Consider the following 42,807-nt stretch of genomic DNA (forward strand, 5'->3'; position numbering starts at 1 on the left):
CCGTTCGAAGGCCTGGATCTTCCGTCGGAGATGGATAGCCAGATGTCTTGTGAGCCATCGAGATGGAACTGATTCGGCGTTGCAATGTGCTGACTTTATATCCCCGATCAGCCAAGTACGACAAATAGTACGCAACCGTTTCTGGGGAACAAGGCAGGTGGTTAACAGATTGTGCTTTACACCAATCTGAAAAGTGACGCCAGTCACTTTGGTAACCGCGTCGGGTATTTTCCGCCTGTGATTGCGTGATGTAATGCTTGATTTGTTGATTCAATCTCTCACGCTGGTCTATGGATAACGAATAGGAATGGGAGGGCACTTCTGTCATCCTACATCCACTTCCCTCTCAAAACAGACATGAACAAGTTTCCGATTTGTTTCAGCTTGCCCTTATCAGCGCATCATTGGCGCGATTCATCACAGTTCTCCATCAGACGTTCACGGATGCATCGGGGTGCTTACGGCTAAAATCATGGTCAAAATCCACCACTGTCACGCCTTTCCCTCTCGCGGTCGTTGCCAGGTAGGCATCTGTAAAATCGAGATTGTGTTTCGCATAAAACTCCAGTGCCTCAGAGAGGATAACGGGATCCGCTGCAAAAACCCCCTCCATCATCACAATCTGACCAAGTACACCGGCCACATCTCGTTTCGCATACCCATAGATTTTCCCAGATAACACAGCACAGCACTCAGCAATGACGACCGGGTCTAAAAGGAGCTCAATTTCTCCTTTCGCCGCATTTACAAAAAGATCCCTTGCTTGTGGAGAAAGTTGGTCGTGATCGCGCAAAATGTACCTCAAGATGACATGGGTATCTAACATACGTTGTTTCATTCCATCTCTTCCTTTGCGCCACGATATTTCTCTGTCAGTTCTTCTGAAATCTGATCCCTCAATTTGTCCATTGGCATATATTCATTTTTCGGACGATGTAATGCGCCATACAATGCATCGGGCGAAACCTGCTTAATCGCACGCAAAATGACCTCACCTTCATCATTTACCCGAAAAACAACGCGATCACCAGGATTTGTGCCAAGTTCTTTACGAATGGAGGTTGGGATTGTGATTTGATTCTTTTGTGTGATTTTCGACATTGGACCACTCATGACGAACACGACCACCTTTCACGATATAGACATCATTGTACCACTTCAAGAACCATTTAGGGCATCATCATCCATATTCAAATTGGACGATTACATCCGATACCTTTCTATTATCGGATGTTGTTTATGTCACTTAAAATCATAATTATTCTCTTTTCCTACACAATTATATTCACTGCGATTCACCAAATATAAATAACCATATTTAAAATAGACACTAATTACGTCAGTCGAACACTTCATCATTGGTACGCAGTTTAATTACGATATGCATGTTGAATGATTTGGTTCTAATCATCTGATGTGGATGATATTTTATACTTATTGGATAGTCACAAATGATCATTCATACGTTTTGATTTGTAAACGATTAAATCGGGAGTTTAAAATATAAATGTGAGTGAGAATATGGAATAAAGGATCTGAGGCACTTTATAAGCGTGGAGGTATCATGGGTCCTCCACCTCTTCAAAAACGCCTTAAAACGAACGGTAGGAATGGATTTTATGGAATACTATGGTACCAGATATGAGAGAGCAAGTGCCTACCTCTGTCTGTGGTGTGGGTTGGTTGATGATCCATTCATGACAAGTTGATGCTACTTGAAACGAAGTTTTGGGAAAGGTGAGGCAAGTGGCCGAGGGGAGGAGCGAAGCCAGAGCTAACAACGGCGCGCCCCTAGACACCCAGGCAGGCCCGAGACCCAACAAAAGAAGCCGCCATATGGTTCCCTGGCGACTTCTCAATGGTGGCTTATTCAAGCAACGCTGAGTATTTTGGTAATGGCTGTGGACGACTGCTTGCTGTAATTGGCACGAACAAAATCCCCATCCAGGGTTGCAATGTAATCGAATTGACTCATACGTGCGGTCGCAAGATGCAGGGCGTCGGCACTCTCCAACAAAAGCAACGAAACGTGACCTTGTGCCAAAAGATATTCCGCACTGGTCACAGGAACAACACGGGTGGTGAAGCCAAAATCGTTATGTAGGGACATCATCAGTTGATTGTAAATTTCGACGGCTAAACTGTAAAAGACTTCGAGGCACTGCTGATTATTTCGCTTTTTTACGGACTTAACCAATTCATTGACATTGACGAGAAACTCACTATCTTTGTTGAAGTACACATGTCGATTGCTCTTTGCTACTTGATAGAGCGTTTTTGCGGAATGGTAATCAACAAGAGCCCGTTGTTCATCCTGCGGCAGACCTCTCACGGTATGAGCCCCTCTATCCAAATATGCTTGCTTGTCCTGATATACCTGCACTGCTCGAAGGATGTGAGTCTGAATCAGGTTGCGAATAACTTCTGAATAGGTGAGCGGACTCACGCCAAGAGTTACACCACCCGCGTTTGCCCATAAATCTATCGTATGTGCCACTTGTAGTCGCCTTGTGTCGGACTTGTCCAAAAACGCCAAAATAAAACAAGCATCCAGATAGACCGATGCTTGGTGGTAGGACTGACTGCTTACTTGATGAGGTAAGATAACCGTGGACATCCCCTTACCTCGTTTCTTTATGGATGTCCACCATGGTCTTCCCGTACGCACCACTGCATCCAAGCATATCTGACAGTTCCAAGGCACTTTTTGGATTTTTCGTGACGAGCGGTGGCAGTTTGGATGTTTCCAGACGTTGCTCCAACTTTATGACTGCTGTTGTCACTTTTTTCACCTCTATCAACTCTACTACTCTATCATCATTGTATAGGGGATTTCCTTCTTTGCCCATGTTTTTCCTCCTCCATACACAGTATGGGAAGAAAATGATGTGTTGAATCCCCCAGAGCAGGTGTTTGTGATACAACATTCGGTTCTGGTGCGAAAATATTTGAATACACCATATGTAGCGTGGAATCAGTTGTGAATCACCACTGTATATTGTGGTTTCGTAAATTCTTGCACCAGAACCTTATTTAATGCACATCATTTGTCGTGCCGGTATAGGCAGTGTGAGTGTGCTGTTGTTGTTTTTCGATTTGATTGGTGATTCGAACAAACGGAACGTGTACCAAAAGTTTTAACAACATGCCAATCCCTAATGCGATGACCGCGTAGAGCAGGTTATCCAGGCTGAACAAATAGCCGAACACTTTGTATCCGATCAGTTTCCCGATTGCATTCATGACCAGTGCTCCTGCAACAAATCGACTGTACATTTCCTTGGGAACCGTTGTTTGATAAAACGAAGCAAAGAACACCACATAGAAGCTAAACGACAAGAACAAGACGAAGCTGACTAAACCGAAGAAGATAACCGGCAGATAATGAGCTCCCTTCAGAAAGGCCAAGAACTTGGGGCTTGCCAAGAACAGCAATAGCACGACCGGGACACACATGCCTAAAATCCCAATGCCGATGTTTTTGGCAACACCGAATCGTTTCATGAGCGGAACGACCGAGATCGCACTGATTGATCCGATCGTTGAAATACTTTCCACTAGACCGTATTCTGTTCCCTTACCTCCGAGGACCGTTACGATCATGTACGGGAATCCGAGCAAGATAAACGGGTACATAAAAGTGTTGGTCAAAAAGGCGTTGCCGACGACCGATGTCAACCGCTTATCAACCAGAAATACTTTGAATCCGCCAATGACGTCTTGGAAAAAGCGTATTTGTCGCATCGTTCCGGGATCACGCTTCTCCATAACGATGGAACGCAGTGCAACCGCTGAGATAAAGAACGACAACCCATCGACCAGCAGAACAGGTCCAAGCCCAACCAGACTGTAAACCAAGGTTCCCAAGAACGGAGCGAAAATTTTCATCGTCTCATTCATCGTTCTCTCGAAGGTGTTTGCTTCAACCAACTGCTCTGGTTTGACAATCAGCGGCATGATCGAGATAAACGCCGGCGCAAACAGAATGTCACATGCGGAGAGGAAGAAAACCGTGAAATAAATCAATGGAAGATGAAACGTCCAGTCAAAGCTGTACGAGAACATTGCCATACAGAGCAAGCCACGACTGATGTCCAGTGCGACAATCCATTTCGTTCTGTCAAAACGGTCTGACAGCGCACCGGAAATTGGCCCCAAGACGATGGTTGGAACAACTCCGACCCCGAGCACGGTTGCAAACTGCTCTGCAGACCCCGTTAGTTTTAAAACATACAGGGATAAAGCGATGTTCAAAAACAGTGTTCCGAATAGAGACGTTGCTTCCGATGTAATTAACAGTGCGTAATTGCGGTTTTTAAACAATGTAAAATTCGTAATATCACCTCCTATGACAGCTATCGTTAAATAAAGTTGCTCTCCAAACAATGGGCTAGCATCATATCCATCTGATCTTGTGTTGGCTTGTTCCAATTCACCCCCATTTTCTCGAGGAGTAGAGCTGTTTTATCAGCCAGAACGTGGAAGTGCGTACCTCCTCCTCCGTTCCCTAGATAATCGAAAAAGCCCATGTGAAGCAACAAGTTGTTGATATCCGAAGAGAGATCCGGGTCTGCACTTCTCTCGCTGATAAAATCGACAAACTCATTAAACGAAACGATCTGCAGACTGGAGAAGTGTTTACGAACCGCTTCTGCAACTTCAAACAAAGAGCTCTTATTGGGATTGAAGATATGGAAAATCTCGTTCTCAAGATGTTTTCTGTTAAATAATAGACAGATGCTTCGGCTTACATAGTCGATATAGGAGAAGTCGATTTCCGTTGTTTGGATGTCAGGAAACAACCTCATCTTGATCATTGCTTTGAGAATCGTGTACAATCCGTTATCCTCTATATTTTCCTGAAATCTCCCCGTTTTCGAATCAAACATAATGTTCCCAACTCGGAAAATATGACAGTTTAGGCCTTGCTCTCTTGCCGCCAAGACGACTTTTTCCGCTTCTAATTTACTTTTTCCATAGGGATTATTGATCTCCTGACCGATATTTGTGTCATATTCGGAGTACACCACTAATTGCTCATTCTGAACGCGTCCGCGAGCAACCGCGGTCGATGAGATCATATTGAAGTCTTTCTGAATGCCCTGCAAGGAGAACTGAACCAGGCGTTCGGTGCCTTTCACATTCGTTTCTTCAAAGGAATCATATGTACCAAAATGTTTCACCAATCCGGCGGCGTGAATGACGCAATCAACCATGCCAGTAAGTGTTTCATATGTTTGTAAAGACATGCCAAAATGTTCTTTCGTCAGATCTCCAATGACAATCCTTACACGGCTGCGATACGCCTCGTTCTCTAAAAGATTATCCGCAAAATAGTACTGCCACTTTGCGGCCAGTCTAGATTCAGCTGCCTTCACACTGTTGCTACGAATCAACACATGTACATCACTATCCGTTGCTTTTAGTATGTCGAACATCAGGTGGATGCCGAGATACCCGGTAACCCCCGTGATGAGAATGTGTTGATATGTCTTGATTTCCTGTAGATTTAGTTCCTTATACGCGTCGTTTCGTTTCCTGTAGGCCGCTTGTTCACGTTCGACGTAATCGGAGTTCTCCAATAGATACTGTTCACTTCGGTTGGCGAATTGTTTCAAGGTTTCAATTTTGTTTTGGGTGTTTTCCGGCCGTTTATTCAAATTTGCAGCCATATTCTCTAAGGTCGTGTATGTAAACACATCGTTCAACGAAATTTCATAGTTCTTATGCAACTGAGAAACAATTTGGATGGCTATGAATGAGTCTCCGCCCAAGGTAAAGAAATCATCGTGGATATTGAGGGTTGTGATACCCAGTACTTTCTGCCAGATTTCCGCGATCTCGAGCTCCTTCTGGGTATAAAAGCCCGATTCACGTCCAGTCAGTTCAATCTTTCGTTTCACAGGGTGTTCTTCCGAAGGGCTATATTTTTTCAGGATTCGAATGAAACCCTGGAGTTTTTCCTTGTTGGTTTCATCCGATTGAGTTTGTTTTTGTAAGTAGGTCAGCAGTTCCAGATGTGTTTGCAAAAGCTCTTGACTTTGAATATTGATATTTGGATTTAATGATATATCCATCCAACATCTGGTGCGCTCAAACGGATATGTCGGTAAACTGACTCGCTGCACAGGGAGTCGATCGTACAGCATATCCCAATTAATCGCTGCGCCTTGCACGTACAATCCGGCGAGCGAGACAAGAATTGTTTCTCGATTCTGCAGAGTCGCAGCCGACTCCTCCAAATAACCGTTTGCCTTTTCTGATTGGAAAGAGCGAGCTTGCGCGTTGTAGAAGATCGTACCCTCTGCTCCTTGTGACCATTTATCAAGATCCAGTCTGTTCAGTTTTTCCAAAAGATCTGGCACATCGTGAGCAATCACTGCTAATCGATGTTGATAGTGTCCGCGACCGGTGTTGGCTGTAAAGCAAACATCAGCCAAATGAGTTTCGGACTCTGTGATCTCGGCTAACCGTTGACGATAATCCGCGATGATTCTCTCCAAGGACTGCTTGGAAACAGCAGACAACGTCAACAGGTGCGGCCCGCTCAATTCGTCTAGATGATGGCGCTGGCGCAATGGAGCCTCTTCCAATACGACATGACAATTCGTACCGCTCATTCCGAACGCGCTGACACCACATTGCAGCGGTACTCCCTCGCTCATCCATTCGCTAAGGGTATCATTAACATAGACTGGCGATTCTTCAAACGCGATCTTGTGATTCGGTTTCTCAAAATACAGTGTGGCTGGAATCTTCTTATGTTTCAAACTCATGATCGTTTTGAGTAGACCAGTTACCCCTGCTAAGTTGTCGGTGTGGGACATATTGGATTTAACCGAGCCGATCGCACAGAATTGCTTGCGATCAGTGAATCGTTTAAACGCTCTTTGTATTCCACCAATCTCGATAGGATCGCCAAGGAGCGTGCCCGTACCATGTGCTTCGATATACGAGATGTTCTCCGGATTTACGCCTGCATCTTTCCAAGCGTCTAAAATTAACTGTTCCTGTGCCAGCATGTTCGGTGCCGTAACCCCGATCGCATGACCATCGTGGTTCATCGCGCTTCCTTTAATGGCCGCATACACGTGGTCTTTGTCACGGATCGCCTTGTACAACGGCTTCAGGATCAGGGCGGCCACCCCTTCCCCGACTGTTGTACCATCAGAATTGTCAGAAAATGTCTTGGTTCTTCCGTCGGAGGATTCGATGCCAACACGCATATTAACATCAAGCGGGAGGAAATTGATCTTCACGCCGCCAGCAATCGCCTGATCAATCTCGCCGTTGCGTAGTGCTTGACTTGCGAGATGAACGGTGGCGAGGGCACCGGAGCACGCTGTGTCAATCATCACCGCCGGTCCATGCAAGTCCAAGATGTAGGAAATTCGACTGGGAATCATCGAAACCGAATTGCCGGGTAACGAGTAGACAAGCGATTCCGGCTCGATGTCATGGATTAATTGTTGATAGCTGAGACCTTTACGGCTCTCACTGCTTACGTAGACGCCGGTTTTCGAACCAACCAATTTTTCGCCACCATACCCTGCATCTTCTAGCGCCTTCCAAGCGGTTTGCAAAAACAGCCGTTGGTTGGGATCCATCAGTTCTGCTTCTTTAGGTGTCAGTCCAAAATACTTGTAGTCGAACTTGTCGACCTCTTCGAGGTACGAACCCTTAAAAAATTTCGTATCCTCTTTAAGCAGGTTGTTAAACTGTAAGTATTTAGATATATCGTTTTCCCGACTGGTAGGTAAATCCCCTGAACAATCGACTTCTTCCATCAAGTTTTTCCAAAAATCATCAAGATTTTCAGCCTTCGGGTAGTACACTGCGGCGCCAATGATCGCTATTTCCTTCATCGAAACTTCATTGATTCTCGATGCGCTTTTTGTACTATTTGGAGTAGAGTCGTTCTGCTTGAAATTCAGTAGCTTGCTCATGCGCGTCCCCCTGTGCCCACTTGGCTCATCAAATTTCCCGTCTTGGTTACGCGAAACAAATGCTGTAGTCGAAACTCTCGTTCTGCTAACGGAACTTGTTTGGTAACAAACACTGAGTGCAGCATATCTAACGCCGCGAGTTTCTGCTCTTCGGTCGGTTGTTTGTTTGTTTGCTCCAATTCCATCAGCATCTGTTTTATGCGATTATAAGGTTCAATAACACCACGTTGATACTCGTCGTGATTCGTGTTCCGATTCTTAGTCGCGACTGCAGTCGCCAGGCATTTGCCGATAAACGAAGGAACATGATTCAGTATGGCAAACGTTTCTTTCAAGTTTTGTAGTTCATCCGCTTCCCCCAGCGAATAAGCGCGTATGCCCGGAAGATTTTTAACGACAAGTTTTTTCAGGACTTGTTTTGACCCCATCTCTATGACGTGTTTGACCCCGCGCCCTTTCAGATACTCCATCGTCTCCTGCCAACGCACAGGCTCCGTCATCTGACGGGTCAGTAAGTCAATCACCTTGTCCGCATTTTCATGCGGCAACGCAGTGACGTTAGAAATCACTGGAACATCCATCGGGCCAAACGTGAAGTTCATGAGATACTCGCGCAGTTGCACCGCCGCTGATGTCATCAACGGGCTGTGAAAGGAGGCACTCACTTTCAGCGGCGTGATCGAAGCGCCCTTTGCTTCCAACAACGCCTCAGCTCGGTTGACAGCTTCTTGGTGACCGGAGATCACCAACTGTTTCGGCGCATTGTAGCAACCGATCGTCACCGGTTTTGACACGGTTGAAATTTCCGCACACACCGTTTCCACTACACTTCGTTCCACTTCTCCAACCGCCGTCATCACACCCAGCCCATTAGCCACCGCTTCCTGCATCAACACGCCGCGACGGCGTACAATGGTCAAAGCATCCGCAAATGACAATGCACCGCTGCAAGCCAGTGCAGTGAACTCTCCTAGACTATGTCCCGCAAGAAAGTCTGGAGCAATCGAGAACTCTTTTATGTACACTCGGTAGGCTGCCATGCTCACGGTCAATAGAGCGGGCTGTGCGTTCTCCGTTTTGGTCAGCTCATCTAAATCACCGACAAGACATAAAGAGGTGAAATCCATGTTCAGAACATCATTGGCCTCTTGAAACACATCTTTTGCGATCGAAAATTTATCGAAAAGCGTTTTTCCCATCCCCACGAATTGCGAACCCTGGCCCGGAAATAAGAAAGCAATCAAACCCGGTTCCTCCTCTACATTTGGATAGTGTGAAAATGATCTGTGAACGACTGAATGACTTGCAAATACTGCTCCATCATCTCGCGTACTTTGACTTTCTGGATGCGACCATTGTACTCGCATTCAAAATATAGATGATGGGGCCCCTCATCCATTATCAAATACACGTCACATACCTCTAGGGTCTGCTGGTCATAGACACCTGCACTTTTTTTGGCAAACCCAAGTACCGCCCTGTTTGTCTTGTTGATCTTGCTCGTCTCAACATCCGCGAATCTATAGCGGAGACGCTCAAGGTCCTCGATTTGTGCCTGTACAACGCCTACCAGATCTTCGATTCTCTCAAGCTGATCGAGATCGATCTGCACAGAAAGTACGTTACCCGTTCCGTCCACACTGACCTGTATCTCCGCCTTCTGTTGTTCCGATAGTTCAGCCAACAGATAGAGGAACAATCCTGCCATCGTTTCTGCCATTCCACTGTTCAACGAGTCGCAAATGACTCGTAAACGCTCATACGCTTCCCCTTCCAGATATAAATTTAAGGATCCTCGCGCTTGCTCAGAACTCCACGCGAAATATTCTTCTGGGAACTGAATCGGCTTCAAATCGATCAAACGTTCTTCCGTTGTCTGTTTCCGGATGAATTCCGCCAGTTTCAAAATGGTCGGATACGCAAACAGATCAGCTACGGTGACTACACCTCCGAATTGTTTATCGACAAGGGCATGCAAGCGGATCATCAGCAATGAATTGCCTCCAACATCAAAGAAATTGAACTGAGTACCAATGTTCTGGAGACCCAGTACCTCCTCCCACATCTGTATGAGAATCTTTTCGGTCTGATCTTGAGGTGCGGTATATTCGTGCACCGTGTCGAACGCATCTTCTACCTCGGGCAGAGCCTTTCGATTGATTTTCCCGTTTGCTGTCAGTGGCATTTGTTCCATTCGAACAAAGAAGGAAGGAACCATATACGTAGGCAGATCATGCGAGAGATAGTCGCGAAGGGTGGCGGTCGACTGTTCTTCCGTTGTCACCACATACGCGACGAGATATTGGTTGTCTTTTACCAAAACGACCGACTCACGTATTTCCGGGTGTTGTAACAGACGAATTTCAATTTCCCCCAGCTCCACTCGGTAGCCTCGAATTTTCACCTGGTTGTCTGCACGTCCCAAAAACTCGATTTGACCGTTTGGCCAAAATCGTGCCACGTCTCCGGTTCGGTATAGCCGCTCACCATAGCGGAAGGGATGTTCGATAAATTTTTCTGCGGTTAAAACTGGTTGGTTCAGATAGCTTCTTGCAAGCCCATAGCCGGATAGATACAATTCCCCTGGGACTCCGACAGGCAGCACTTGCCTGTCCGCATCCAATACGTAGGCCTGCATATTGGCAATCGGTCGTCCGATCGGCATAATCTTTTTGTTCAAACACTCTTCGAATTGCACAAACCCAGCGATCGCTCCGATACATGTTTCGGTTGGACCATAATGGTTCAGTATTCGAACTTGCGGATGTGCCGAATGGAACTCTGTGACGTCCTGCACATTGATCGGTTCTCCACCTGATACAATTAAGCGCAATTGCTCTGTTGCCCGGTACCATATTTCTTCCTCTGCATATCGCATCATGCTGAACATGGTGGGAGTCGTTTTGATAAACGTCAAACGGTTCCTTCCGATATAGTCGACCAGAGCATGCGGATCGGTATACAAATTCTTGTCGACCAGATGCAGTTCGCATCCGCTCAACAGCGCAGGATACAAACTCGTGTAACCCATATCAAAAGCATAAGAAGAGATGAGTAGTGTCTTGTCTTCCGGCGTCAAGTTGGCAAGCCCGGCAAACCAATTCACATAGTTGACGAGGTTACAGTGCTCCAGCATGACTCCTTTGGGAAGTCCCGTGCTGCCTGAAGTATAGATAACATACACCAAATCTGTCGACTTACTTAGAGGTTCCAAACTTGCGCTCGACACCTGGGCCAACCGTGTGTCGCAAATGTCGAGAATATCACCAGTAAAGCTAGTTAACTCCCTCAAGTTCTGTCCTGTGTGCAGAAGCAGTCGGGCTCCGCTGTCATGCAAGATATAGCGAATGCGCTCGTTAGGCATTTCGGGGTCGATCGGAAGATAAGCTCCCCCAGCTTTCAAGACAGCCAAAATTGCGATAATCAGCTCAACGGATGGTTCCGCAATGAGCGCGACAATCTGGTTGGAAGCGCAACCCTGGTCGCGCAATACACGGGCCAACTGATTAGATTGTTCATCGAGTTGCTGATACGTCAATCGATGTTCTCCGTATACAACTGCCAATCGGTCGGGTGACTTGGACGCTTGACTTTCAAAAAGTTCGTGAACCGTGCGGTCTCGCGGAACGTCCCGCTCTGTCTGATTCCACTCCAAGAGCAGGGCATGACGCTCTGCTTCGGTTAGCATCACAATGGACCCGAGCTTCTGTTCTGAATCCGCGATGACAGCTTGTAGAATCTGTTGGAAGTGCTGAACCATTCGCTGTATTGTTTCGGGTGTAAATAGATTGGTCGTGTACTCGAAAGCGAAATCGATAGCTGACTTTGTCTCTTGTGCATGCAAAGTCAGATCGAATTTCGACAGCATATAGGGAAACTCGCCGACCTCAAAGGTGAGTTCTTCGGTCTGGATACTTGCTAGATCCATGTTTTGCATCGAGAATAGCACATCAAATAATGGATTCCTGCTGCTATCACGGTGCAACTTCAGTTTTTCCACCAGATCTTCAAACTGATAATCTTGATGCTCAAACGCCTGGATTGAGCTTTCTTTCACCTCCTCCAGGTAGTCATGAAAGCTTTTATCCGATGTCGGATGAGTGCGGATCGCCAGTGTGTTTACAAACATGCCAACAATCTTCTCCGTATCGGCATGCGTTCTACCTGTGATTGGGGTACCAACCACAATATCCTGCTGACGGCTGTATTTAGATAACAGCACCTTAAAGACCGCCAGCAACACCATATACAAAGTAGTGCCAGTGGATGCGGCTATTTTTTTCAACCCGTTGTGGAGCCTTTCCTCAATTGTGAAGGACAGAGTTGTACCCACAAACTGTTGGATCGGCGGTCTTACGTAATCGGTGGGTAATTGTAGCAACGGAATCTCATCTTCAAATTGCCCGAGCCAATACGCCTCGTGTTGTTTCATGGGCTCTGAACTTAGTTGTTTGTTTTGCCAAGCTGAGAAGTCTATATATTGGAGCTTGACCTCGGGCAATTCACGACCTTCATACAACTCGGCCAATTCGTTCAGCAATATTTCTAGCGTGACCCCGTCGGAGATGATGTGATGGGTATCGATTAGCATCACATGATGCTCACTCGACAATTCAATCAATTCGATCCGCAACAAGGGGGACTGGCTCAAGTCAAACGGCCGTAGAAACTCCCTCATCAGATCGTTCAACCGATGGTCCTCTGCGTAAACGTATGGGATCCGCACGTTCACCTTCGAGTGAACTCTCTGTACAGGTTCCCCATCTTTCCAGTCAAAGCTTGTCCGCAGTGCCTCATGACGGTCGATCAGTGTCTGCCAGCAAAGTTGAAGTCGTTCTACTACCAAAGGACCTTTGATGTGGACAGGTAACGGAATATTGTAATGCTTTTTTTCATTTGTAATGCGATCTAAGATGATCATCCGTTTTTGCGCAGAAGAGAGAGGATACCATTCACGAGCTTTCACTCTCTCGATTGGATCGAGTTGATGGAAAGATTTCGAAGCCAAGAAGTTTGCCTGCTCTTCAATGCTCTGCAGTGTGAAAATTTCCTTGATCCCCACCTCCACGTGCAGAACTTGTCGCAACCTGCTCACCAGTGCCATTGCCTTCAGTGAATGACCACCGAGATCGAAGAACAGATCGGTGACGCCAATGCGCTCAACACCCAAGATCTCCTGCCAGATTGACTGAATTTGCTCTTCCAATGGATTGCGTGGAGCAACATATTCTGTAGTGGCGGCCAAAGCTGTGAGTTCCGGTTCAGGCAACGCTCGACGGTCCGCTTTTCCATTCGGGGTAAGCGGAAATTTATTAAGCTGGATCAGAACTGGCGGAATCATATAATCCGGTAATTCTTTATTCAAGAAGCTTCGCAGCTCCGCAACAATGTCGTCTCGATCGGTAGCGATGTATCCACACAAATATTTCTGGGCATTCTCATCTTTGTGCACCGTAACGAGCGCTTCCTTTACATACGGATATCTCAGCAGCGTCTGTTCGATTTCTTGAAGCTCGACGCGAAAGCCGCGAATCTTGACTTGGTTATCGATTCGACCTAGGTATTCGATGCTTCCGTCAGATAGCCAACGACCAAGGTCACCCGTTTTGTACAATCTCTCTTCCTGTTTAAAAGGGCTAGGGATGAACTTCTCGGCCGTCAATTCCGGTACATTCAAGTAACCTCGCGCAACACCCTGCCCGCCAACATAGATCTCGCCCGGCATGCCGATCATCTGTAAATTACCATAAGTATCCACAATATAAGCTGTCGAATTGGCGATCGGTCGGCCGATAGGAATATTTTTTTTATAATTTTGTGCTATAGGGAAAAAAGTAGAGAACGTGGTGTTTTCAGTCGGACCGTATACGTTCGTTACCTTCAAGTACTTACAAACCTGTCGAACCCGGTTCACACTATTAACGGATAAGGTCTCCCCACCCACCAACAGTTTCTTCATTCCCTCGAACATGTTCGGATCTTCTTCGGAGAGTTGCGTAAACAGCGCGTTCGTTAAGAACATACTCGTAATTTTGCGCTCTTGTAAGGTCTGTGCAAACAAACGCGCATCCAGTAGCACATGTTCGTCGATCAAATGTAAACACCCACCGTTTAACAAACTTCCCCAGAATTCAAACGTTGTCGCATCAAAATCTATCGCACCTGCCTGCAAAATCTGTTCGTTTTCATCGAAGGTCGTAAAGTTCGTATTTAAGACAAGGGAACAAACATTGCGGTGCTCGATCAGGGTGCCTTTTGGCTTACCCGTCGTACCGGACGTATACATGACGTAGAGGAGGTCCGTCGATTTGTTCACATGCACTAGATTCGATGTATCACCTGCAAATAGTCGTTCATCGTCCAGGTACAAAACTTCACCCGAATATTCACTAACCAAATCGGCATACGCGTTCATGGTCAGCAGTATGTTCGCATCACTGTCTTGTAACAAGAATGCAATGCGCTCCTGAGTAAAATTCCTGCTGATCGGTAAATATGCTCCACCCGCCTTAATGATGGCAAGGATGCCGATAATTAACTCCACGGAGCGATGAACCATAATACCAACCACTTGATCAGGCTGTACCCCTTCTTCGCGCAGCACGCGCGCCAGTTGGTTGGCTTTGTCGTTCAACTCTCCGTATGTGAGTGAAACCGTGTCTAATACAACCGCCAGCCGCTTCGGAGTCAGTGCGACTTGTTGTTCAAACAACTGATGGATGAGTGCCTCAGCAGGAAGTGGAACTTGCGTATCATTGAACTCAAACAAAATTTTCTCTTTTTCCTTGGCTGAAACGATTTCCAACTGCGACATATCTACATTGGGATGTGTGGTTAATAAGTCAACGACGCGGAACAAATGGTTGATGATCTGATCAACCGTCTCCGGGTGATACAAGGAAGCCTGATACTTCACTTCACATTCAATCTGATCTCCATATAGGGTAAAGCTAAACAGGAGATCGCTTACTGTCGAAGACATCCGCTGCTCGTGAATGTTTGTAAGCTGGACAATCGTTTTAAACAACGATTGCTGTCCCTCGCCACTGGGCAGTTGCAAGAGTTCCGCAAGGATTTCATACGGGAAGTTTAGATTTTGATTGGCCTCGTCGATGGTCGTCTTCACTTGCATCAACAGTTGTTGAAACGAGAGGTGGGGTTGAATACAGGTACGCAACGCCACCATTTGATTGATCAGTTTGATCGGCTGATTCGTACTCTGCTTAAAAATCGGCATGCCCACCGTGATGTCGGTTTCCCCGGTATATTTGTGAAGCAGCCAGTTCACACAGGTGGTCAAAATCGTGTAAACCCCGAATTCAACCCGCCTGCTGATCTTCAGGATTCGTTCCGAAGTTGTTGCCGGCAACGTGTATCTCGCTAATTTGATGTCTTGGGCATCAGACGATCCCGACATATAATCTCCAGGGAACCCCGTGATTACGAGATCTCCATTCAAATGGTTCAGCCAGTATTGTTTCTCTTTCTCGAACTTCCCACTAGAAAGGAAAATGTTTTTTGTGGATTGATCTAACACCATCTGAAACCTCCAAATATATTTGAGTCGTCCTATCAGTTAAAATCAAATGTCACCTCATCGAGCGATATGCTATCCAGTAAAGTAGAGTCGTCATGCAGATCGATTTGGTTGATGGCCATGTCATAATTTTCTGTCATATCCTTAATAATCCGCACAAAATCCTGATGCAAACGTTGGGCTGTTTTAGCCGTAAACAAATCTGTACTGTATTCCAAGCAGAAATTCATGCCCTCCTTGGCGTGCACGGCGAACAGCGACAGATCGAACTTTGCGATGTTCCATTCCAACTCATAGAACGGAATTGGGATGAGATGAACATCGTCAAACGTGACTTCGCTAATGTCCATGTTCTGCAGAGCAAACACGGCATCAAAGAACGGATTGCGGTCGGGTGACCAAGTTCCTCCAACATCGGCCAGCAAATCGTCTATCTGATAATCCTGATTTTCAAATGCATGCATCGTATTAGTCATGACCTCTTCGATAAATTCACGACATGTCATCCCAAGCTGCATTCGATTACGCATTGGAAGCATGTTGACAAACATACCGACCGTTTCTTGAAAATCGTCCTCCGTACGTCCCGCGATCGGAGATCCAATGACGATCTCCTCCTGGTCACTATGTCTGGCGAGCAGGATGTGGAAGGTACTGAGCAACACGGCGTACAAACTGGTTCCTGTATTTTTAACAAGCGTATTTACCTGCGCCATCATCTCGCCATCAATCTCGAATAGCACCTTATCCCCTTCGTATGTCTTGAGATGAGGACGTGGATAGTCGGTCGGCATATTGAGCACCGGAATGTAGTTGGCAAACTGGTTGATCCAAAATTCCCTCTGCTTCTGATACGTAGCCGAGGACATGATCTGTTTCTGCCAATGAGCGTATTCCTTGTATTGCACTTCGGGCGGTGCAAGTTCGTGCCCTTGGTACAAGTCCACCAATTCCTTTAGTAAGACGCTGACGGAGACACCGTCAGAAATGATGTGGTGCATATCGAAGAAAAGAATCTGTCTGCCTTCGTCCAATTTGAACAACTTCAAGTTGAACAACGGTAGTTGGGCAAGATCAAATGGTCGAATTGAATCTCGAAGAACTTCTTGGAGCAGATGTTTCTTCGTTTCCTGACACTTAATCTTGTAGCAGTATTCCTCCTGGATTTTCTGAACCGGCTCGTCATTTACCACTTCAAACCAGGTACGTAACGTTTCATGCCGCGCAATCAACTGATTCCACGCCTGTTCCAAACGCAAGTGATCAAGCGCACCATCTAAATGCATCGCAAACGGCATATTATAACTTACATTTTTTCCTAGAAATTGTTGAATTCCGAACAGCCTTTTTTGTGAAGCCGACAATTCGTAATGTTCTTGTTTCCGTAATTTTTCGATGGCGATGGTGTTTGCCGTTTCGGCTGTTTCGACATACTCAGCAAGCTCCGCAATCGTTGATGAGCGGAAAACCTCAGAAATGGGAATGTTTACGCTGAACGTTTTTCGTATACGTCCGGTCAAAATGTTTGCCTCCAGCGAGTTCCCTCCGAGTTCAAAGAAATCATCATGGACAGAGAATTCTTCGAGACCCAATAGATCGCGCCAGAGGTTCGCGATTTTAATTTCCGGTTCACTATAGCCGCGTTCTGTACTATCTTTTAAAACCGTGCTCAACTGAGTGCCATCCGGGTACTGAAGCCAACATCTCGTTCTAGCAAATGAATAGGTAGGCAGACTCACTTTCTTGCCAGCCCTCTCCTTGTACCGCTGATCCCATTCATTTTCCGTTCCTTCGACTTCTAGCCCCCTATTAGAATAGAAAATCCGCTCTTCAGACATCGTTTGCAACCCGTTCAGGCGAAGCAGTGTTAGCTTGTGGTGCAGCTCTTCCAGATTCGTTACAACCATTGCGATGCAGCACTGATAGCGTCCTCTACCTGTATATAGGGTATAGCAGATATCCGTCAGATTGCGATGATCTACGTCCGGCGTTTCCAAATACTCGCAAAACTCCCTCACCATCCGGTCCAACACCGATTCACTCAAAGCTGACAGTGTAAATAATTGTGGTTCATTGACAGGCACATCCGCCTTCACTGATGACAAGGGCGCTTCTTCTAGGATCACATGGCAATTCGTTCCGCTCATCCCGAACGCACTCACACCGCAGCGACGTAGAGTTCCTTTCGTCTCCCACTCCATCAGACGATCGTTTACATAGACGGGAGATACCTCAAAGGAAATCTGCCGGTTAGGTTGATGAAAATGTAACGACGCGGGAATCTTCTTGTGTTTCAGCGCAAGAACCGCTTTGATCAATCCGGCAAGTCCCGCCAAACTGTCCAAGTGACCCATGTTTGTCTTGAGCGATCCGATTGCACAGAATTGTTTTTGATCTGTGAAGCGTTGAAATGCCCTGCGAATACCTTCAACTTCTACAGGGTCCCCCAGCTTCGTACCTGTGCCATGTGCCTCAATGTATGAGATAGTCTTCGGATCGACTTTGGCGTTCTTCCACGCTTGGACTATCACTTCTTCTTGGGCTATGACGTTCGGTGCGGTGATCCCGATGGAATGACCATCCTGATTAACGGCACTACCTTTGATCACAGCGTAAATATGGTCCTGATCCCGGAGCGCCTTGCTCAGCGGTTTAAGCAACAGCGCAGCGACGCCCTCGCCGATTCCTGTCCCATCAGACCCATCATCAAACGTCTTCGTACGACCGTCGGAAGATTCAATGCCAATCGTGTTCTCTGATTCCATCGGAAAGAGATGAATCTTAACACCTCCAACGATAGTCATCTCTGCTTCGTTGTTTTCCAGCATTCGGCAGGCAGTATGCACGGCTACTAGTGAGGAGGAGCAAGCTGTATCCACGACTAGACTTGGTCCTTTTAAATCCAAAAGATATGAAATGCGGCTGGCCATGATCGGCGACAGATTACCAGACAGAGCAATTGGCACAGAATCCGGTTCAACTTCCTGAATCATCTGCTTATAAGTGTGATCCTCGGAACCTAGGCAGAATCCCAAACAGACACCCGTCTTGCTTCCCAACATTTTTTTGCCGCCGTATCCAGCATCCTCAATCGCCTTCCAGACCGTTTCCAAAAACAACCTCTGATTGGGGTCCATCAAGCTGGCTTCCTTAGGGGTTATACCAAAAAATTGGTGGTCAAACTTATCAATCTCCTCCAAATACGCACCTGTCTGATAGCGGGTGTGGTGCTCCTGATCATTCAGAAACGCCAGGTGCTGTTTGGTATCCTCTTGACGAACTTTTGGAAAGTTTCTAATGAGATCTTCTCCGTTAATCAGATTACCCCAAAAATCATCTGGATTTGATGCACTCGGGAATTGCAAAGCCATGCCGATAATCGCCACATCATCCGTATTTTGTCCCAATTCCTTGATCATCTTTGTCAATTGAACAGCCGTTTCTTTATCAATCTTACCTGCCACCGTGTTTTTCATCAGATACTGAAGGATCGTATTCATGCATTCACCCCTATCTAAACATCCATATCTATCAGATTCTGGATGGCCTGATCGAAATCTAAATCCCCATTTTCAAATCGATCAAAAATGTCAGTGATTTGCTCTTCGGCGTTGCTCTTCTCACTTGGGGGGGGCTCTGTCAACTTCTGCGCCAGCAATGCAATCGTTGGATAGGCAAACAAATCGACCAGCTTCAATTCACCAAAAAATTGACTTGTGATTTGGTCATACAATCGTAACAACAAAAGTGAGTTACCACCGATTGCGAAAAAGTTTTCGTCAATCCCCACCGATTGGATCTGCAGAACACTCTTCCAAATCTCCAACAGTGCTGTCTCGACATCATTTCGCGGCGGGACCTGCTCGATTCTGTTGTCCATGGGCTTCGGCTCCGGCAAGCTCTTGCGATCGACTTTTCCGTTGCTCGTAACTGGTATCTGATCCAGCCGGACAAATAAAGAGGGAATCATGTACTCAGGCAGTTTGCTCGCTAAGTATTGTCGGAGTTCGACAGACGTCAAGCTTGCATCAGCCACGACATAAGAACAAAGATATTTCATACCACTCGGGCCTTCTATCGCAATGACCAACGCCTCTTTTATCGCTGCATGGCGCATGAGATGGTATTCGATCTCACCTAAATCGATCCGATATCCGCGAATTTTTACCTGATTATCCAGACGACCTAGAAACTCCATGTTGCCGTCGGGAAGCCATTTCGCCATGTCGCCCGTCATGTACATCAATTCGCTTGGACTAGCAAATGGATTAGGAATAAAACGTTGATTCGTCAACTCTGGTGTGTTGACGTACCCCGATGACAAACACTGACCTCCGATGTACAAGTCACCCGGTACTCCAATGGGACAAGGCACCATATTCTCATCCAAAATGTAGTATCTCGCATTCTGGATCGGTTTGCCATACGGAATGCTCGTCCAAGCCGGGTCCACGTGATCAATTGAAAAGTAATTCGACCATATGGTCGCTTCGGTCGCGCCGCCGAGGGAGATCACCTGAGACCCGGCAAATGTTTTAGTGAGCTGGTCCGGTAGTTGAACCGGAATCCAGTCACCACTCAAAAATACCAATCGCAATGGATTCGGTAGGTCGGCTGGTCTCGATTTCCAGTATTGTGGGAAGAAGTGAGCGACCTGCTGCATCGCGGCGGGTGCAGAATCCCAGAACGTAATCCTCTCTTGGTCAATTATTTCTAGTAATCTTTTAGGATTGCGTACTTCTGAGCTGGACGCTATACGAATTGTTCCACCTGCAGCTAACAAGCCGAACATATCATAGACGGAAAGGTCAAAACACAAGGAAGTGATAAATAACACCTTGTCCGTACTGTTCACGGAAAACGTTTTATTTCCCCACTCGATCAGGTTGATGACCGGCTTGTGCTTGACCATAACGCCCTTTGGAGTTCCGGTCGAGCCTGAAGTAAAAATTATATAAGCCAGCGCCTCCGAAGTGATTCCGGTAGACAAGTTGTCAGCAGGTAAAACTGTGAGCTCCGCATGCGTCCAAATCGTACAGCGAAAAGAGTGACCCTCGAACCGTGGTTCAAAGTTGGGCTCGCCCAAGAGGATTACATCTTTCAGAGAAGGCACTTTTTCCACCAGTCGTTCACTCGTCGGGCACTGTTTCGAATCAATAATTACACATGGGACATGCAGGCTGCTAAGGATCGTTTGCACTCGTTCATCCGGCCAACTGGGGTCCAACGGTACATAGGCTCCTCCGGATTTCAGGACGGCGAGTGTGGCGACCACTACGTGAACTGAACGGTCCATCATCACGGCTACAAATTGGCCTTTTGCTATACCTAGTTTCCGCAAGAGAACGGCTAATTGATTGGAACGTTTATTTAATTCCAGATAGGTCAACCGAGTCGTTCCGTCGTCCACCGCAATCTGATCGGCTAGTTGGTCGACTTGTTCTTCAAAAAGTTGATGGATCAATTTGGTGCTCGAATAAGGTGTGTTTGTATTGTTGAAGTCCTGGATTAGTTGCTGTCGCTCGTCACTCGTTATCATCGTGATGTCACGAATCAGCGCCTCTGGATTGTAGATTATCGTTCTGAGGATCTCCAAGTAATGTCTGCACATCGACTCCATCGTGTGGCGTTTATATAATGCGGTCGAGTATTCGAGTAAGAACCGGAGTTCGTTCTCCTTCTCTTCTGCAAACAGCGTAAGATCAAATTTTGAAAACGGGTAGTCATACTGATGCGGTCGTATAGACAGTTCGTTGGTTTGAAGGTCCGGGATGCCCATGTTATTCATTGAAAACATCACATTAAAAATCGGATTTCTCCCGACATCTCGCTGCACATTCAGTTTCTCGACCAATTCTTCAAACTGATACTCTTGATGCACAAACGCCTGCAACATTATTTCTTTGATTTCGATCAAGAATTCACGGAATGTCTTTGTCGTACTTGGTTTTGCGCGAATCGCAAGCGTGTTGACAAACATTCCGATGATATTCTCCGTATCGGGGTGTGTCCGTCCGGCAATTGGCGATCCCACCACAATATCTTCCTGACGACTGTACTTAGCGATCATCACGAAAAACGCCGCCATAAGCGCCATATACAGGGTTGTTCCCGTTTCCGAAGTCATTCGCTTCAGACCATGAAGCAATTCCTGCTCTCCGGTGAAGACCAGCGTTTGACCAGCTGATTGTTGAACAGACTGTCTAGGATAATCGGTCGGCAGTTGCAGAACCGGAATTTCATCTGTAAATTTCTCCATCCAAAACTTCTCGTGTTCGGCCATTGGTTGCGAGTTCATCATTCCAAGTTGCCAAACTGAGAAGTCTTTGTACTGAACTCGTTGTTCGGGAAGCTCTCGTCCCATATACAACTCTATCAGTTCCCGAATTAAGATTCCCACGGATACCCCGTCCGAGATGACATGATGCATGTCCAGCAACAAGACATGTTCATCCTCCGCCAATACTAGCATCTCAACGCGGAGTAACGGTTTCTGTGTCAGATCGAATGAACGGATAAATTGCTGAATCGCGTCTTCCACCTGCTCATTGCTCACCGACGAATAGGTGATCGGAATGTCCACATGCAGATGGACCCTTTGCATCGGCTGTCCGTTCACCATGGCGAAGCAGGTTCTCAATGCCTCGTGGCGATTGACCAGAGATTGCAGACAGTGGGCAAACCGCTCCCTATGGAGTACGCCGTCGATTTTCATCGCGATGGGAATGTTGTACAAAAGTTTATTGGAAGCGATTTGGTCAAGAATAAACAGGCGTTTCTGGGGCGATGAAACCGGATAGTATTCCTGTTCTTCCACTATCTCGATAGGAGCAAAAGGACTGTTCTCAGTGTCAGCAATCAAATTGGCTATCTCTCGAACAGTGTCCCGTTCGAAGATATCCTTGATTGAAACTTCGACTTTAAATGTCTTAAGCAGCTTCGCCGCCAGGGTGGTCACCTTCAGAGAGTGCCCCCCTAATGCGAAGAAAGAATCGGTCACTCCAAACTCATGAACACCCAACACTTCGCGCCAAATATCGAAAATTCTTCTCTCTAGATCGTTTTGCGGCAACACCAGGTCCACAGAGGGGGGTATCTTTGGATTAGGTTTCGGTAATGAGCGATTGTCGACTTTCCCATTATTGGTCAACGGAATATGTGACAACTGTACATAGTATAGGGGAATCATGTACTCCGGAAGTTTTTCGGACAGATAACTACGCAATTCTGCAGCACTGATCGGACCGTCAGCTACAAAGTATGCACACAAATCCTTATGCCCTGTATCTGATTCATGCACGAGTACAACCGTTTCCTGAACCGATTGATGAGCTGTCAGGATGTGTTCAATCTCTGGTATCTCAATACGAAAACCTCGGATTTTTACCTGTGTATCGATTCGACCGACGAATTCAATGTTTCCATCTGTCAACCATTTGGCGAGATCGCCCGTTCTGTACAGACGTTCTCCCGGCATAAATGGATTCGCCACGAATTGTTTCTCTGTCAATTCCTGATTGTTGACATAGCCTCTGGCTACACCGTCTCCCCCGAGCCAAAGCTCACCCACGACGCCGATCGGCTCAAGTTTTCCAGTGATCGAATTCACAACAAATGCTGTTGAATTTGCAATCGGTTTTCCAATTGGAATCTTCCTGTCATAGTCCTTTTTAATCGTGAATGAAGTTGAGATTGTCGTATTCTCCGTCGGACCATACGCGTTTATAAGGGTAATCTTCGGGCAAGCTTCACGCACGCGCTTCACGTGCCTGGGCGAGGCCACGTCTCCGCCAATGATCAGCGTGTGCAGCAAGCGGAACATGTTCGGATTTTCTTGGGATAGTTGGTTGAACAAGGGTGTTGTGATCAATGCGTGCGTGATTTGATTCGTTTCCAACACGCGCGCCATTCCTGAGGCATCAAGAAGGGTTTCCTTTTCTATCAAATAAAGACGTGTGCCATTTAACAAACTGCCCCAGATTTCAAACGTGCAAGCGTCAAAAACAAAAGTTCCCGTCATCAGTACACGATCTTCTGGTTGCAAATCGACGTAGTTGGTGCTCTTCACCAATCGTATAATGCTTCGCTGTTCGACCATGACGCCTTTTGGCAGTCCTGTGGAACCGGATGTGTACATGATGTACGCCAAGTTTTGTGGACTTCCGCACATGTCGAGATTGTGTTCACTCTCGCTAGAATTTGTGACCTCTTGAACGTCGATGACTTGCCCTGCAAACTTAATTTCTTTGATCCATTCTGAAGTTGTCAACAAAACGCGCGCGTCACTATTTTGGAACATATATTCTATACGTTCAGAAGGATAGTCCGGGTCGATTGGGAGGTAAGCGCCGCCGGATTTTACAACCGCCACAACCGCCACAATCATGTCGATCGATTTCTCTAGCATGATACCGACTACACAGTCTGACTTGACCCCGTTGGTTCGCAACATTCTGGCCAAGCGATTGGCTTTTTCATTTAGCTCCCGATAGGTGACTTGTTGTTCTCCGTGGACGATCGCTACTTGATCAGGAGCGGCCCTTACTTGTTCTTCAAACAACTGCGCGATCAACTGTTCCTCCGGATAGTCACTTTTTGTATTATTGAATTCGTTGAAAATCCGATGTTTAACCGCAATGGAAACCATGTCAATCTCGCCGATCAATACATCCGGATTTTGGGTCGTTTCTCTCAGAATCTGCATTAAATGATCGGCCATCCGTTGCACTGTTTCTTCTGTGAACAGCGCGGTCGCATACTCTAGTTCAAACGTTAGCTTTTCATCTTGCAAATAGGCATAGAGCACCAGGTCGAAGCGTGCTACGCGCTTGTCAAATGGATAGGGTTCACAACTTAATAATTCGGTGCGAACTGTCAAGCTACTCATATTTTGCATGGTAAACATCACATTAAACATTGGGTGGTGGCTTCGGTCTCGCACAAGTTGGAGACTCTCTACCAATTCTTCAAACGGATAGTCTTGATGTTTGTATGCCTGGAAAGAGGTGTCCTTAACTTCCATTAGAAACTCACGGTAACTTTTTCGGAAGCTCGGATGATTGCGAATGGCCAACGTGTTTACAAACATCCCCACGACGGACTCCACATCTGGGTGTGTGCGACCGGCAATCGGCAAACCCACAACAATCTCCTCTTGTCGACTGTATCTGGCAAGCAGGACTGCAAAAGCAGCCATCAGGACCATATGCGGCGTCGTTCCAGTCTCATCCATCAATCGCTTCAAGCCATACCAGAGGTCAGAATCCGCGGCAAAATCCAGCGTGGCGCCTTCAAAATGTTGAACGGACGGTCTGGGATAGTCCGTCGGCAACTCCAACGTTGGCACTGCCCTCGGATACTGTTGCAACCAGTATTCACGATGTTCCTGCATCGCCTGCGATTGTGCCATGTGGTGTTGCCAGACAGCATACTCTTTGTACTGTACTCGCAGTTCAGGCAGCGAATGGCCTTGATACAAATCAATCCATTCCCGAATGAGCAGTGCCACGGAGATACCATCAGAAACGATATGATGCATGTCGATGAGCATGTAGTGTTCATCCGTTGCAACTTCTATAAATTCTACGCGCAATAACGGTGATTGTGATAAATCAAAAGGACGGATGAATTGCTGAATGAGCTCATTGAGTCCGTCTTCAGAATGGACGGTTCGACACGCGATCGAGACACTCGATCGCTTCTGAATTTTCTGCTTAAGTTCCCCTTCCACCATCTGAAAGTTAGTCCGCAAAGCTTCATGGCGATCCACGAGCAATTGCCAGGCCCTCTTCGCGTTCGCTCGATTCAACACCCCTTCTACCCTCAACACTTGGGGCACGTTGTAATAAATTTGGTTCTGCCCCAATTGGTGATGCAAGAAGAACATTCGCTTTTGGGAAGAAGAAGTCGGATACCATTCCCTGTCATCTACTGTTGGTATCGGCTCGTAAAGGTCAGTATTTGCAGAGCGTAGAAATAGAGACAACTCTTCGATGGTCGGATGTGAGAGAATGTCTTGAACCGCGAGATTCACGCCAAACTCTTTGCGGAGTCTCATCGTGATCGATGCAGCATGAAGAGAGTGTCCCCCCAACTCCATGAAGGAATCGCTCACCCCGATCTGATTCAGACCCAGAACGCCTTGCCAGATAGAAACAAGTTGCTTTTCCAATTCATTGCGGGCAGCCACATACTCTAAATCAATACGCATGACGTCTGGTGCTGGCAACCCATTGCGATCGACCTTGCCGTTGGAAGTTAAAGGAATGCTTTCGACTTGAATGAAATGAGAAGGGATCATATAAGTAGGTAAGGAGCGCTCGAGAAACTTTCTCAACTCGGTGGCATGAAGCGGCCTGTCCGATACTATGTACCCACACAAAATTTTGTTTCCCATTTGATCTTCCCGGTCGAGTACGGAGACATTCTGAATCTGCTCGTGAGTGGCTAACTGGTGCTCGATCTCACCGATTTCTATTCGATATCCTCTGATTTTGACTTGATGATCCTTGCGTCCCAGATAGACCATCGTTCCGTCCGGCAACCATTTTGCCAAGTCTCCTGAACGATACATCCGCTCACCTGGAACGAATGGGTTGTTTATAAATCGCTCATCTGTCAACTCCTGACGATTGAGATATCCTCTGGCGACTCCCGCGCCCGATACGAACAATTCTCCGGTTTCACCGATTGGAAGCACCTCAAGCGTGTCATTCATGACATACATCCGAAGCGTAGGAAGCGGCTTCCCAATGTTGCTGATGTTCATATCGATCTCTTTTTGAGTAATCTCCTTGAACGTTGCATGAACGGTAATCTCCGTGATTCCATACATATTGATGAGTTTCGTTTCAGGATACTTCTCCTTAAACTTACTCAACATCACGGGTTTTAATGCTTCACCGCCAAAGACAACATATCGCAAAGACAGCTGATTGTCCGGCACCGTGCTCTCTACGTTCATCAGATTATAAAAAGAGCCCGGCGTTTGATTGAGTATGGTCACATTTTCTTGTTTTAATAACGCCAGAAATTCAACGGGGTCTTGTGCCACTCTTTTGGGAACAAGCACCAGTAAACCCCCGTATAACAAAGCACCGTACATCTCCCACACCGAGAAATCAAAGCAGAAGGAATGGAACATCGTCCATACATCATGCTCGGAAAATGAAAAAGGCATCTTGTCGTTCATCATAAGACGAACCACATTGCGGTGTTCGGTCATAACACCTTTCGGATTGCCCGTCGATCCGGAAGTATAGATCACATAGGCCAAGTGATCCGGTGTATTAACCGTTTCAAGATTACCCCCATCCGTAGCGTAACAGGAAGCATCGTCCAACCACAGGACTCCATTGGTGAATATAGGGCATTCTACATACGAATGGGACAGCAACAGCGTTGCTTGACTGTCATTCAGCATGTATTCGATGCGATCTTGCGGATAGTTGGGGTCGATCGGCAAATACGCCCCACCTGCTTTTAAAATACCTAAGATGCCAATGATCATGTCGATCGATCGCTCCACCAGAAGGGCTACGATCGACTCGGGACCTATACCTCTTTCACGTAAAATCCTTGCCAGTTGATTTGCCCGCTGATTCAGTTGCTGATATGTTACCTTTTGGTCTCCCAATTTGACCGCTACAGCTGATGGGGTCCTATCTACTTGGACTTCGAACAGTTGATGAATGGTCTGTTCCTGCGAATAGTTCGCATCCGTGTCGTTGAAACGATATAGAATCTGCTCTAATTCCACTGTTGTCATACTTTTGGGAACACAAAACTGCATACCTACCCCTCCATAAACATCTGAACTGCGCTGAGATGGTAAAAGCAACTATTATTTATATTGACGGAGTGATGTACCGAAATGTTACAAATGGGAAGAATAAAGTTCAAACTGACCGGACGGATATTGGATAAGGAACGGCACTTGACGAAACACATCTGAACTCAGCAATCACTAGAGTAATAGAAGCTTTATTCTTGACATCACAGAAGATACCTATTGTCTACGACTCCTTTTTTTCATCCCTCCAGTTGCCAAGTTATCAATGACCTGGCGATGAAGTTGTGTGAGTTTTTACATTTTCTCGGTCCATGGAGAATGCTCTATTCACGCGTCGCATAAACTGAGCGCCGTCGTCGCGAGTAGAGATCCCATCCGACGACCTGGACTTGTGAGTTACTTGCTGCCGAATATAGTGCGTATATGCCGAGAGTCGACGATAGCCTCAGCAGCTTGCCACGGGTCGAGGTATCAATTGCCGCCTGAGCAACAACATAAGAATAATGCTGCTGACTATGATATCTTTTTCACCGGTGTAACAGTCATTTCATGTCTCCCTTCAGGACTCTTTATGCCACAATTTTTTTCCGAAAGTTGTGGCATAGACCTGTGTATCCTGTGGATTTGTTCTTCCATATTGCTTTTCTGGTCTCAGGATACGTCAGGAGGAGGAGTGTTGTCAGTGTACGATGCCAAGGCGAAAAGCTAAAATTACCGCCTGTGTACGATCGTCCACGCCAAACTTTTGCAGGATCCGGTGCACATGTGTCTTCACAGTACCTTCCGAGATAAACAGCTTGCAGGCAATCTCATCGTTGCGCAGACCTATAGCCATACCTGCAAGAAGTCGCGAACCACATCTGCTCCTGCATGAGCCAATCCTTTCGCCAGCGCCTGGTCCGACACCAGTCACAACAGCAACCTTCCCTGTCAAATCAAAGTTAGCTTTATAACACCGTGTCAAATTACTTAGTCCAATATACGGAGTCAATCCACGAAATGTCTCGCGAAAATAGATCCCCCCATGAAATTTCATGTCCTTCAAATTGAATTGACAAACCATCTTCTTTGCGTACTACAACAGATGCTATGTAACCCGGAGTGGGTACAAACGTTTCCCAGACATATTCTGCGTTTTCTACTCGTTCCGGTGCGATTGGTACTGTGAAAGATAACGGAGACATTGAAAACCCTAAACCTTCCGCCTTCATTAAGGCTTCCTTCCTCGTCCACAGCCTAAAAAACTCATTTATTCTATCTACATGTGTATTCTGTTCGTTCACTGATTCGATTTCTGCTTCGGTAAAAATTTGAGGCATTATATTAAAATCGTATGCATCGGTTTGCTCAACATCCACTCCAATCTCAGGACGCTCATGAAAGGCGACAATCACCAATTGTTTTGTATTAGACAGATTAAAAAATAGTGGGGGTGAAGAAACAGGAATACATCTGTAATCAAGAAATGGTTTTCCATATACATTCTTTTGAAGCTTAATGAATTGTGGGGGTACCCCTAATCTTCTGCCAATCCACTCTTTAACAAGAAGACGCCCCGTCAAAAACTCAAGCTTCTTAAAGTTGACCTTGTATTGATTGAAAGTATTCAACTCTTGTGAATCAAGTAGATAAAGTTTTGATAGCCCGTCGTTTAATTGGTCTTCATCAGGTAATACAACCCATATAACTTTAATCATTTGATTCTACAAGTGATAAACCTGTATTCCGGAGTATAGTCTTGAGACGCATTGCGACTTTTTCGGCCTGTCCGAGTAAAAACATATGCCCGCCCGGGATTTCCATAAATTCAACATTATCTGACCATTTTGACCAGCTCTGAAGTTTCAAAGGTGAACACCGAATGTCTTCAGTACCACTTAAAACAAAAAAAGGTACGCGGATACGTGTGGTCGATGGCTGAACATGCCGTTCTAACGCCTGGAAGTCTGCACGAAAAATTGGGAGGTACATATCAATAAGTTCTTTATGTTCCATAAATTCCTCCGGAATACCACCTAGTGACATAATGTACTCCAACAGTTTTGTATCATTTTTGTCAGTCAAATTTTCAAGGACTATATCAGGAGGTGGACTTGCTGAAACTATAACTGCTTGAGGCAGGTGCCCATTATCTTGTAGTTCTTGTGCCATGCGGTGGACAATTCTTCCCCCGAGGCTATGACCAAACAATACAAATGGACCATCCATAAATTCTTTCAATTCTCGTAGATACAAACTCACAAGCTGTTCTAAATCATTCATTAGTGGCAATCGGTTTCCCCCATGGCCTGGTGGGTCAACAGTAATCACCCTCCAATCAGTGTTCATATATGACGATAGAGGGCGAAATGCTGCGGAATAACCCCCAGCATGAGGTAAACAAATCAAATTGTTTTGGGCTAAAATTTTTGGGTTTAGTATTTTGATCCATGATTTCAATGATCCCACCTCAAATTCATATGCATTTTAATTTTAACCTTGTGGAAGTATATCATAGGTTGGTTTTGGAGCAGAAAATCTGATTTAACTCTTCTAGAGTCACTTTTCGAACTAAGCCAAGTTGGTGTACAGCCGATATACGCTCCAAACCAGGAATTATCTGGACGAAATATCCAAATCCCACACAACGCAATGAATCCCCCTTATGATTTGTCTATCTCAAAAACGTTCGTTTTTGAGACAGAGACATTAGCCTCATCGAGATCCTTACAGAATAAGCAAGAAGAAATTAAACAACTCATCTCGAAAACAAAATTACATAAGCAGATATTTTAATGACTTTTGAAACGGATTTCAACGGAAACAATACGTTGAGGAAGAGTGATTGGTTATGCCCGTGTGTCGACTCAAGACCAACACCTTGAGCTGCAGAAGGACGCCTTGAGTGAAGCTGGCTGCAAACGTTTATACGAGGATATGGCCAGTGGAGCAAAAGCATCCCGCCCTGGTCTGGATGAAGCACTTCAATACTTGAGGGAAGGCGACACCCTTGTAGTCTGGAAGTTAGACAGATTGGGACGTTCACTCAAACACCTAATCGAGGTAGTGACGGAACTGAGCGAACGCGGTATTGGATTCCGGAGTTTGCAGGAAAACATCGACACCACCACACCAGGGGGAAAACTCTTTTTTCACGTTTTCGGAGCGTTGGCCGAATTCGAGCGTGAGATCATTCGCGAACGAACCAATGCCGGTTTGAGCGCTGCAAGAGCTCGTGGTGGCAAAGGTGGCCGCCCCAAGGTGATGGATGAGAAAAAGATTGAACGAGCGAAAAAACTGCTGGCCGATCACAGCATCCCGATAGATGAAGTATGTGCGATGTTGAATGTGTCGCGGCCAACGTTGTATAGATACGTGAATGGGTAAAGCAAACAAATGGATGAACGGGGACTTTTTTATACATATTTATGAATAAACACAAGAATTTTGGTTGGAGCTCTTGTTGAACTATCGCACCCTATAGTTCAATAGCATTCGGTGCTAGACTCAGATTTTTGTAATCAGTCTCATAGATACCTAGTACTACAAATGCCCCGTTTAAACTCAACCAAGTATCAAGGATTTGTTGAACGTTGAGAAACATGATGAAGCATCTCTGCGAGGAGAGAACAGAAGACCGTTGCTCCGATCCAGATATTATATCCAGCAAATTGCATAATGATTGTTCAGAAAAACCTGCCAGTAAGGCGCGCGGATGCGTATTCCTGTCGGTCAAACATGCCGAGGATTCGAACACGGAACGTTGGGTGGCGTATTGATTACTTTATCGTTTCCTCCAGACTGCGACCCTTCACCGTTGAGGCCCGCATAGATTTTTATACTATTGGGAGCGATCACTGCCCCGATACCTTGAAATGGCCGATTTTTAATACTCGTTTTCATCCGTCCAGAAATGAGGGCCCACGACAACAACTCGTGAGGACCTCATTTTAGGGGAATGGTTGTAAGCGTGATATTTGACCCTAAGTGGCTTACCCAAATTGCCAAACACTGTGGCTGAGATTCCCGTACCGATAACTTCGGTGCAACAATGCGGCCCGTCGAACATCATCGGCAGCACCCATTGCGTAGAATATTGGGACAAAGTGCTCATTGCCATGAGGGGGTACTGCAAAGTTGACATTCGGTGCTAGTACCTCATATTGATACAATGAATCTAAATCCCAGTCCTTAAGGTGCTTCTCCAACCATTGGTCGAATTGAAGGGCCTTGTCGTCAACGACGCTTTGCTGGAACTGTATCTCACGTAGATTGTGAACAGTTCCCCCACTCCCGATAACCAAGATGTCTTGTTCTCGTAAACTCGTTAACGCCTGTCCAATTTCGTACTGCTCTTTGGGGGATAGTCGTGGATTTACGGACATTGAGATGACCGGAATATCTGCATTCGGATAGAGTAGACGCAAGACAATCCAAGCACCGTGATCGAGTCCACGCTCTGTTTCCACACGCAATGGAATTCCATTTCCGGCAAACAGGGTCTCTACTTCATGAGCGATATGTTGATCTCCCTTGGCAGGGTATCGAATTTGGTAAAGTTCATCGGGAAATCCGCCAAAATCATAAATCGTGTCATATTCTTGCACTTCGCTTACTTTTTGTACCCTTGTCACCCAATGTGCAGAAAACAACACGATGGCTTTCGGGCGTGGCATGCTTTGACCCAATTGACTTAGGAACTGCGTGTATTCATTGTTTTCAATCGCCAACAACGGTGCTCCGTGTGCTATAAACAGCGATGGAATCACATTCATAACCCCTTCCAAAACTGACCCGGTGTATGACCGAGGCCTGTTTGCGCGGAACCCAATTGTTATCTCGGAATATCAGCAACAAGTTGACCGAGTGCCTGGCTAACTGGTGTTGATGGGCGACCGAGCAGCTTTTCAAAATCGTTGCTTTCGATGGCCAATGTTCCCTCTCGAATGCTCTTTTGGATGTCAACCACCAAAGGGATCAGGAAATCTGGTACGCCAACCCCTTTCATAATTTTCGCGTAAGTCGCGTCATCTACCTGTTGCACCTGAACTTCTTTGCCTATAACCTTGCCAACGGCGGTTGCCAGTTCTTCCTGCGTCAAAAGAATACCTGAAAGTTCGTAGATGGAATTCTCATGTCCATTCTCAGATAGTACCCTAGCGGCAGCCTCTGCGTAATCCTGTTGTGATGCCCATCCAACCTTGCCGTTTCCTGCCGATGTCACCCAAGGAGCTCCTGCTAGGACAGCTTGAATGGTCGGTACTTCATTCTCCAAGTACCAGTTGTTGCGCAAGAAAGAATATGGAATACCTGTTTTCAAAACTGCCTCCTCTGTGGCCTGATGCGTGGGAGCAAATAGGTTGTTACTATCCATTGCGTTCACGATACTGGTATACGCGATAAATTTAACGCCAGCGCGTTCAGCCGCAGCCACCGCATTCTTATGCTGTGAAGTTCGTGTTTCGTTGTCGCCATCTGTAGATATGATTAATAAGCGGTCGATACCCGCAAAGGCGGAGGGCAAGGTTTCTGGACGGTCAAAATCCCCGTGACGAACGTCTACTCCCTGCGCCAGCAATCCTTCTGCCTTCTCTGGATTGCGAACACTCGCAGCTACTTGGCTTGCTGGCACAGACTTCAATAAGGTCTCTACCACTTTCGATCCTAATTTACCTGTTGCACCTGTAACTAACATTTTCATGGAGATACCCCCCAAAGTTTTAATAAAACCAAACCAATTTCAGTTAAAGGTAAAAAAATTACTCTGCAAGACTGCCTGCCGCAATTGCTCCTTTTGCAACGTCAGCAATGGTGTATTGTTGGAGCGTGTTAAGGATTGCTTGCTGGGCCTGAATGGAAATCGCTTCGAACACGGTGGGCATTCCAGAACCCACTGGACACATGGGATTCGGTTCCGCCGGACTGGGCGCCAACGCCCGGCCCATCTCCATAGATTGGTACACGTCCGACAACAAAATATCTTCGGGCAATTTTGTCAGTCGATATCCGCCATCACGCCCTTCTCGTGTTTCAATCAATCCCACTTCAACAAGGCGCTTCAAGACACGACGAAGGAAAACCGCGTGAGTGTTCACGCTGGATGCGATGAAACTGCTTGAGTAACCGTCTTTATTTTGGGATAGCAAAGCCAAAGCATGCACAGACATTGAAAACCAGCCACTCGCTGCCACTTCATGTTCCCCTCCAATCAAACTTTACTATAACTGATTTGATTTCAGTTTGTCAAACGATCGCCGAAGAAAAAAATGCTTTCATGAACATCTATCTGCGTCAGAAAAGGCGACCATGAGGAACCTTCATTCGGATAAGATTGTTTAACTCAAGCAACCCTGTAGACAGTAGAAACAGTTTTAGAGTGGCAACTCCTATGGGTCTTCACGCTTTCTCCCAGGTGCTATCGATCTCCACATTCGCAGCAGCAATGAGGGTATACACCGGGCACCGCCGTTCGACCTCGGCACGCAGCTCATCAATTCTGTCGGTACTTTCAGGAGTATCCAGTACCACACGTATCTCAACTTTTTGAAAGTAAGGTTTCACAGCAGGGTCGCCACCGAGCCCTCGACGATCAATTACTCCCGAGATATCAAATTTGACCGCATGAATTTGCATTCCCTTTTCTTTGGAAATTGCCTGGGAGATGACATTTTCACAACCTGCTAAAGCTCCTAGTAAAGTTTGCAATGGATTCGGGCCGCTGTCTTTACCGCCTGATTGCCCGGGTTCATCAACGTTAAACGTATGTTTTCCTGCGGATACTTCAGTCGTCAGGCCTGTTGACGTCGCTCGTACATGAGCTTTCACTAGTTGGTCTTCCATCAGGTTCAATCCCCCTATAGAGTTCGTACGTACGTGGAGTTAAGAGTATGCGCTACTCAATACCCTGGTATTACAGGGAACAGGGTACCAGTATTGTGTAAAATCGTGGAAGACGGTATCACAGCCTGACAATTTGGTATGTCCGCCATGAAAATAGTAAAGTTTTTAGCATAATTCATCTTGTGGGGTAAAAAGCCCACGAAGGAAAATGGGGGTAGAGTGCGATGGAATTGGCACTCAAGGACAAGATAGTTGTTGTTACCGGTGCAAGCGCCGGTATTGGTCTAGCCATAACGATGGGTTTTCTCCAAGAAGGCGCTACGGTCGTTGGGGCCAGCCGACACCAGGAGGAATTGCAAAGACTGGATGAAGCTCACGCTGTCATCCCTGTGGTTGCAGATTTTAGCACACCGCATGGTCCGGAAGTCGTGATTAAGCGGGCGATTGAAGAGTTTGGTCGCGTAGATGTATTGGTGAACAACGTCGGCATCGCGCCCGCCCGCGAAGGATTTCTCACGTTTCTGATACCGACTGGAAAATTGTTCTGGAAACCAACCTCATGAGTATGGTACGCACGTGTCGCGCTGTGATACCACACATGGTCCAGCAGAAACGCGGCGTCATCATTAACGTATCGTCGGAAAGCGGCAGACAGCCGGATACTTTCTTGGTGAACTATAGCGTGTCTAAAGCCGCTATGCTAAGCCTTTCGAAGGCTTTAGCCAATGAATTTGGTCCATATGCATACGGGTGAACACGGTATCTCCTGGACCTACAAGAACTCCATTGTGGGAGAAACCAGGCGGGTTTGCCGAGGAACTAGCACGTCAGTTCGAAATGGATAAGGAGCAGGCCATTTCGCATTTCGCGAAAAATGTGCGCCAGCTTCCCCTGGAACGAATTGGGGACCCTAAGGCAGTTGCATCAGTGGTGCTGTTCCTGGCATCGGACCAGGCGTCCTATGTCACTGGGGCAGAATACACAGTCAACGGGGGGGGGGCATTGAAGGGTGTTTGATGAAGATCCGCATGAGGCTGGGCGAAATAGGCTCATCCTACATTTGTATGTGGGGTACCGGTAATAATTTATCGCCACAGGAAATTACATTGGACGAGGAGGTCTCTCTTATGTCATTGAAGGGAAAACACGTGGTTGTTGTCGGTGGCACTTCCGGAATTGGACTAGCTACAGCAAAGGCATTCCTGGACGAAGAAGCAGAGGTCGTCATTGCCAGCCGTTCGACGGCAAAACTGACGAGCGCAAAGCAAGTTCTTGGTCACAACATACAGGCTTTCGAACTTGACTTTCGCAGCGAAGAAAGCGCAGCGGAGTTCTTTAAGCAAACTGGCCAAATTGACCACTTGGTGATTACGGCAGGAGAAGGCGTGATGGGCCACTTTCGTGATCTGGACGTTACAGACGCGAAAACCGCCTTTGACAGCAAGTTCTGGGGGCAGTACATCACGGCGCGCGCGGTCGTTCCCTATTTGACTAACACGGGTTCGATCACGCTGACTTCCGGCGTCTATGGTGTACGCCCGCCGAAAGGGGCCTCCACCCTCGCCTCCATTAACTCGGCCGTGGACGGATTGGTAAGAGGATTGGCCGTTGACCTCGCTCCTGTCCGAGTGAATGTGGTATCCCCCGGAATCGTGGACACGCCAATCTACGCTGGCATGCCAAGCGATCAAAGACAACAGATGTTTTCAGGCATCGCTGGGCAGTTGCCTGTTGGTAAAGTCGCGAAGCCTGAAGACATCGCACGGGCGTACATCTACTTAGCGAAGAGCGAGTTCACGACGGGAACGGTCGTGCTTATCGACGGCGGGGCTCACCTTGTATAAATCGTAATCAAGGCTGAAAGGACCACCTAGCCATTGTTGGGTGGTCCTCTCACATGACGGGAAGAAGCGACTTCTTAGCGGGCGTACAGATACGACTTTACCCCTGGACCCACAAACTCTTTCCAGATGATGAGATTGTATGGGTAGCTCCAGTCAATGGTTTGTGGGCTGTTAAACATTTGGTGCAGTCTGTTGTTATTAAAGATAATGGACCCCTTCTGATCGAATGCGACACCGTCTACCCATAACATTCGGTCGTCGGAAACAAACTTGTGGAATTGATGGGTCTTCGGCGTGTAGACCCCAATTCCTTTTCCCTCCAACATGGTGTAAAACAGATTTCCTCGGTTGTCTGCGTGCATCCCATCCGTAGTTGTGCCTTTGCTGCCAACAGCTCTTACAGCGTGGCTGATTTCCTTCAACGGCGTATCGAAGTTTCTAAGCAGAAAGGTGTCAATCGCATACAAATTACGCCCTGTCACCGGACAATAGTACAATGTTGATCGATCCGCAGACAACGCGATACCATCAGCCCCTATTCTGATGGGCTTGTGGCGGAATACAGTTTGGTTATCGATGTCGAAATTAAACCCTGGGAAGTTCTGTGTGCTAAAATGTTTGTCCAGAACACGGCGGAATTTCTTTGTTTTCATGTTATATACAATGATTCCTCCGTCCAAAGGATGGTCTGGCCAACCATTTCCGGAGTCTGTGATGTAGACAAAGCCGTGCTGGTTATCTACAACCAAGTCATTAAGAAAAGAAGTTCGATATGGCGCAATTTCGTTGGGGATCGTAATTGTTTCAAGCAACTGGTTTGTATTCAAATCCCAGATAATCAATTTTTGAGAACCATCCGGAGACGGTGAATAAGCGATTTTTCCCTGATCGAGAATCCACATCCGGTTTCGCTCGTCGATTTCGTACCCAAGGACAGATTGGAGAACTGTAACCTTCCCAGGCCTGTTCCAATCCCAGCTAGGAAATGCCTCCAATAAAGGCTTTCCATTCTTGATCACAATACGGTTCATAGTAGCAGGAATGCCGTCTGCCCAACGTGGGACAGACACATAGGTGTTTCCTTGTTGATCCACCTTTATTCCGGCTGGCATTGCATGTTTCCATTTTTGGCCAGTTTCAAAAGCCTGCTTCATATTCGGGTCCGGAAAATTCCAGTCCAAGTGATTCCAATGGTATAGCATCTTATACTGCCCAACTTCGTGGTGGTTTCCCTGGACGATGGTCTGTGCAATCACATTGCAAGGGATAACAGTAAATGTGCATACCCCGGCAAGAAATGTCGCCAACAGGATGCAGAAGCGATGTCTCACTGTGTCTGACCTCCTATCCATTTCAATCAATCGCGTACTACAACTGATTGATAAGGTACCCTGCATTTTTGGGGATAATTCTTCGGATTCTGATACCGCGCTAATGTAAAATCGATTGGCCTTTGTACGCTAAGTATATTTCTACCCAATGCTAACCAAATTAATTGTGTGTTCAGCTAGGTACGGACATCGTGATGTCATTAGGGGGTTAACAAATGAAGGCCGTTACATTTCAGGGTGCAATGAACATGCAAGTACAAGAAATTCCGGATCCATCGCTTCAGCAGAAGGACGACATTATTGTCCGAATAACCTCGACAGCTATTTGCGGATCTGATCTACATATTTACTTAGGGGCTGTTCCGGCAACACCAGGATATGTGCTCGGTCATGAACCGATGGGCATAGTTGAAGAAGTAGCCCCTGATGTGACGAGGGTTAAAAAAGGGGATCGAGTCATTTTGCCGTTCAATATTTCATGTGGTCATTGTTTTTATTGCCAGCATGAGATGGAAAGCCAATGTGACAACTCCAACCCTAATCCGCAAGTCGATACGGGTGGATATTTCGGTTTTACTGAACGATACGGAAATTATCCAGGGGGACAGGCGGAACTATTGCGCGTACCATATGGCAATTTCATGCCATTCGTCGTTCCGGAGTCTTGTGAACTGGAAGATGAAAAATTACTCTTTATGTCTGATGTACTACCTACTGCTTATTGGAGCGTCGACAACTCTGGTGTTAAACAAGGAGATACAGTCGTGGTGCTTGGCTGCGGTCCGGTTGGACTGATGGCACAAAAATTTGCTTGGATGAAAGGGGCAAAACGAGTTATTGCAGTTGATGATCTCCAGTATCGGCTAGACCACGCAAAAAAAATGAACAATGTCGAAATACTTGATTTTGGCGACTATAATGACACGGGTAAACATATCAGAGAAATTACAAGTGGCGGCGCGGATGTTGTCATTGATTGTGTCGGCATGGACGGCAAAAAGACACCATTAGAGGAAGAGGAGCAAAAGGCGAAGCTGGTTGGAGGTACGTTGAGTGCGATTAATATCGCAATGAACGCGGTCAGGAAATTCGGTACGATTCAGATTACAGGCGTTTACGGGTCTAAGTACAATCAATTTATGTTCGGGAATATTTAGGAGAGAAACATAACACTTAAAATGGGGCAGGCGCCAGTCATCCATTATATGCCTATGCTGTTTAAAATGATTACAGAAGGCGAGTTCGATCCGACTGAAATCATTACGCACAGGGTTCCACTGGACAAGGCAGGTGAAATGTATAAAACGTTTAATGACCGTAAAGATAATTGCATAAAGGTTGTTTTGAAGCCAGGTAAGTAATGTTCGCCTGTAAAAACGTCCTAGGGATGCCGTTCCCCCTCCCGATTGTCTTCCCAATCTTCGGCATCCCTCTCATTTTTGGATTGTTGTATAGCTAATAAATGACATAAAAATGGCTATTGTTGCTCTTTGTTTGCGCCGCGAAGAAACGGAATTGCTATGAGAATTCCAAGCACTGCTACGAACAATCCCAACTTCAGTGGGGTTGGGAGTCCTGGACTAATTCGCCAGTGATCCCATGATGCAACTACCGGTATCATCAGGATTGCTGCAATCGCCCCCATAATTAAACCTGCCAGATTTGTGCCAAGACGCCCATTGCGTCCTTTCATCCGATCAGATGATTTCTGTCGCAGTTCACTGCTGCGCGTAAATCTGAACGGCGACAAGTGGCAGCCATATAGCCACACTTGGCGCATGAATGGTAAAAAACCGCCCCATATGCGTCGGACCTACAATCGCCAGTGTAAATCCGCTGATAAAGACCAAAAGCGTCATCAAGACCCAAAAAGGAGCCAACAACCGAAGCCAAATATTCGGCGTACCATTTTGCACAAATACAGGCTTCCCTGTATAGTGGCGGACAAACTTTGGGTATTCGGATTCTGTGGTGGAAAACACATTTGTGGAAGTTTGAGTTCTTCGGTACGCAAATCGGATTTTATAGTGGAATGAAGAATACAGAACTCACTATGACATGTCGGGATCTGTATCAAAATCCATTATATAACATATATATTCCCATTCTGGAAACAGCGATTCTTGCACATTCGCCCCAGTTTGTTTAAGAAGCATTTGAAGTGCTTACCGTCTGAAGAAACTTTTGTAGCGGAGTTCCATCGATATTAAGTCCAGTTCCATTCTGAGCATTCGTTTCGAAATACATGTGCCCACTTCTACTTATAAACAACAAGGGGAACGTTAATCCAGGGTACGATTTTAGCCTCACATCAATACCGTGTAAGTCATATCCAGAGGTTTGCATCAAATTATAAAGGCTTGATGTATCCTTGGAATTAAGGTCTTGAACAATTTGGGTAACAAGGGTCGGATCGTCCGATCTTTGTTTCTCCGAAATCAGCGTTGTAACATTATTGGCTGTAATGGTTGGGGGCGGGAGTGTTTCTCTACGATAAGTTTCTTCCCACATATCGCCAATCACGTACACAAAGTCGCTTGGACTCTCCCCGTTAATGACGCAAATGGAACTTCCATTATCCGTCCGCCCCACATGTTTCAGAAAAACATTCTGTATGGGACGTGCATTGGGTTCAGCAACGTAAGTGATCCCGTTCAGAATCAGTGTTGTTCCTGTTATTTGACCAACGGGTTCGCTCTTATATCCGTACCATCTGTACCCTATATAGACAATAAGCAACAGTAAAAACGCCGAAAAAACATATCGCCACTTGAGTTTCATCTCTCACACACCCAATCGACCGTTAAGTCACTTACGTATATCATTTTATCACGTTGGAAATATATTGAACTCTTCTGTCCGTTCGTATTATGAGGTCAGCCAGTTATTGCTGGTTGACCTCTTTCATTATAGAGGTTTTATACTCCGGTAGCCGGGTCGAACGTCTCTGCCCGTGGGTCAAGAACCCGAGCGCTAAACTGTTCACCCCCTACTTGTGGAAACATGTTTGAAGCTGGTTGGGGCATCGACCTCGTATAACAAGCGAAGCTATGAACTACAAGAAGGATAGGGGCTGCCGGCGAAATCAATGAGAGGAGTCTAACATGAATCCGGTTGTTGGTCTGGATATTGCTAAAGGCGAGAGCAAGGCTCAGGTTTTTTTAGATAAGGGAAAGCCTCACGGCAGGAGCTTCGACGTAGCTCACACAAGCGATGGACTCGCTGAATTCCTTGAGGTATTACGTTCTATCGAGGAACACAGTGGGGTTCAACCTACTGTCATATTTGAGTCGACAGGGCATTATCATTCGCCTATATCTCATTTCCTTGACGAGCAGAACTATGTGTATATCCTGGTCAACCCAATTGTGGCTCACCAGGCAAAGAAAGCCTCTAGCCTTCGCAAAGTAAAGACGGATGCTATCGACGCGTATCGGTTGTGTGAGCTGTATTACAAGGAGGAGTTTGAGCCATTTAAGAAACGTGGAATTCAGCTTCTCAATCTGCGCAGTTTAACGCGTCAACACGACTCTATCACCGGGTTGTGCATCCAAACAAAACTTCAGTTTCAAGCGATTCTAGATCAAGTGTTTCCAGAGTTCCGGGGCGTCTTCGGGGACTTGTACTCCAAAGTATCGCTAAATCTCTTGTCTGAATTCCCGACAGCTGAAGCCGTACTTGACGTGTCCGAGACAGACTTGACGAACAGGGTTGAGTTGCTGTGTCCGAGTCGTTCACGGAGCTGGGCTGTGGACAGAGCGAAGAAACTTGTTGCGGCTGCTATACGTAATCCGTTTCGACAGGCGCGTCAGCAAAGCCACCTTTTCAGTCTTCAACTCTACATTCAGATGCTTCTTCAATACAAAGAGCATCTATCCGCCGTCGAAAACGAGGTAGATGCTCTCACAGTAGAAATTGAAGAGTATCAGATTATCCAATCCATACCCGGCATAGGTGGAAAAATCGCTGCAACGATTATTTCCGAAATCGGAGAAGTGGATCGGTTTAATCACCCAAAGAAGCTTGTAGCTTTCGCTGGTGTAGACCCAAGCGTGTTCTCATCCGGTAAATTCACAGCCACCATAAATCGCATCAGCAAACGTGGTTCAAGCCGATTAAGACACAGCTTATTCGTCGCGGTTCTATGCAGTCTGCGAAAGTCCGGCAGTAAGAGATTAAAGACCTTTTACGACCGAAAGCGTGAAGAAGGAAAAGCGCACAAGGTCGCCGTTATAGCCTGCGTAAACAAGCTACTTCACTGGATTTACGTCCTGTTGAAGCGCAAAGAAACATTCCTAGATATGGATTAACTTCTAGGCAACCATAACACTATGAAAGACCTTCCATCGTCCAACGGAAGGTTATTTGGCTTGCTCAAATTCACCTTAACATACAAACAAAACAAATTTAACTGGCAATCTTGACAAACTATTAGCTGGGTTAATGACAGAACCCAGAAAATACCTGGATGTATATCTATGTGCGCACGGGAGCAAACCCTTCTTAGAGATAAGCGTCCCGTTAGTGACAGAACGAGAATTATATCTGTATCAAAATTATGTGACATTCACGAATACTGGCTGAACTCGGGTTAACTTTAAACCTAATCCGTGAGTAAGGGACTTCGCGTAAAGCAGCAGACTGTCATTTTTGAGATTGGTTAGCCTTGTATTGACGATGACTATGCCCTTACTGTCCAAGCCTTCTGCGTACAAATAGTTGTATTCATTCATATCTAATAATGCGAATGGAACACCAATAATATATAACTCGTTGTGCGATACAGGTAACGTCCATAACGGTATCCACCCAAGTTTAATCCGTACCGTCTTTATTGAATCGTCATTGATTTGCCCGCTCATTTCAGTGTACTTGTAATGTGGAGAAATTGTAGACGTCCATGTAAAGGATAGTTTCTTTTCTAGCTCAAGTCCGCTGGTGTATCCACCTCCAACTACTAGGTGCCCATCTCTCTCATCGACGCTTGATATGCCATATAAAGGTCTGTGGTTCGCTGTAAAGGTGTATATAACTCGTCTGTGGGTGTTCTCCCCTATACACTTGACTACCTTAACGTTTTCCACTTTCCAATGCTTAACCTGATAACGTCGTTCTGTGGCTTGTTCAAGCAACCGTTGTAAATGGATTTTGTCATCGCAAACTAACGGATTCACAGTTTGGGCAAATACATTAACCACTGGATATATTATCACGAGCAACGGAACAACGAGGAAATTTAATAGACGACTGACTACCATTCGCAAAAACACCTCCGCAGCTCCTCACTGGGTAGGTTCCCCTAAGTAGTTGTAAAAATTCGACAGACTGCTATTCAACTAACCTGCTCCGAGAGCGCAAGATCGGCGGTGTGAAGGCAGTGTATATTCATTCAACGTACGTAGCTCTGTCCCCGGTGCTGTTCTTGCCAAATTATCGGGTTATCCGATAATTGCTTCACCTCAGAAAGCGATGAGCACGGCGTTTGATCGCACTGATTTGGAATGTGTGCCCAGCTTCGTGCTCTACCAGATGGAAAACC

25 protein-coding genes and 4 pseudogenes are annotated in these 42,807 nt (G+C 46.3%); 7 read left to right on the forward strand and 22 right to left on the reverse strand.

The window, feature by feature from the left end; translation table 11 throughout:
* From ACFSB2_RS17150 to ACFSB2_RS17215, 14 genes and pseudogenes are all read right to left on the reverse strand, one after another.
* Positions 1-328, reverse strand: a 328-nt coding sequence (locus tag ACFSB2_RS17150; protein WP_377944330.1) for a site-specific integrase, incomplete at its 3' end; no start/stop codon positions are given.
* A 102-nt stretch (positions 329-430) separates the two neighbouring features.
* Complete coding sequence (locus ACFSB2_RS17155) at positions 431-838, reverse strand: PIN domain-containing protein (RefSeq protein WP_377944331.1); 408 nt, start codon at positions 836-838, stop codon at positions 431-433.
* Positions 835-1,113 (reverse strand): AbrB/MazE/SpoVT family DNA-binding domain-containing protein, encoded by a 279-nt coding sequence (locus tag ACFSB2_RS17160; RefSeq protein ID WP_377944332.1) that lies wholly within the window; start codon positions 1,111-1,113, stop codon positions 835-837. Before ACFSB2_RS17160 ends, ACFSB2_RS17155 begins: the two co-directional genes overlap by 4 nt.
* Positions 1,114-1,870: 757 nt before the next feature.
* Positions 1,871-2,617: a PIN domain-containing protein gene (locus ACFSB2_RS17165; protein ID WP_377944333.1), complete on the reverse strand. Its 747-nt coding sequence runs from the start codon at positions 2,615-2,617 to the stop codon at positions 1,871-1,873.
* Between the two features lie 4 nt (positions 2,618-2,621).
* Positions 2,622-2,849: a hypothetical protein gene (locus tag ACFSB2_RS17170; RefSeq protein WP_377944334.1), complete on the reverse strand. Its 228-nt coding sequence runs from the start codon at positions 2,847-2,849 to the stop codon at positions 2,622-2,624.
* 184 nt (positions 2,850-3,033) lie between these two features.
* The gene (locus ACFSB2_RS17175; protein WP_377944336.1) at positions 3,034-4,386 is read right to left on the reverse strand and encodes an MFS transporter; all 1,353 of its coding nucleotides are present in this window, start codon (positions 4,384-4,386) and stop codon (positions 3,034-3,036) included.
* Positions 4,362-7,946, reverse strand: a complete 3,585-nt coding sequence (locus ACFSB2_RS17180; protein ID WP_377944337.1) for a beta-ketoacyl synthase N-terminal-like domain-containing protein — start codon at positions 7,944-7,946, stop codon at positions 4,362-4,364. Before ACFSB2_RS17180 ends, ACFSB2_RS17175 begins: the two co-directional genes overlap by 25 nt.
* Positions 7,943-9,190 (reverse strand): ACP S-malonyltransferase, encoded by a 1,248-nt coding sequence (gene fabD, locus ACFSB2_RS17185; RefSeq protein WP_377944338.1) that lies wholly within the window; start codon positions 9,188-9,190, stop codon positions 7,943-7,945. Before fabD ends, ACFSB2_RS17180 begins: the two co-directional genes overlap by 4 nt.
* Positions 9,191-9,204: 14 nt before the next feature.
* Positions 9,205-15,483, reverse strand: coding sequence for an amino acid adenylation domain-containing protein (locus ACFSB2_RS17190; RefSeq protein ID WP_377944339.1), 6,279 nt, complete (start codon positions 15,481-15,483; stop codon positions 9,205-9,207).
* A gap of 35 nt (positions 15,484-15,518) precedes the next feature.
* Entirely contained in the window at positions 15,519-18,983 is a 3,465-nt protein-coding gene (locus ACFSB2_RS17195; protein WP_377944340.1) for a condensation domain-containing protein, read from the reverse strand.
* A 14-nt stretch (positions 18,984-18,997) separates the two neighbouring features.
* A complete protein-coding gene (locus ACFSB2_RS17200; protein ID WP_377944341.1) occupies positions 18,998-27,274 on the reverse strand; it encodes a non-ribosomal peptide synthetase in 8,277 nt (2,758 codons plus the stop codon).
* Positions 27,275-27,953: 679 nt separating this feature from the next.
* Positions 27,954-28,121, reverse strand: a pseudogene (locus ACFSB2_RS17205) (LuxR C-terminal-related transcriptional regulator); the annotation flags it as partial.
* Between the two features lie 118 nt (positions 28,122-28,239).
* Complete coding sequence (locus tag ACFSB2_RS17210) at positions 28,240-28,971, reverse strand: 4'-phosphopantetheinyl transferase family protein (protein ID WP_377944342.1); 732 nt, start codon at positions 28,969-28,971, stop codon at positions 28,240-28,242.
* On the reverse strand, positions 28,964-29,713 hold the full coding sequence (locus ACFSB2_RS17215) for a thioesterase II family protein (RefSeq protein WP_377944343.1): 750 nt from the start codon (positions 29,711-29,713) through the stop codon (positions 28,964-28,966). Before ACFSB2_RS17215 ends, ACFSB2_RS17210 begins: the two co-directional genes overlap by 8 nt.
* Before the next feature lie 399 nt (positions 29,714-30,112).
* On the opposite strand from ACFSB2_RS17215, the gene ACFSB2_RS17220 reads away from it, so the two are divergent.
* On the forward strand, positions 30,113-30,640 hold the full coding sequence (locus ACFSB2_RS17220) for a recombinase family protein (RefSeq protein WP_465252490.1): 528 nt from the start codon (positions 30,113-30,115) through the stop codon (positions 30,638-30,640).
* 321 nt (positions 30,641-30,961) lie between these two features.
* Positions 30,962-31,207 (forward strand): annotated as a pseudogene (locus ACFSB2_RS17225) (hypothetical protein); the annotation flags it as partial.
* Positions 31,208-31,245: 38 nt separating this feature from the next.
* Here ACFSB2_RS17225 and ACFSB2_RS17230 read toward each other — a convergent pair.
* The 4 genes from ACFSB2_RS17230 to ACFSB2_RS17245 all read right to left on the reverse strand — a co-directional run bounded on the left by ACFSB2_RS17230 (position 31,246) and on the right by ACFSB2_RS17245 (position 34,093).
* A complete protein-coding gene (locus ACFSB2_RS17230) occupies positions 31,246-32,022 on the reverse strand; it encodes a DODA-type extradiol aromatic ring-opening family dioxygenase (RefSeq protein ID WP_377944345.1) in 777 nt (258 codons plus the stop codon).
* 65 nt (positions 32,023-32,087) lie between these two features.
* Positions 32,088-32,954, reverse strand: coding sequence for an SDR family oxidoreductase (locus ACFSB2_RS17235; RefSeq protein ID WP_377944346.1), 867 nt, complete (start codon positions 32,952-32,954; stop codon positions 32,088-32,090).
* Between the two features lie 58 nt (positions 32,955-33,012).
* Positions 33,013-33,444 (reverse strand): RrF2 family transcriptional regulator, encoded by a 432-nt coding sequence (locus tag ACFSB2_RS17240; RefSeq protein ID WP_377944347.1) that lies wholly within the window; start codon positions 33,442-33,444, stop codon positions 33,013-33,015.
* A 205-nt stretch (positions 33,445-33,649) separates the two neighbouring features.
* Positions 33,650-34,093: an OsmC family protein gene (locus ACFSB2_RS17245; protein WP_377944348.1), complete on the reverse strand. Its 444-nt coding sequence runs from the start codon at positions 34,091-34,093 to the stop codon at positions 33,650-33,652.
* Positions 34,094-34,389: 296 nt separating this feature from the next.
* Between ACFSB2_RS17245 and ACFSB2_RS17250 the strand changes: the two are divergent.
* From ACFSB2_RS17250 to ACFSB2_RS17260, 3 genes and pseudogenes are all read left to right on the forward strand, one after another.
* Positions 34,390-34,847 (forward strand): annotated as a pseudogene (locus tag ACFSB2_RS17250) (SDR family NAD(P)-dependent oxidoreductase).
* The gene (locus ACFSB2_RS17255; protein ID WP_377944349.1) at positions 34,844-35,110 is read left to right on the forward strand and encodes an SDR family oxidoreductase; all 267 of its coding nucleotides are present in this window, start codon (positions 34,844-34,846) and stop codon (positions 35,108-35,110) included. The pseudogene ACFSB2_RS17250 and the gene ACFSB2_RS17255 overlap by 4 nt, the downstream one beginning before the upstream one ends.
* Before the next feature lie 110 nt (positions 35,111-35,220).
* Positions 35,221-35,937 carry an SDR family oxidoreductase gene (locus ACFSB2_RS17260; protein WP_377944350.1) on the forward strand — a complete coding sequence of 239 codons (717 nt, stop codon included), beginning with the start codon at positions 35,221-35,223 and terminating at the stop codon, positions 35,935-35,937.
* Between the two features lie 74 nt (positions 35,938-36,011).
* Here ACFSB2_RS17260 and ACFSB2_RS17265 read toward each other — a convergent pair whose 3' ends face one another.
* On the reverse strand, positions 36,012-37,139 hold the full coding sequence (locus tag ACFSB2_RS17265) for an L-dopachrome tautomerase-related protein (RefSeq protein WP_377944355.1): 1,128 nt from the start codon (positions 37,137-37,139) through the stop codon (positions 36,012-36,014).
* Between the two features lie 344 nt (positions 37,140-37,483).
* Between ACFSB2_RS17265 and ACFSB2_RS17270 the strand changes: the two are divergent.
* Positions 37,484-38,629, forward strand: a pseudogene (locus ACFSB2_RS17270) (zinc-dependent alcohol dehydrogenase).
* Positions 38,630-38,986: 357 nt separating this feature from the next.
* On the opposite strand, the gene ACFSB2_RS17275 reads toward ACFSB2_RS17270, so the two are convergent.
* Both ACFSB2_RS17275 and ACFSB2_RS17280 read right to left on the reverse strand, forming a co-directional pair.
* Positions 38,987-39,184 (reverse strand): hypothetical protein, encoded by a 198-nt coding sequence (locus ACFSB2_RS17275; protein ID WP_377944351.1) that lies wholly within the window; start codon positions 39,182-39,184, stop codon positions 38,987-38,989.
* Between the two features lie 229 nt (positions 39,185-39,413).
* Positions 39,414-40,049 carry a hypothetical protein gene (locus ACFSB2_RS17280; protein ID WP_377944352.1) on the reverse strand — a complete coding sequence of 212 codons (636 nt, stop codon included), beginning with the start codon at positions 40,047-40,049 and terminating at the stop codon, positions 39,414-39,416.
* Between the two features lie 323 nt (positions 40,050-40,372).
* Here ACFSB2_RS17280 and ACFSB2_RS17285 point away from each other — a divergent pair, with 323 nt between their 5' ends.
* Entirely contained in the window at positions 40,373-41,578 is a 1,206-nt protein-coding gene (locus ACFSB2_RS17285; RefSeq protein ID WP_377944353.1) for an IS110 family RNA-guided transposase, read from the forward strand.
* Positions 41,579-41,824: 246 nt separating this feature from the next.
* Here the strand turns inward: ACFSB2_RS17285 and ACFSB2_RS17290 are convergent, their stop codons facing one another.
* Positions 41,825-42,538 (reverse strand): hypothetical protein, encoded by a 714-nt coding sequence (locus tag ACFSB2_RS17290; RefSeq protein WP_377944354.1) that lies wholly within the window; start codon positions 42,536-42,538, stop codon positions 41,825-41,827.
* Between the last annotated feature and the right edge of the window lie 269 nt (positions 42,539-42,807).

Source organism: Alicyclobacillus fodiniaquatilis (assembly GCF_042678105.1).
In the GTDB taxonomy this organism is placed as follows: Bacteria; Bacillota; Bacilli; order Alicyclobacillales; family Alicyclobacillaceae; genus Alicyclobacillus; species Alicyclobacillus fodiniaquatilis.

Bases quoted from the DNA above. Each gene is read 5' to 3' on its own strand.
- ACFSB2_RS17155 (WP_377944331.1), bottom strand. From the start codon at position 838: ATGAAACAACGTATGTTAGATACCCATGTCATCTTGAGGTACATTTTG.
- ACFSB2_RS17160 (WP_377944332.1), bottom strand. From the start codon at position 1,113: ATGAGTGGTCCAATGTCGAAAATCACACAAAAGAATCAAATCACAATC.
- ACFSB2_RS17165 (WP_377944333.1), bottom strand. From the start codon at position 2,617: ATGTCCACGGTTATCTTACCTCATCAAGTAAGCAGTCAGTCCTACCAC.
- ACFSB2_RS17170 (WP_377944334.1), bottom strand. From the start codon at position 2,849: ATGGGCAAAGAAGGAAATCCCCTATACAATGATGATAGAGTAGTAGAG.
- ACFSB2_RS17180 (WP_377944337.1), bottom strand. From the start codon at position 7,946: ATGAGCAAGCTACTGAATTTCAAGCAGAACGACTCTACTCCAAATAGT.
- ACFSB2_RS17195 (WP_377944340.1), bottom strand. From the start codon at position 18,983: ATGAATACGATCCTTCAGTATCTGATGAAAAACACGGTGGCAGGTAAG.
- ACFSB2_RS17200 (WP_377944341.1), bottom strand. From the start codon at position 27,274: ATGCAGTTTTGTGTTCCCAAAAGTATGACAACAGTGGAATTAGAGCAG.
- ACFSB2_RS17210 (WP_377944342.1), bottom strand. From the start codon at position 28,971: ATGATTAAAGTTATATGGGTTGTATTACCTGATGAAGACCAATTAAAC.
- ACFSB2_RS17235 (WP_377944346.1), bottom strand. From the start codon at position 32,954: ATGAAAATGTTAGTTACAGGTGCAACAGGTAAATTAGGATCGAAAGTG.
- ACFSB2_RS17245 (WP_377944348.1), bottom strand. From the start codon at position 34,093: ATGGAAGACCAACTAGTGAAAGCTCATGTACGAGCGACGTCAACAGGC.
- ACFSB2_RS17260 (WP_377944350.1), top strand. From the start codon at position 35,221: ATGTCATTGAAGGGAAAACACGTGGTTGTTGTCGGTGGCACTTCCGGA.
- ACFSB2_RS17265 (WP_377944355.1), bottom strand. From the start codon at position 37,139: ATGCTATACCATTGGAATCACTTGGACTGGAATTTTCCGGACCCGAAT.
- ACFSB2_RS17280 (WP_377944352.1), bottom strand. From the start codon at position 40,049: ATGAAACTCAAGTGGCGATATGTTTTTTCGGCGTTTTTACTGTTGCTT.
- ACFSB2_RS17285 (WP_377944353.1), top strand. From the start codon at position 40,373: ATGAATCCGGTTGTTGGTCTGGATATTGCTAAAGGCGAGAGCAAGGCT.